Origin of the sequence: Hymenobacter jeollabukensis, from assembly GCF_005771675.1 — a bacterium.
Lineage (GTDB): Bacteria > Bacteroidota > Bacteroidia > Cytophagales > Hymenobacteraceae > Solirubrum > Solirubrum jeollabukense.
Window position 1 is genome coordinate 226,495 of the sequence record NZ_VAJM01000004.1, and the last position, 57,166, is coordinate 283,660.

46 protein-coding genes and 1 tRNA gene (2 of these 47 running past the window's edge) are annotated in these 57,166 nt (G+C 66.8%); 23 read left to right on the forward strand and 24 right to left on the reverse strand.

Features of this window, described 5'->3' with window-relative positions; all coding sequences use genetic code 11:
• From FDY95_RS11030 to FDY95_RS11050, 5 genes are all read left to right on the forward strand, one after another.
• A protein-coding gene (locus tag FDY95_RS11030) for an alpha-2-macroglobulin (RefSeq protein WP_138077733.1) crosses the window boundary here: on the forward strand, nt 1-4,697 show its 3' portion. 850 nt of this gene lie to the left of the window's left edge; the window shows 4,697 of its 5,547 coding nt (coding positions 851-5,547); its start codon lies off the left edge, out of view; its stop codon occupies nt 4,695-4,697.
• Nucleotides 4,698-5,008: 311 nt separating this feature from the next.
• Nucleotides 5,009-5,764, forward strand: coding sequence for a hypothetical protein (locus FDY95_RS11035; RefSeq protein WP_138077735.1), 756 nt, complete (start codon nt 5,009-5,011; stop codon nt 5,762-5,764).
• Nucleotides 5,765-5,857: 93 nt separating this feature from the next.
• The gene (locus FDY95_RS11040) at nt 5,858-6,847 is read left to right on the forward strand and encodes a M28 family peptidase (protein ID WP_246073996.1); all 990 of its coding nucleotides are present in this window, start codon (nt 5,858-5,860) and stop codon (nt 6,845-6,847) included.
• Nucleotides 6,848-7,002: 155 nt separating this feature from the next.
• Entirely contained in the window at nt 7,003-7,911 is a 909-nt protein-coding gene (locus FDY95_RS11045; protein WP_138077737.1) for a LysR family transcriptional regulator, read from the forward strand.
• Between the two features lie 112 nt (nt 7,912-8,023).
• A complete protein-coding gene (locus tag FDY95_RS11050) occupies nt 8,024-9,226 on the forward strand; it encodes a threonine synthase (RefSeq protein ID WP_138077739.1) in 1,203 nt (400 codons plus the stop codon).
• A 215-nt stretch (nt 9,227-9,441) separates the two neighbouring features.
• Here the strand turns inward: FDY95_RS11050 and FDY95_RS11055 are convergent, their stop codons facing one another.
• The 3 genes from FDY95_RS11055 to FDY95_RS11065 are packed head-to-tail and all read right to left on the reverse strand — an operon-like array spanning nt 9,442 to nt 13,332.
• On the reverse strand, nt 9,442-10,644 hold the full coding sequence (locus FDY95_RS11055; RefSeq protein WP_138077740.1) for a tetratricopeptide repeat protein: 1,203 nt from the start codon (nt 10,642-10,644) through the stop codon (nt 9,442-9,444).
• A 32-nt stretch (nt 10,645-10,676) separates the two neighbouring features.
• Nucleotides 10,677-11,951: a tetratricopeptide repeat protein gene (locus FDY95_RS11060; protein ID WP_138077742.1), complete on the reverse strand. Its 1,275-nt coding sequence runs from the start codon at nt 11,949-11,951 to the stop codon at nt 10,677-10,679.
• Between the two features lie 7 nt (nt 11,952-11,958).
• Nucleotides 11,959-13,332, reverse strand: a complete 1,374-nt coding sequence (locus FDY95_RS11065; protein ID WP_138077744.1) for an ATP-binding protein — start codon at nt 13,330-13,332, stop codon at nt 11,959-11,961.
• A 234-nt stretch (nt 13,333-13,566) separates the two neighbouring features.
• On the opposite strand from FDY95_RS11065, the gene FDY95_RS11070 reads away from it, so the two are divergent.
• The gene (locus FDY95_RS11070; protein ID WP_138077746.1) at nt 13,567-14,949 is read left to right on the forward strand and encodes an ammonium transporter; all 1,383 of its coding nucleotides are present in this window, start codon (nt 13,567-13,569) and stop codon (nt 14,947-14,949) included.
• A 183-nt stretch (nt 14,950-15,132) separates the two neighbouring features.
• Nucleotides 15,133-15,828 (forward strand): hypothetical protein, encoded by a 696-nt coding sequence (locus FDY95_RS11075; protein WP_138077748.1) that lies wholly within the window; start codon nt 15,133-15,135, stop codon nt 15,826-15,828.
• Here the strand turns inward: FDY95_RS11075 and FDY95_RS11080 are convergent.
• The 8 genes from FDY95_RS11080 to FDY95_RS11115 all read right to left on the reverse strand — a co-directional run bounded on the left by FDY95_RS11080 (nt 15,785) and on the right by FDY95_RS11115 (nt 26,401).
• Nucleotides 15,785-16,645, reverse strand: coding sequence for a ZIP family metal transporter (locus FDY95_RS11080; RefSeq protein WP_212744889.1), 861 nt, complete (start codon nt 16,643-16,645; stop codon nt 15,785-15,787). The two genes, FDY95_RS11075 and FDY95_RS11080, sit on opposite strands and share 44 nt — an antisense overlap.
• Nucleotides 16,646-16,727: 82 nt before the next feature.
• Nucleotides 16,728-16,997: a DUF167 domain-containing protein gene (locus FDY95_RS11085; RefSeq protein ID WP_138077750.1), complete on the reverse strand. Its 270-nt coding sequence runs from the start codon at nt 16,995-16,997 to the stop codon at nt 16,728-16,730.
• A 181-nt stretch (nt 16,998-17,178) separates the two neighbouring features.
• On the reverse strand, nt 17,179-17,379 hold the full coding sequence (locus tag FDY95_RS11090; RefSeq protein ID WP_138077752.1) for a hypothetical protein: 201 nt from the start codon (nt 17,377-17,379) through the stop codon (nt 17,179-17,181).
• 29 nt (nt 17,380-17,408) lie between these two features.
• Nucleotides 17,409-18,185: an endonuclease III domain-containing protein gene (locus FDY95_RS11095; RefSeq protein ID WP_246073998.1), complete on the reverse strand. Its 777-nt coding sequence runs from the start codon at nt 18,183-18,185 to the stop codon at nt 17,409-17,411.
• 103 nt (nt 18,186-18,288) lie between these two features.
• A complete protein-coding gene (locus tag FDY95_RS11100) occupies nt 18,289-19,158 on the reverse strand; it encodes a hypothetical protein (protein WP_138077754.1) in 870 nt (289 codons plus the stop codon).
• 188 nt (nt 19,159-19,346) lie between these two features.
• Nucleotides 19,347-24,311: a DUF2339 domain-containing protein gene (locus FDY95_RS11105; RefSeq protein WP_138077756.1), complete on the reverse strand. Its 4,965-nt coding sequence runs from the start codon at nt 24,309-24,311 to the stop codon at nt 19,347-19,349.
• 79 nt (nt 24,312-24,390) lie between these two features.
• Nucleotides 24,391-24,810, reverse strand: coding sequence for a response regulator (locus tag FDY95_RS11110; protein WP_171025641.1), 420 nt, complete (start codon nt 24,808-24,810; stop codon nt 24,391-24,393).
• A gap of 88 nt (nt 24,811-24,898) precedes the next feature.
• A complete protein-coding gene (locus FDY95_RS11115) occupies nt 24,899-26,401 on the reverse strand; it encodes a sensor histidine kinase (protein ID WP_171025642.1) in 1,503 nt (500 codons plus the stop codon).
• A 154-nt stretch (nt 26,402-26,555) separates the two neighbouring features.
• On the opposite strand from FDY95_RS11115, the gene FDY95_RS11120 reads away from it, so the two are divergent.
• The gene (locus FDY95_RS11120) at nt 26,556-27,359 is read left to right on the forward strand and encodes a TrmH family RNA methyltransferase (protein ID WP_138077760.1); all 804 of its coding nucleotides are present in this window, start codon (nt 26,556-26,558) and stop codon (nt 27,357-27,359) included.
• A 32-nt stretch (nt 27,360-27,391) separates the two neighbouring features.
• Here the strand turns inward: FDY95_RS11120 and FDY95_RS11125 are convergent, their stop codons facing one another.
• A complete protein-coding gene (locus FDY95_RS11125; protein WP_138077762.1) occupies nt 27,392-28,144 on the reverse strand; it encodes a DoxX family membrane protein in 753 nt (250 codons plus the stop codon).
• 203 nt (nt 28,145-28,347) lie between these two features.
• Nucleotides 28,348-29,484, reverse strand: coding sequence for an N-acetylglucosamine-6-phosphate deacetylase (gene nagA, locus FDY95_RS11130; RefSeq protein ID WP_138077764.1), 1,137 nt, complete (start codon nt 29,482-29,484; stop codon nt 28,348-28,350).
• Nucleotides 29,485-29,627: 143 nt separating this feature from the next.
• Between nagA and FDY95_RS11135 the strand changes: the two genes are divergently transcribed.
• Nucleotides 29,628-29,903 (forward strand): acylphosphatase, encoded by a 276-nt coding sequence (locus FDY95_RS11135; RefSeq protein WP_138077766.1) that lies wholly within the window; start codon nt 29,628-29,630, stop codon nt 29,901-29,903.
• Between the two features lie 152 nt (nt 29,904-30,055).
• On the forward strand, nt 30,056-30,859 hold the full coding sequence (locus FDY95_RS11140) for a class I SAM-dependent methyltransferase (RefSeq protein WP_171025643.1): 804 nt from the start codon (nt 30,056-30,058) through the stop codon (nt 30,857-30,859).
• A 22-nt stretch (nt 30,860-30,881) separates the two neighbouring features.
• Here FDY95_RS11140 and FDY95_RS11145 read toward each other — a convergent pair whose 3' ends face one another.
• Both FDY95_RS11145 and typA read right to left on the reverse strand, forming a co-directional pair.
• Nucleotides 30,882-31,754 (reverse strand): hypothetical protein, encoded by an 873-nt coding sequence (locus FDY95_RS11145; protein WP_171025644.1) that lies wholly within the window; start codon nt 31,752-31,754, stop codon nt 30,882-30,884.
• A 574-nt stretch (nt 31,755-32,328) separates the two neighbouring features.
• Nucleotides 32,329-34,137 (reverse strand): translational GTPase TypA, encoded by a 1,809-nt coding sequence (typA, locus tag FDY95_RS11155; RefSeq protein ID WP_138077773.1) that lies wholly within the window; start codon nt 34,135-34,137, stop codon nt 32,329-32,331.
• Nucleotides 34,138-34,320: 183 nt separating this feature from the next.
• On the opposite strand from typA, the gene msrB reads away from it, so the two are divergent.
• The 6 genes from msrB to FDY95_RS11185 all read left to right on the forward strand — a co-directional run bounded on the left by msrB (nt 34,321) and on the right by FDY95_RS11185 (nt 40,923).
• Entirely contained in the window at nt 34,321-34,893 is a 573-nt protein-coding gene (gene msrB, locus FDY95_RS11160; protein ID WP_138077775.1) for a peptide-methionine (R)-S-oxide reductase MsrB, read from the forward strand.
• A 159-nt stretch (nt 34,894-35,052) separates the two neighbouring features.
• Nucleotides 35,053-36,879: a tetratricopeptide repeat-containing sensor histidine kinase gene (locus FDY95_RS11165; RefSeq protein ID WP_138077777.1), complete on the forward strand. Its 1,827-nt coding sequence runs from the start codon at nt 35,053-35,055 to the stop codon at nt 36,877-36,879.
• Between the two features lie 138 nt (nt 36,880-37,017).
• Complete coding sequence (locus FDY95_RS11170; RefSeq protein WP_138077779.1) at nt 37,018-37,659, forward strand: response regulator transcription factor; 642 nt, start codon at nt 37,018-37,020, stop codon at nt 37,657-37,659.
• 101 nt (nt 37,660-37,760) lie between these two features.
• Complete coding sequence (locus FDY95_RS11175) at nt 37,761-39,440, forward strand: tail fiber domain-containing protein (protein WP_138077781.1); 1,680 nt, start codon at nt 37,761-37,763, stop codon at nt 39,438-39,440.
• Between the two features lie 260 nt (nt 39,441-39,700).
• Nucleotides 39,701-40,486, forward strand: coding sequence for a DUF3050 domain-containing protein (locus FDY95_RS11180; protein WP_138077782.1), 786 nt, complete (start codon nt 39,701-39,703; stop codon nt 40,484-40,486).
• Nucleotides 40,487-40,563: 77 nt separating this feature from the next.
• Nucleotides 40,564-40,923, forward strand: a complete 360-nt coding sequence (locus tag FDY95_RS11185) for a hypothetical protein (protein WP_138077784.1) — start codon at nt 40,564-40,566, stop codon at nt 40,921-40,923.
• Between the two features lie 88 nt (nt 40,924-41,011).
• Here FDY95_RS11185 and FDY95_RS26310 read toward each other — a convergent pair whose 3' ends face one another.
• The gene (locus tag FDY95_RS26310) at nt 41,012-41,773 is read right to left on the reverse strand and encodes a hypothetical protein (RefSeq protein ID WP_171025625.1); all 762 of its coding nucleotides are present in this window, start codon (nt 41,771-41,773) and stop codon (nt 41,012-41,014) included.
• 210 nt (nt 41,774-41,983) lie between these two features.
• Between FDY95_RS26310 and metG the strand changes: the two genes are divergently transcribed.
• Nucleotides 41,984-44,029 carry a methionine--tRNA ligase gene (gene metG / locus FDY95_RS11190; protein ID WP_138077786.1) on the forward strand — a complete coding sequence of 682 codons (2,046 nt, stop codon included), beginning with the start codon at nt 41,984-41,986 and terminating at the stop codon, nt 44,027-44,029.
• Nucleotides 44,030-44,281: 252 nt separating this feature from the next.
• Here the strand turns inward: metG and pth are convergent, their stop codons facing one another.
• From pth to FDY95_RS11210, 4 genes are all read right to left on the reverse strand, one after another.
• A complete protein-coding gene (gene pth, locus FDY95_RS11195; protein ID WP_138077788.1) occupies nt 44,282-44,848 on the reverse strand; it encodes an aminoacyl-tRNA hydrolase in 567 nt (188 codons plus the stop codon).
• A gap of 217 nt (nt 44,849-45,065) precedes the next feature.
• Nucleotides 45,066-45,638 carry a 50S ribosomal protein L25/general stress protein Ctc gene (locus tag FDY95_RS11200; protein ID WP_138077790.1) on the reverse strand — a complete coding sequence of 191 codons (573 nt, stop codon included), beginning with the start codon at nt 45,636-45,638 and terminating at the stop codon, nt 45,066-45,068.
• 311 nt (nt 45,639-45,949) lie between these two features.
• Nucleotides 45,950-46,879 carry a ribose-phosphate pyrophosphokinase gene (locus FDY95_RS11205; protein WP_138077792.1) on the reverse strand — a complete coding sequence of 310 codons (930 nt, stop codon included), beginning with the start codon at nt 46,877-46,879 and terminating at the stop codon, nt 45,950-45,952.
• A gap of 192 nt (nt 46,880-47,071) precedes the next feature.
• Nucleotides 47,072-47,144: transfer RNA gene (locus FDY95_RS11210), tRNA-Gln, on the reverse strand.
• A gap of 255 nt (nt 47,145-47,399) precedes the next feature.
• Here FDY95_RS11210 and atpD point away from each other — a divergent pair.
• The 5 genes from atpD (at nt 47,400) to FDY95_RS11235 (ending at nt 52,146) form a co-directional block, all read left to right on the forward strand.
• Nucleotides 47,400-48,905: a F0F1 ATP synthase subunit beta gene (gene atpD, locus FDY95_RS11215; protein WP_138077794.1), complete on the forward strand. Its 1,506-nt coding sequence runs from the start codon at nt 47,400-47,402 to the stop codon at nt 48,903-48,905.
• 118 nt (nt 48,906-49,023) lie between these two features.
• Nucleotides 49,024-49,269 (forward strand): ATP synthase F1 subunit epsilon, encoded by a 246-nt coding sequence (atpC, locus tag FDY95_RS11220; RefSeq protein ID WP_138077796.1) that lies wholly within the window; start codon nt 49,024-49,026, stop codon nt 49,267-49,269.
• Between the two features lie 122 nt (nt 49,270-49,391).
• On the forward strand, nt 49,392-50,486 hold the full coding sequence (locus tag FDY95_RS11225) for an AI-2E family transporter (RefSeq protein ID WP_246073999.1): 1,095 nt from the start codon (nt 49,392-49,394) through the stop codon (nt 50,484-50,486).
• 121 nt (nt 50,487-50,607) lie between these two features.
• Complete coding sequence (locus tag FDY95_RS11230; protein WP_138077798.1) at nt 50,608-51,735, forward strand: trans-sulfuration enzyme family protein; 1,128 nt, start codon at nt 50,608-50,610, stop codon at nt 51,733-51,735.
• Between the two features lie 36 nt (nt 51,736-51,771).
• Nucleotides 51,772-52,146, forward strand: coding sequence for an SdpI family protein (locus tag FDY95_RS11235; protein ID WP_138077800.1), 375 nt, complete (start codon nt 51,772-51,774; stop codon nt 52,144-52,146).
• 122 nt (nt 52,147-52,268) lie between these two features.
• Here the strand turns inward: FDY95_RS11235 and FDY95_RS11240 are convergent, their stop codons facing one another.
• The 3 genes from FDY95_RS11240 to FDY95_RS11250 all read right to left on the reverse strand — a co-directional run bounded on the left by FDY95_RS11240 (nt 52,269) and on the right by FDY95_RS11250 (nt 54,901).
• Nucleotides 52,269-53,408, reverse strand: coding sequence for an aminotransferase class I/II-fold pyridoxal phosphate-dependent enzyme (locus FDY95_RS11240; protein ID WP_138077802.1), 1,140 nt, complete (start codon nt 53,406-53,408; stop codon nt 52,269-52,271).
• Between the two features lie 126 nt (nt 53,409-53,534).
• Complete coding sequence (locus tag FDY95_RS11245) at nt 53,535-54,227, reverse strand: acetyltransferase (RefSeq protein ID WP_138077804.1); 693 nt, start codon at nt 54,225-54,227, stop codon at nt 53,535-53,537.
• 5 nt (nt 54,228-54,232) lie between these two features.
• Nucleotides 54,233-54,901 carry a sugar transferase gene (locus tag FDY95_RS11250; RefSeq protein ID WP_138077806.1) on the reverse strand — a complete coding sequence of 223 codons (669 nt, stop codon included), beginning with the start codon at nt 54,899-54,901 and terminating at the stop codon, nt 54,233-54,235.
• 509 nt (nt 54,902-55,410) lie between these two features.
• On the opposite strand from FDY95_RS11250, the gene ispE reads away from it, so the two are divergent.
• A complete protein-coding gene (gene ispE, locus FDY95_RS11255; protein WP_138077808.1) occupies nt 55,411-56,229 on the forward strand; it encodes a 4-(cytidine 5'-diphospho)-2-C-methyl-D-erythritol kinase in 819 nt (272 codons plus the stop codon).
• A 248-nt stretch (nt 56,230-56,477) separates the two neighbouring features.
• Here the strand turns inward: ispE and FDY95_RS11260 are convergent, their stop codons facing one another.
• Nucleotides 56,478-57,166: the 3' portion of a DMT family transporter gene (locus tag FDY95_RS11260; RefSeq protein WP_138077810.1), read on the reverse strand. 247 nt of this gene lie beyond the right edge of the window; only the last 689 of its 936 coding nucleotides appear in the window; its start codon lies beyond the right edge, outside the window; the stop codon is at nt 56,478-56,480.

A 57,166-nucleotide genomic window follows, 5' to 3' on the forward strand; every position in this document is an offset into this window, starting at 1 on the left:
AAAGCGGCTTCGTGCTGCGCGGCGGCTTCGAGGTGGGCAAAACCTACACGGTGAGCCTCAACGCGGGCGGCTACGGCAGCCTGGGCGGGCAGATTACGGAGTCGTTCAGCCAGGCCGTGTCCTTCGGCGACGAGCGACCCAGCATCAGCTTTGCCAACGGCGAAAAGGCCATGTACCTCGGCGCCCAGGGCCTGCGCAACCTCGGGCTGCGGCTCAACGAGGTCGACAAAGTCAAGGTGAGCATCTACAAGGTGTACGCCAACAACATCCGCGAAATGCTGCGCGCCGGCGAGCAGTACGGCTACGAATCCAACGACGAGGAAGGCGGGGAGGAAAGCAATTACGAAGACGGCGAGTACGTGGACCGCAGCTACCGCTACTACAACACCGAGGACTTCGGCAATCTGCTCACGGAGCGCACTTACACGACTTCGGGCCTGCCCAAGGCCGGGGCGCTCCGCCTGCTGCACCTCTCGCTGGATGAGCTGGAATTCGGCTCCCAAATGAAGGGCCTGTACGTGGTGCGGGTGCAGGATACCGAGCGCAATTGGCTGCAGGTGTCGAAAATGGTGGCCGTGTCGGACCTGGGCGTGGTGGTGAAGCGCGACCTGAACGGCGGGGCCATGGTGTTCGTGAATTCCCTGCGCACGGCCAAGCCGGTGGGCGGGGCCGCGGTGCGCTTCGTCAGCCAGAACAACCAGGTGATGTTCACCGGCAGCACCAACGCGGGCGGCGTGGCCATGCTCAGCCAAGCCGACAGCGTGGCCAGCTCCCGCTTCCGGCTGGACATGGTGATGGTGCAGAGCGGGCAGGACTTCACCTTCCTGCAGCTGGAGCGCGCCCGCGTGGAAACCTCGCGCTACGACGTGGGCGGCCTGCAAGCCAACGCCGCGCACTACCAGGCCTTTCTCTACGGCGACCGGGACCTGTACCGCCCCGGCGACACCATCCGCTCCAACACCGTGGTGCGCACAGACGACTGGCGCCTGCCCGGCCCGGTGCCGATGAAAATCCGGCTGCTGCTGCCCTCGGGCAAGGAATACGCCAGCTACCGGCGCACCCTGAGCAAGGAAGACGGCTCGTTTGAGGCCCAGTTTATCCTGCCCCCGGCGGTGATGACCGGCCTCTACACCATGGAAGTGCTGACCGGCAACGACGTGCTGCTGACCTCGCGGCAGGTGAGTGTGGAGGAATTCATGCCCGACCGCCTGAAAGTGACCGTGACGACCACGCCCAAAAACGCCCAACCCGGCCAGACGGTGCGCGCCGCCGTGCTGGCCCAGAACCTGTTCGGCCCGCCCGCTACCGATAGAAAAGTGGAAGTGGAATTTTCGCTTAAGCAGAAGCCCTTCCAGCCCAAAGACTACCCCGACTACGACTTCTCGATCCGCAGCGGCACCGAGCCGCGCCGCCGCTACTACGGCGAGGAAAGCGGCGACGACAACTCCCTGAACTCGCGCTTCGAAAAAGCCGTGCGCGAGGCCCGCACCGACGAGCGGGGCCGCGCCACGGCCGAGTACGAAGTGCCCGCCTACCAGGACCTGGGCACGCTGGAAGGCACTGCCTTTGCCACCGTGTTCGACGAAACCGGCCGCCCGGTCAACCGCCTGGCCACTTTCGAGGTGCAGACCCAGCAGGTGATGTTCGGCCTGCAGCAGCTGCCGGAGCTGGTGAGTACCCGGCAGGCGCTGCCGCTGCGCGTGGTGGCCCTCACGCCCCAGGGCAAATCGGCCCGGGATGTCCAGGGGCAGGTGCAAATCGTGCGGGTGCTGTGGGAAACGGTGCTGGAGCGCCAGGGCGGGCGCTACACCTACAACTCCCAGCGCAAGGAGCAGACGGTGCTGAACACGGGCATCGTGGCCGGGCCGATGGCGCAGCTGAGCTACACGCCGGTGTACTCGGGCGAGTACGAGGTGCGGGTGTTCCGGCCCGGCGCGGCCACCTTCGTGGCCCAGACGTTCTACGCCTACGGCTACGGCGACACTCAGAGCAACGCCTTTGAGGTCAGCAACGAGGGGCAGGTGCAGATCGAGCCCGACAAGCCCAAGTACGCGCCCGGCGACAAAGCCACCCTGCTGCTCAAGACGCCCTTCCCCGGCCGGGTGCTGGTGACGGTGGAGCGCAACCGCGTGCTGGAGCACTTCTACGTGGATACCGACGAGAAATCGGCCCGGGTGACCATTCCCATCCGCGCCGGCCACGTGCCCAACGTGTACGTGACGGCCACCGCCATCCGTCCGCTCTCGGCCGATTCCAAAATCCCGCTGACCGTGGCCCGGGGCTTCGTGCCGCTGACGGTGGAAAAGCCCGATTCGCGCCTGCCCGTGGCCATCAAGGCCGTGGCCCAAAGCCGCTCCCAGACCTGGCAGACGGTGGAAGTGCAGACCAAGCCGAACGCCGCCGTGACCCTGGCCGTGGTGGATGAGGGCATTCTGCAGCTGAAAAACTACCGCACGCCCGACCCCTTCGGCTACTTCTACCAGAAGCGCGCCCTGGAAGTCACGGCCCACGACGTGTACCCCTTCCTGCTGCCCGAGCTGGGCACCAGCAGCAGCGGCGGCGACGGGTACGGTCTGAACCGCCGCACCACGCCCGTGCCCTCACGCCGGGTGCAGCTGGTGGCCCGCTGGAGCGGCGTGAAGCGCGCCGACGGCAACGGCCGGGTATTGGTCAAAATCCGCGTGCCGCAGTTCAGCGGGGCCCTGCGCCTGATGGCCGTGGCCTACAAGGACGACGCCTTTGGCTCGGCCGAGCACACCATGCGCGTGGCCGACCTGGTGGTCATCAGCACCGCGCTGCCCCGCTTCCTCAGCCCCGGCGACACGATTGACGTGCCGGTGACGCTGACGAATACGACGGGCAAACCGATGACAATTGCTCTTACTGCCAAAACGCAGGGCGCTTTGGCCTTTGCACTGTCGCAGATTCCGCCTAATGCATATGGCCATGAAGTGTTGCAGAATATCCAAGGATATGGTCAACTAAGCCTACCAGCCAACGCCGAGAAACGTTTTGTTTTCAAATATCCAGTAGTCAGTCAAGGAATAGGCAACAGTCAAATCCAGATTTCAGCTATTACCCCTGCGTCTGAGAAATTCACCGAAACCATCGAACTACCCGTCCGCCCGGCCTCGCCCTTGCAGATGCGCACCGGCGGCGGGGCGGTAGCGGGCGGCAAGACCCAGGCGCTGGATTTGCGCACCGACTTCCTGCCGACCTCGCAGCGCAGCCAGCTGGTGCTGAGCCGCTCCCCGATGACCGAGTTCAGCAAGGATTTGCGCTACCTGTTGCAGTACCCCTACGGCTGCCTGGAGCAAACCGTGTCGGCGGCCTTCCCGCAGATTTACTACCCCGACCTGGCCGCCACGCTGGGCCAGACCAAGAAAGCCCAGCGCTACAACCCCAACTACCACGTGCAGGAGGCCATCCGCAAGATTGAGAGCATGCAGCTCTACAACGGCGCCCTCAGCTACTGGCCCGGCGGCGACTACGACAACTGGTGGGCCACCACCTACGCCGCCCACTTCCTGCTCGAAGCCAAGCGCGCCGGCTTTGCCGTCAACCAGGGCATCCTCGACAAAACCCTGCGCTACCTGCAGTACCGGGTGCGCAAGCGCGAAACCGAGCCCTACCAGTACTTCGACGCCTCCAACATTGCCCGCGAGCAGACCATTGCCAAAAAGGAAAACGCCTACTCGCTCTACGTGCTGGCCCTGGCCGGCCTGCCCGACCCGGTGGCCCTGAACTACTACCGCGCCAACCAGCGCCTGCTGGCCCAGGACTCGAAGTTCGTGCTGGCCAGCACCAGCGCCCTGTCGGGCCAGACCAAGGGTTTCCGCGAGCTGCTGCCGCGCACGTTCAATCAGCCCGCCGCCCGCCGCGCCCTCGACGGCTCGTTCTACTCCCCGGTGCGCGACCTGGGCCTGGCCCTGAACACCCTCATCGACGCCGACCCCCAGAACCCGCTGGTGGCGCAGATGGCCCGCCAACTCTCGCGGCAGGTGAAATCGGCCGGCTGGCTGAGCACCCAGGAGCGCAGCTTCGCCCTGCTGGCCCTGGGCAAAGTGGCCCGTCAGAACAAGAACGCTACCGTCACGGCCACCCTGGCCGAGGTTACCGGCGCCGTGCTCGGCCAGTACAAAGGCCCGCAGGACCTGAACGTGAACAACGTGGCGAACCGCCGCCTGAGCCTGAAAACGGCCGGCACCGGCAGCCTCTACTACTTCTGGACCTTGGAAGGCATTTCGCCCACCGGCCGCATCACCGAGGAAGACCAGTACCTGCAAGTGCGCCGGCAGTTCCTGGACCGCACCGGCGCGCCGGTCGGCCGGGCCGAGTTCCGGCAGAATGACCTCATAGTGGTCAAAATCACGCTGCAGGCGGGCACCTACGCCGGCGAAGTGCCCAACGTGGCCATTACCGACCTGCTGCCCGCCGGCCTGGAAATCGAAAACCCACGCATCGGCGCCGTGCGGGAGCTGACCTGGGCCACCGACGCCGCCACGCCCGACTACCTCGACGTGCGCGACGACCGGATCAACCTCTTCACCACGGCTACCCAGCAGCCCAAGCACTTCTACTACCTGGCCCGGGCCGTGTCGAAAGGCACCTTCAAGCTGGGTCCGGTGAGTGCCGACGCCATGTACAACGCCGAGTACCACTCCTACAACGGCGCGGGCACGGTACGGGTGCGGTAGGTGTCACGCCGCCTGCTTTCCTCTTCGAATAAAAGCAACGCAGAGGTCGTTCAACGATAGAGGTACTACGACTTTGGAATCGTAGTGCCTCTATCGTTGAACGACCTCTGCGTCCTCCGCGTGACCTTTTGCGCCCTCTGCGGGAACCTGACGCCTGCGTCGCCTGAAAACGCCCGCACGGTCCTGATTCAAAGCCAAATAATAACTTGAAACCGGCCGCGATTTAGCCTATATTTAATAAGGGCAGCCTGGCCTTAACTTCCGCCTGCCGCTGCCGTTCTTAAGCTTCGTACGCTAACGTATTCCCGCCTATGAACCGTCCGCTACGCTACTGCCTGAGCCTGGTCAGCAGCCTGCTGCCGCTGGCCGCGGCGGCCCAGCTGAAGAGCATACCGCAGGAATTTGCGGCCAGCACCGTGGTGCTGACCAATGGCGACACCATTCGCGGTTCCCTGGTGCTGCACAACGACCTGGACCTGCTGCTGGTGACCATGGCCGACGGCACCGTGCGCACCGTGCCGGCGCTGGCCGTGCGCACGTTCGCCGTATCGGGCGAAGTCATGCGCTTCGACCGGCTTCCCCCGCAGTATTACAACTACGTATCGACGCCGCCGCGCATGCGGCGGCGCTGGGCGCAGGTGCAGCGCGCCCGGCCCTTTCTGGTGTACCCCTGGGACCACGACCACGACTACGCCACCTCTACCGCGCCGGCCTTCTTCGAGCGCCTCAACGGGGGGCCGGTAATACTGCTGCGCCGGCAGCGCCTGGTGTCGCGGGCCATGCCGTGGTCCGACCCCTCGTGGGTATCGGGTTACACCACGCGACCCGTCGGGATGCCCACCTACTACACCGATGTGCGCGAGCTGCTATACCTGGGTACCCCGCAGGGCAGCATCGTGGCGCTGCGCCGCCCCAAGCGCGACGTGCTGGCGTATTTCCCGGCCGAAGCCGAGCAGCTGGAGCAGTTTGCCCGCCAGCACAACCTGGACTTCAACGAAGGCGCCCACCTCGCGCGCATCGTGGATTACGCCAACAGCCTGCGCCAGATGACGGCCTCCACACAATAGCACCCTTAGGCCGCGCGTTGATTCCAAGTGCGGCCCCGGCGGTGGTTGCCAGATAAGGTCCGCCGAATCCATTCCCGTTAGCTTATTCGCTCCGTGCCCGCATTCCACCACCTGCGCCTGCTCTTTGGCTTGCTGCTGGTGGCGGGCGGATTGTTTTTTATCGGCCGCGGCCGGCGCCCCGCCGCCGCGTCTCTTTCGCTACCCGTTTCCTCTATGCCCGCCGACCAGGCCCGCCTCTACGCCGACGTCAAGTTTCTGACCGAGCTGCACCCCGCCCGCAACTACCGCAATCTGACTTCCCTCAACCAGGCCGCCGACTACATCAAGGCGGAATTCGGCAAGCTCGGCTGCCGGGTGACGGAGCAGCCCTTCACCGTGGCCGGCCGCCGCTACCGTAACATCATCGCCTGCTTCGGGCCCACGGACGGCGAGCGGGTGGTAGTCGGCGCGCACTACGACGTGTGCGACGACACGCCCGGCGCCGACGACAACGCCTCCGCCGTGGCCGGCCTGCTCGAAACCGCCCGCCTGCTGCACGCCCGCGCCCCGCAGCTCCGGCGCCCGGTGGAGCTGGTGGCCTACCCCAACGAGGAGCCGCCCTTTTTCGCCACCGAGGACATGGGCAGCTTCGTGCACGCTCAGGCTCTGCACGAGGCCGAGGTGCCGGTGCGGGCCATGCTCTGCTACGAGATGATCGGCTACTTCAGCGACCGGCCCGGCTCCCAACGCTTCCCGAACGCAGACCTGGCCTCGCTGTTTCCGAGCGTGGGCAACTTCATCATCGTCGTCGGCCGCGACGGGGAGGAGGCGTTTGCCCGCCGCGTGCAGCAGCTCATGCAGGGCGCCGCCCGGCTCGACGTGCAGCGCATCAACCTACCCGATTCGCTGTCCCTGGCCGGCCTCTCCGACCACCGCAACTACTGGCACTTCGGCTTCCCGGCGGTGATGATCAACGACACGGCTTTCCTGCGCAACCCCCACTACCACCAGCCCAGCGACACCATCAGCACGCTCGATTTCCGGCGCATGGCCGAGGTCGTCAATGGCGCGGTGGCGGCCGTGCTGGCGCTGGCCACGGAGTAGGGCTTCTCGTTATTCGTTCTTTGTTATTCGTTTTTCGAGACCTGACGGTCAGAAACAGAAGCGGCCTGAGCAGTGCAAGGCAAGGATTGTCAGGCCCTGATCCTCATGTTGGAACGGGGGCGAACAACGAAAGACGAGTAACGAAAAACAATTACATGCTTTCCAACCAGCACGAAGTATTTCTGGAAGTAGCCCGGCGGCTGAGCTTCACCAAGGCCGGGCAAAGCCTGTTCCTGAGCCAGTCGGCGGTGAGCAAGCAGGTGAAGGCGCTGGAGGAATACTACCGGGTGGGGCTGTTTGAGCGGCTCGGCAACGCGGTGGCCCTCACGCCAGCCGGGCAGCTGCTCTACCGCAAGCTGCTGCAGGCCCAGCAGCTGCAGGCCGAGCTGCGCGAGGAAATGGCCGCCCTCAGCCCACGCTTCACGCCCGACATCCACATGGTCATCGGGGCCAGCACCACCGTGTCGCTCTACGTGCTGCCGGCCGTGCTGTCGGGCTACCTGGCCGAGCACCCGCACACCCAGCTCACGCTCAAAAACCGCAACAGCGAAAACATCCTCAAGGCTCTGCTCGACCACGAAATCGACCTGGGCGTCATCGAGGGCATTCACCGCGTGAGCAACGTGACCTACACCCCGCTGCTTACCGACGACGTGGTGGCCGTGTGCTCGGCCCGCAACCCGCTGCGCCACCAGCAGCTGGCCCTCACCGACCTCTACCGCGTGCCGCTGGCCCTGCGCGAGGCTGGCTCGGGCACCCTGGCCGTGCTGGAGCAGGCCCTGCAGGCCCAGCGCATCCGCCTGGCCGATTTGCGGGTGCAGGTGCGCCTGGGCGGCACCGAGGCGCTGAAAAACTTCGTGCGCGTGGACGACCAGGTGCTGGCTTTTCTGCCCCGGCAGGCGGTGGCCCGGGCCCTCTCGGCCGGCGAGCTGGCCGAGGTGACGGTGCGCGACCTGCTGCTCAAGCGCCACTTCGAGTTTATCCAACGCCGGGGCACCGAAAACCTGGCGCCGTTCCGCGAGTTCATGCAGTTTGCGCTGCGCTACTATTCCGAACGGGAATAGCCTATGCCGAAATACCATTTGCCAGGGGCATAACTGCAAGGCTACTTGCGGCCGTTTCAGGGGCAGATTCCGCCGCCACCGGGTTCTGCTCACCTGCTTTTCCGCCGTAGCCATGCTTTTCGCCACCGATACCGCCACCAGCTTACTTTCCCAACTGGAGTGCAGCCGCTGCCATGCTCCCTACGAGGCGGGCGTGCCGCACACCGTCTCCGCCTGCTGCGCCGCGCCGCTGCTGGCCCGCTACGCCCTCGAGGCCGCCCCGCCGCGCAGCGTGCTGCCCGGCCGCGAAGCCACCATGTGGCGCTACCGCGAGCTGCTGCCCCTGCACGACGACGCCCACCGCGTGAGCCTGGGCGAGGGCATGACGCCCATCCTGACGCTCGACAACCTGGCCGCCCGCTACGGGCTGCGTTCCTTGCGCCTCAAGGACGAAGGCCAGAACCCCACCGGTTCGTTCAAGGCCCGCGGCCTGAGCATGGCCGTGTCGATGGCCCGGGAGCTGGGCGCGGCCGGCTGTATCATCCCCACGGCCGGCAACGCGGGCGTGGCTATGGCGGCCTACTGCGCCAAGGCCGGCCTGCCCGCCACGGTGGTCATGCCGCGCCACACGCCCGTCGCCTTTCAGGAAGAATGCCGCTGGTACGGCGCCGACGTGCAGCTGGTCGACGGGCTCATCAACGACTGCGCGGCCCGGGTGCGCGAGCTGAACGCCGCCGGCCAGCTGCTCGACGTGTCGACGCTGAAGGAGCCGTACCGCATCGAAGGCAAGAAAACCATGGGCTACGAGCTGGCCGAGCAAGGGGGCTGGCACCTGCCCGACGTCATCCTGTACCCGGCCGGCGGCGGCACCGGCCTCATCGGCATCTGGAAAGCCCTGCGCGAAATGCAGGCCATCGGCTGGCTGCCGGCCGAGGCCAGGCTGCCGCGCATGGTGGCCGTGCAGGCCGAAAACTGCTGCCCGCTGGTAGCGACGCTGGCCGGCCGGCAGCCCAACTGCCAGCAGTACCAGGGCCGCCCCACCATTGCCAACGGCCTGGCCGTGCCGCGCCCCCTGGGCGAAGCGCTGATGCTGCAGGTGCTGGCCGAATCCAGCGGCACGGCCCTGGCCATCGGCGACGAGGATATGCTAACCGGGATGCGCGAGCTGGCGCGGCTGGAAGGCCTGTTCGTGGCCCCGGAAGGCGCGGCCGTGTGGATGGCCGCCCGGCAGCTGCTGGCCACCGGCTGGCTGCGCCCCGACGAAGAGCTGCTGCTGCTCAACACCGGCTCGGCCCAGAAATACCTCGACAATGTGCTGGGCCGCTACGCGCAGTAAGACAATGGGCATCCGGCTAACAGGCCGTCGTGCGGAGCGCGGTCGGAGCATCTCTGCCGAACAACGCGGTAGAGATGCTCCGACCGCGCTCCGCACGACGTTTGCTTGCTCGCTGGCCACACGGCCAAAGAAGCGCAACAAGCACTGCCACCAATAACGAAAAGGGCCGCGTTCTTCGGAACGCGGCCCTTGATTATTCAATACGGCTGATGGCTTTAGCCCCGCAGGGCGAAAAACCAGACGTAACCCAGCGTGCCGAACAAAAAGACCCCGAAGAGCGGGCCGCCGAGGGGCAGGCCCAGGCCCGTCAGCAGCGCGGCGGCCACGCCCACGACGGCCAAGGCCATGCCGGCCCACCTGGACTGCTGCCGGCGCACGGGGCGCCACTGCCGCTGCGTGCCCACCAGCGGGAAGAGCAGGCCCAGGCCAACCATGCCGAGCATGGTCAGCGCCCCGGTGTGGGTGAAGTAGCCCGCGCCGAGCACGGCCGCTGCGGCCAGCAGCAGGCCCAGGAAGTGGTTGGAGTTGCGCGTGTCCTCTTCGCTCAGGGCGTGCCGGCCGTAGCGGTTCAGGCGCAGCAAGGAGTTGAAGATGGGCTCGGCAAACCAGCTCATGTACACCAGCGCCAGGTACAGCGGCAGCAGCACCGGTACCAGGCGCGAGAGCAGAAACAACCCGATGAACAGCCCGCGCTGGGCGCCGCTGCCCAGGTTCTGCGTCCAGACCATGAAGCGGTAAAACCAGTTGTAGACCCAGAAGCGGGCCTTGAGCGCCGCCACCAGTCCTTCGCGGGCGTACTCCAGGGTGGGCTTCAGGCGCAGGGCTTCGCGGAAGTGGACGGCGGCTTCCTGGGCCCGGCCGCGCTCCAGGGCCACCCAGCCCAGGTCGGCGTAGGTGCCGGCGTCGCCGGGGCTCTGGCGCAGGGCTTCGTCGAGGTCGGCCTGGGCTTCGTCGCGGCGGCCGAGGCGGGCCAGGCAGCGGGCGCGCAGGCCCAGGCAGTCGACGTGGGTGGGGTCGGTGGCCAGGCCGGCTTCGGCGGCCCGCAGCGCGCCCTGCAACTGCCCGCGCTGAAAGCGAATCAGGCCGAGCACGTGGTGGTAATCGGCCTCCAGCGGGTCCAGGGCCAGGGCTTCTTCGACGGCCTGCTGGGCGGCCGGCAGCTCGTGCTGGCGCTGCAGGGTGGCGCTAAGCACGTAGTAGGCAAAGCTGTACTCGGGGTCGGCCGCAATGGCGCGGTGCGCGGTTTCCTGCGCCTCGGGCAGGCGGTCCTGCTCCATCAGGGCCAGGGCCAGCAGCGTCTGCACGTAAGCGTTTTCGGGGTCGTCGAGCAGCAGGCGGCGGGCTTCCTGCTCGGCGTCGGCCGGGCGTTTGTGCTGCAGCAGCAGGTGCAGGCGGGCGGTATCCTGGTAGGTAGACATAGCGGAATCAAGCGGAAGACAGCGGGGAGGAGCTAGTCGGTGCGGGCGGCCCGCCGGGCGCGGCGGATGCGCAAGAATAACAGCCCGCCGGTGAGCAGCAGGGTAAGCGGCGGGGCACCCCAGCGCCAGAGGGCTTCCCACGCCGCCGCCGTCAGGCTAGCCGCCAGCATTGCCGCCGCCATCAACAACCAGGGCAGTGGCGACTTGTCGGGCAAAGGGTCCGTCGCAGCCGCTCTAAACGCCGCCGTGACACCGGCCACGGTGGCCACCAAGCCGCCGGTCAGCCCGGGACCCAGGGCGCTTTCGGGCACCCCTAGCTGCAACAGGCTCCAAACCAATCCCGGCAGCAAGGCCAGGCCCAGCAGCAGCCACGAAACCAGCGGGCCGTAGCGGTACAGCGTCTGCCGGGCGTAGGACCCAGTGCTGTCGGGCCGCGCGCGCAGGCGCCGGATGCCCGGGTGCAGCCGCCAGTACGCCGCTTCGAAGCCCAGAAACAGCAGCAGCGGAATGCACAGCAGGCTGAGCGGGATAAGAATCAGCAGAAAGTGGCCCCAGGCCCGCAGCTGCCCGCGCTGGGTGCCCTCCGAAATGAATGTCAGGTAGCGCTGCAGGCGCCAGCTCAGGCGGCCGTGCCACGACAACAGGCGCAGGGCCTGGGCGGCACCGAGGCGCGCCGGCTCGTTGCCGGGTTCCAGGCGCAGCGCCTCCCGAAAATGGCTCTGCGCCGCCGCAAATGCTTCTTGGCGTAGCGCCTCGCGGCCCAGTAGGCGGTGCGTGATGGCGTGGTCGGAGCGTGCCCGTTGCAGCTGCTCCAGCGCTTCGGGCAGCTGCGCCCAGGCTTGCAGGCCGTGCAGCGCTTCCACCCGCTGCACCAGGCATTCGGCGTGCTGTGCGTCGAGAGCGAGGCCCCGCTCGGCTTCCTGTTGGGCTTGGGCAAACTGCCCCTGCTGATTCAGAAACCAGGCGTGCGTACCCAAGTACTTGGGGCTGAGCGGCTGCAGCCGCAAGGCGTGCCCAATGGCCCGGAGCGCGGCGGGCAAATAGCCCTGCCGCTGGCTGATCAGGCCCAGCAGGTAGTAGGCTTCGTTGGATTGCGGCTCCAGGCCCAGGGCCGTCAGCACGGCTTCGCGGGCCGCGGGCAGCCGCGCCTGGCGCAGCAGGGCCAGCCCCAGCAAGGTGTGGGCAAAGGCGTGGCGCGGCTGCGCCAGCAGGTGCCGGCGTATCACCTGCTCCGCCTCGGCGGGCCGGCGCACGGCCAGCAGGTGCTGCGCGGCCTCCTCCCAGCGGCCGTCCTCCATCTGCGGCATGGCGCGGCTACTTCTTGATGCCTAGATAAGTGAGGATGTCGTCGTAGGTACCGCCCTCGTTGGAGTACAGGGCGTAGTTTTTGGCCGTGGCAAACCACTCCTTGGTGCTCGGCCGCACCTGCTTGGCGGCGCCCAGCAGGTCGCTTTGTTGCACCGGCAGCGGCCGCCCCGCCCGCATCGACTCGCGCAGGCGGGTCTCCACGCCCTGGTCGACCACGGCTTTGAGGTCGGCGCCCGAGAAGCCGGCGGTCTGGGCGGCCACGGCTTTCAGGTTCAGCTGCTCGTCGACGGGCTTGCCGCGCAGCATCACGTCCAGGATGGCTTCGCGGGCGGGCTCGTCGGGCGGGGTTACCAGTACGATGCGGTCGAAGCGGCCGGGGCGGCGGAAGGCGGGGTCGAGGTGCCAGGGCGCGTTGGTGGCGGCTAGGATGAGCACGCCGTCGTTGGAGCGGCGGGCGCCGTCGAGCTCCTCCAGAAACTGGTTGATGAGGGTGCGGCCGGCACTCTGGCGCAGGTCGTGGCGGTTGGCGGCCAGCGCGTCCACCTCGTCGAAAAACAGCACGCAGGGCGCCTGCATCCGGGCCAGCTCGAACAGCTCGTGCAGCTTCTTCTCACTCTGACCCAGCCACATGTCCAGAATGTCGCTGATGCCCACGTGGATAAACGAGGCCTTTACCTCGCCGGCCGTGGCCCGGGCCAGGTAGGTTTTGCCGCAGCCGGGCGGGCCGTAGAGCAGCAGCCCGCCGCCCGCGGCCTTGCCGTAGGCCTTGTAGAGGTCGGCAAACTGCAGCGGGTGGATGATTTTGAGGCGGATTTCCTCTTTTACCGCTTCCATGCCGCCTACTTCCGCGAAGGTGATGGTGGGCTTTTCGAGGCCGGCAAACAGCGCCTTCTCATCCAGCCCGGCAGGCGAGATGCTGGCGGTGTACTCGGTGGAGCCGCCGCCGGTGGCCGGGCGGGCGGCGGGGCGCAGGCCCAGCTGCTCGTCCAGCTCGGCGTCGCGCAGCCCGGCGTCGAGCTGCAGGGCCTGCTGGTAGGCGTGGCGGGCTTCGTCGGGCGGGCCGCCGGCGCGGGCCAGCAGGCGGGCGTGCAGCAAGTGGGCGCGGGCGTGCTCGGGCTGCGCGTGCAGCAGCTCTTCCAGCACCACCAGGGCGGCCGAGGTCTTGCCCAGGGCGGCGTAGGTTTCGGCCAGTCCCAGCTGCAGCTCGGCGTCGTGGGGGGCTTGGCGCAGGCCGGCGCGGTAGTGCTCGTCGGCCTCGGTCAGGCGGCCGAGCTGGCGCAGCAGGGCGGCCACGTGGCGACGCAGCGGGAGGTTGTCGGGCGAAAAAGCCAGCGCGTCGAGCAGCGGCTGCAAGTCGGAAGGATTCGGTACGGCGGACATTACACGCGAAACGGGTTCGATCTGCAAGCTACGGCTTTCGCCGGCCAGCGGGGAAAACGAAAGCGGATGCTGCTAAACCGGAAAAAAATAAATTTTAGCGCCTAGTCTATTATAAAGAGGGGTGTCGGGCGTTGCAATCGTTTGCTATTCGGAGTTAATGCCTATCGATAGAAGGGGGTGTTGCGAAAAATTAGCGTGTTTTTGTAACTTGACCCCTGAAAAATTAAGGTCAATATGGTTTTTCCCGCCTCTTCTCCTTTGTCGGTTGCTCGCATTGCCCTGGGTGGGCTGCTGCTGGCCGCCCTCGTTGCCGCCGGCGTGCCCACCGAGCACCCCGCGGCGGCCCCCGGCTCGCTCAACGGCGCTGATATTGCCTGGATGCTCACCGCCACGGCCATGGTGCTCATCATGACGCCCGGCCTCTCGTTTTTCTACGGCGGCATGGTGCGCCCCAAAAACGTCATCAGCACCATGCTGCAGAGCTTCGTGGCCCTGGGCGTCATCTCGCTGGTGTTCTACTTCGTGGGCTTCTCCCTGGCCTACGGCGACTCCTGGCACGGCCTGATCGGCAACCCGCTGACCTTCGCTTTGCTAAACCACGTGGGCACGGCCCCGCACCCGCTGCTCTCGCCCACCATTCCGTTTATCCTCTACTTCGCCTTTCAGCTGAAGTTTGCCATCATCACGCCGGCCCTGATTACGGGTTCCTTCGCCGAGCGGGTGCGCTTCAAGGGCTACCTGGCGTTTATGGTGCTGTTCTGCCTGTTTATCTACTGCCCGCTGGCGCACTGGACCTGGCACCCCGAGGGCTTCCTGCGCAAGTGGGGCGTGCTCGACTTCGCCGGGGGTACGGTGGTGCACATTTCGGCCGGCATTGCGGCCCTGGCCGGGGCCATGGTGCTGGGCCCGCGCACCACGCACCAGCGCAAAACCGTGTTTTCGACGCCCAACGTGCCCTACGTGATGCTGGGCACCGGCCTGCTGTGGTTTGGCTGGTTCGGCTTTAATGCCGGCTCGGCCCTGGCCGCCAACGAGCTGGCCGCTACCGCCTTCGTGAACACCAACCTGGCTTCGGCCGCGGCCCTGTTTGCCTGGCTGCTGATGGAAGTGGCCCGCGGCGGCAAGCCCACGGCCGTGGGCGCCTGCGTGGGTGCGGTGGTGGGCCTGGTGGCCATTACGCCCGCCGCCGGCTACGTCACCTACGGGCAGAGTATCCTGTTCGGGGTGCTGGCCTCGGTGATTAGCCAGCTGGCCGTGCACTGGCAAAACTCGCGCACCGGCATCGACGACACCCTCGACGTATTCCCCTGCCACGGGCTGGGCGGTATTGTCGGGATGCTGCTCACCGGTATATTTGCCGACAAGGTGGGGCTGGTTCACGGCACGGCCACGGTGTTTGGCTACCACGTGCTGGCCCTGCTGATTGTGGTTAGTTACTCCTTCGCCGGCACCTGGCTGCTGCTCAAGCTTACCGGCCGCTTCTTCGCCCTGCGCGTGAAGCCCGCCGACGAAGAGCTGGGCCTCGACCTGAGCCAGCACGAGGAATCCACCTACCACATCGACGAAGAATTTGAGCGCACCTACCGCAAGGAGCTTCTGCCCGCGGAAGTGCACTAATGCAAGCTGATTTCGCGCCGTCAGTCGCCGTCCGGGGTTGACTGATCACCCACGGCGCGGACCAGGGGGGAGGTTCAGTGAAGTAGGGAGAAAAGCCGCCAGAGGGGAAACTGGCGGCTTTTCGTTTTTATTGCGGGCGCATTGCCCGGGTGCTGCGCGCCAACAACTCTATTTCCCTTCCTGATGATCCTGTCATCCACGTGGCTGGTGACGCTTTCCCGGCAGCTGAACGTACTCAGCATCGCCGCCGCGCTGGTGCCGGTGGCCATAGGGCTGCTGTATTGGCGACATCTGACACCCACGGGCCGCTGTCTATGGGCGTGTTCGTTACTGGCCAGTCTGCTGCTGGGGGTGATGTGCGAATACGGGCGCATCGTGTGGCACAACAACATCCTGCCGCTGCGCAGCCAGGTATGGCTGGAAACGGTGCTGCTCACGGCGGCCTACTATTACACCTTTACCAGCCCGAAACGCCGAATTATTCCGTGGCTGATAGGGGCCTTTACCCTGGGCGCCATCGGCGAAACGGTGTGGCTGATGGACTGGCGCGTGGGCAACGGGCCGTACCTGCACGTGCTGCAGGCCATGCTGCTGATCGGGGTGGTGCTGGCGTATTTCGAGCAGCTGCTCAACAACCCGTCCCCCGGGCCGCTGAAGCGGAACCCCATGTTCGTGGCCAGCGTGGGGGTCATGTTTTATTACGCCGGCACCGTGTTCGTGTACGTGCTGGAGCGCATCATGCGCCAGGACACCGACCAGATCCGGATGATGTTTAACATTGAATATGCCCTGCGCATCGTCGCGCTCAATGGGGGCATTGCCGCCGCGCTCTGGCTTATCGGGCGGCAGCGCGGGCGGCCGGCGCGTGCTTTTCGATGACCTCGGGCGCATTGGGGTCGTTCTTGTCGAGCTTACTGAGGTAAAAGGCCGCCAAAAAGCCCAGCACCGTAATCAGCCCGGTGAAATTATGGGCTACTTCGAAGGCTTCGGGAATCATCGTGTCGGCAATCATGGCCAGCACGGCGCCGGCCGCTACGGCCGTGGTGGCGGCCACCACGTTGGCCGAGAAGTGGCTGAAAATGGCAAAGCCGGCCCAGGACGCAATGCCCGAAATCAGTGCGATGCCGCCCCAGAGCAGCAGCACGTAGCGGGCCGAGCGCCCGGCTTTTTTCATGCCGGCGGCGCTGCTCAGGCCCTCGGGCAGGTTGGAGAGAAAAATGGCTACCACCGCCACGGTGCTCACCACGCCGCCGGCCAGCATGCTCAGCCCGATGACGATGCTTTCGGGAATGCCGTCGAGCAGGGCGCCCACGGCCAGGGCCATGCCGTTGTCGTCGCCGGCGTCGTTGCCCTCGGTTTCGCCTTTCTGCACCTCTTTCCGTTCGGTGGCCTGCTCGTGGCCCGAGCGTTTGCGGTGCTTGGCGCCGTAGCGGGCCAGCAGCCAGTTGGCCCCCGTGAAGGCCGCCGCGCCGCCCACGAAGCCCAGGCCGGTGGCGTTGAAGCCGCCGCGGGCGTAGGCTTCCTCCATCAATTCCAGCGAGAGGGTCGAAATCAACACGCCGCTGCCGAAGGCCATGACGGCCGCGATGAGCCGCTGCGGTACGTGCGCGAAGTAGCCAACGGCGGCGCCCAACAGCAATGCGGAGCCCGAAACCAGGCCCCAAAAACCGGCCAGCAGCCAGGTAGGAAATGTCATGTAGGTGGTGCCTGGTGCGTAATAATTGGTGCTTAGGTCGCACAAATAGTCGAGTCAGGCACCCTGCACTACGCACCCGGCACTATTTCGGATATGCCGCTAAGGCCGCGCGCAGCTCCGCGTCGGTCAGATCGGGCACGTCGACCTTCTTAAACGGGGCCGTGTGGCCGCTGACGAGCGTGAGGCGGCTGCGCGGCACGCCCAGCACCGTGGCCAGAAAACGCAACAGGCAGTCGTTGGCCTTGCCGTCCTGGGCCGGGGCGTGCAGGCGCACGGTCAGCACGCCATCGGCGGCCAGCTCCAGGGCGTTCTGCCGGGCGTTGGGCCTGGCCTTCAGGTGCAGGGTAGCCATGCGGTGAGATGGTGAAATAGTGAAATGGTGAGTTGATGTTCAGGCGGCGCCGATGACGCGCAAAGTTCCGCAAAAGCCGAAACCATCCGCGGCGTTTGACAATACCTTATTTCACCATTTCACCATTTCACCATTTCACCATTTCACCATTTCACCATTTCACCATTTCACCATTTCACCGCTACGCGGGCGAGTTGTAGGCGTCGTATATGTTCCAGAGCCACAGGGCTACCGGCACGATGATGGTCCACCACAGCAGGAAGCCCACGAGGCCGCTCATCACCCAGATGAACACGGCTTTGAGAATCTGGCCTTTGATGAGCTGGCCGAGCCCGGGAATAAAGGCCGACAGCAGGGCCGGCACGCCGTAGGTTGGTTTCATAGCGGACAAGATGGAAAAACGCCGCGGAATTACGCGGCCGGTGCCGGTGCACCAGCATTTCCACCCAGCAATTGCTGTCCGTAGGGGCACACATCGAGCATCACGCAACGGCGGCAGGCGGGACTGCGAAAAAAGCAGCACTTCTGCCCGTGAAACATCAGCGCTTCGTGGTGGTCGTACACCTGCTGGGCGTCCCAGCCTTCGGGCAGCAAGGCTTCGAGCAGGGCGTGCGAGGCCTCGGTGCCCACTTTCGGCCCGATCAAACCCAGGCGCTGGGCCACGCGTTGGTGGTGGCTGTCGACGGGCATAGCGGGGCGGCGCAGGGTGCTGAAGAGCAGGGTGGCGGCGCTGGTCTTGGGCCCCACGCCGGGCAGCGTCTCCAGCCAGGCGCGGGCTTCGGGCACGGGCAGTTCGGTTAGCTGCGCGGTGAGCTGGGGCAGGTCCAGCGTGCCGCCGAGCCGCTCAGTCAGCTCCCGCAGCACGGCCTGAATGCGCGGCGCCTTCTGCTCGGGCCAGGTGCAGGGATTGATGAGCGTCTCGACTTCGGCGGTGGGGGCGTCGCGCACTTCGGCCCAGGTGGGTAGGGCCGCCACCAGCTGCTGGTAGGCCAGGTGCGAGTCGGCGTTGCGGGTGCGGTGCGAAAGGATGGCGCTGACCAACTCGCTCAGCGGATCCTTGACGCTGAAAAACCGGAACGGGGCGCCGTAAAGGGCGCACAGCCGCTCGTGGGCCAGCAAAGCCAGCGCTTGGCGGTGGACGAAGTCGGCCGCAGTGGCCGCGGAATCGGGGAGGGGAGCAGGGGGCACAGTAGCGGCAAACGCAGCCCCGGGCCCGGCGGTTGGGAGCCGGACGCAAAAAAGCCGGACCCCGCGTGGGCTCCGGCTTTTTTGCCCCGAGGGGCGTGGGGACTTAGCGGGCGGCCGCGTCGCCGTAGTTGTAGAGCTGCACGGCCTGCTTGAGCTTGCGGGCCTGGGCACCGCTCAGGAACGTAGGCACCAGCAGCACCGGCACCGATACCAGCACCAGCGGCAGGCCGCGGCTGTTGCCGCTGAAGGTGTTCAGCATGCCGAGGGCCAGCAAGCCGCCGCCCGCCACGTAGCCGGCCGTGCTGTAGCGGCGCAGCCGGGCCACGTCGCGCAGCAGGGCCGCGCTGCCGGGGTTGTCCGACACGGCCACGCTCAGGCTGCGGAAGTTCATGTCCTGAATCGGCCCGCCGTCCTTGCTGAAATATTCCGTCTTCACGGTGCGGTAGCCGTTGCCGTAGGGGTAACCGCCGTACGGATAGCCGCCGTAGCCGTAGGGGTAGCCGAAACGGCCAAAGCCGCCGTAGCCGAACCCGCTGCCGTAGGCGCCCGGCATGTACTGCTGCGAGGTGATGGAGTAGGTGCTGATGCGGCCGGTCTTCTCGCGGCGCAGCGTGCTCACGCGGCGCGAACCGGGCAAGGTGGTGCGGATGTAGTGCCCGGTTTCGTCGTCGAAGAACTTGATCTGGTCCAGCTCGAAGCGTTGCTGCCCGTTCAGCAACAGGTAAGAGCGGCCCAGGGCCGGTTGGCGCAGCTCCACGTCATCGGCGGCGTATACCGCCCCGTTGACCAGGCCAATGCGGTAGCGCGGCTGCTGTTGCTGCGGCGGGGCGGTGGCCGGCGCCGTAGCCGTGCGCACCGTGGTATCGGGGGCCGTGGGCGGGGTGTTGAGCTGGGGAGGAGTGTCCTGCGCGGCGGCGGGGACCAGGGCGGCCCCGCCCAACACGGCGGCAAGCAACAACGGGCGGATATTCATGGTGGGGAGGAAGGCGTGAACGGACAGAAAGGTACCGGAAGAAACGCGCCGCACGGTGTCGGGAGCGTGAACGAGCCTGATCGAACGGCAAGAAAACAATCCGAGCTGAATAGTGGCCGGCGCGGGGCGACATTCCGAGCCAGAAACGACGGCGGCCCGGCAAGATGTTCCCCCGCGCGTTGGGCTTTTTACGGCGTCAGGGCCGCGTCGGGGTCATCGGGCACGAAATCTTCCGGCGTCACCTCGGCGGAATCGGCAAACCGGCCCTTGAAACGGGCGTAAAGCGCATTCATGCCCAGCAGCAGCAGGCCCATAAAGATGAAGACGACGGCCTGCGTGATGGTGCCGCGCTGGCTCAGATCGAAGAACACCAGCCGCACCATGCACACCCCAATGCCGGCCAGCGCCACGTAGCGCAGGTCGCGGCGGCGCAGCAGCAGGCTGCTCACGAACACGCCCACCACTTCCAGCATCAGCAGCACGGTGAGCACCGAGCGGTCGAAGGACTGCAGCAGCAGCAGCGTGAGCACTCCGAAGGCCGGGTAGAGCAGTAGCGGCACTAGCCAGCGGAAACGCAGGCGGCCCAGTTGGGCCAGGCCCTGGAGGCCCGGCGGCCACTGCAGGCCTTTGGTGACGGGCACGCGGCGCAGCAGCACCGCCGCCAGCGCAAAAAGCAGCGCCACTGCCCCGGTCGTGGTCAGCCAGGGCGCGGCCAGCCACGCGCCCGGGTGCAGGTAGCGCAGCGTGACGTAGGCGGCCGTAGCGGCGGCCAGCCAGTACAGCGGTAGCGCGTACAAGCCGAGGCGGCGCAGGCGCAAGGGCAGGCGCGGGGCCGCCGCAGCCAGCAGCAGGGCCAGCAGCACCTCCAGCGGAGCGTGCCAGATGACGCGCGTTTCCCAGTGCAGGGTGAAGCCGGCCAGTAGCAAGGTCAGCTCGGGCAGCCAGGGATGCAGCAGGCGCCAGCTGCGCTGGGTGGCGGCAGCCGGTGCGGGCAGCAGGGACACTGTGCCCATTAGAGCCAGTAGCGCGGCGGCCGTGAAGCGCCGGGCGGGCCAGCCCAGCAGCAGCTCGCGGCTGCCCAGCACCGGGCCCAGATGGTAGAGCAGGGCCGCCCCCAGCAGGACGTAGCCAAGATGCAGCACGTAGCGGGCGGGCTGGCCCGCGCGTTGCTGGGCCTCGGCGGCCGCACCGGTCTGCAGCCACCGGGCCGCCGCGAAAGTGGCCGCGGCCAGCAGCGTCCAGAGTAGTACGGGTGCGGCATCGGAGCGGAAATGGAACGCCAGCCAGGCCGTGGCGCCCAGGTGCAGGCCCAGCAGGTACAGCCAGGGCCAGCGCACGTGCCGCGCCCGGGCAGCCCACCACGAGGCGGCCAGCCCCGCCAGCGGCAGCAGCGCCGTGGGCAGCAGGTACAGCAGCCGCGGCCCGACTTGCAGCACCTGGTGCTCCGCCGCGTGGTGCCACTGCAGCAGCCCGAAGCCGCTGCTGCTCAGCAGCACACCCAGCCACAGCCCCGGCACGGCCACCGTGCGCCGCAGCGCAAGCATACCGGCGCCCACCAGCACCGCGGCCCACGCCGCCCAGCCCTGCTGGTACACCAGCGCGGCCGCGGCCAGCGGCAGCAGACCGGCCACCAGACCCAGCAGGCGCAGGCGGTAGGTCGGATCATAGGCCAGCGGCAAGGCGTCGTAAGCGGGCGCGTCGCGGCGGGCCAGCAGGGCCTGGGCGGCGGCGGTTGCTACGGCGGCCGTCAGCAGCAGCAGGGCGCGCAGGTTCGGGCTGATGACGAGCAGGCTATCGATGCGGCTGACTGCGGGCACCAGTCCGAGGGCCAGCAGTAGGGTGGCATAGAGCAGCACGCGGTACAAGGGCCACTCGCGGCGCAGGGCCAGCAGCAGCGTCATCAGCAGGGTTTCGAGGTAGAGCAGCAGGGCGGTGGCGGGCCAGCTCAGGCCCAGCTCGTGCAGGCCCAGCGCCGCCAGCATCAGTAAGCTCTGCCCGATGAGTACGTGCAGCTGCCGCAGCCATTCGGCGGTGCCGCGCAGCCACTGGCTCACACCGAAAGCGCAGGCAGCCGCGGCCACGGTGCCCAGCAGCAGCCCGGGAATAGAGGTCGGCGTCGGGCCGAAAAAGGATTGCGCCAGCACCAGCAGCAGGCCGGTGTAGTGCAGCCCGATCAGCACGCCCACCGAGGGACCCGCCCAGAAGGCCAGGCCACCCTCCGCTGGCGGCGGCGTTTCGGCCTGACGGGTGGCGCTGGTGAGGCGGAAGAAGGCCGCGCCCAGCACGGCGGCCAGCAGCAGGCCGGCCGCCCGGCGGTAAAGCTGCGCGGCTGCCAGGTTCGGCTGCAGCAGCTCAGATACGCCGAGTAGCAGCAGGATCAGGCCCGTTAGCTGAGCTGTTATGGCCAGCACCTGCGGCACGCGGGCCTCGGCGCGGCGCGCCAGCAGCAGGGTGGCCGCCAGGGTCTCAGCATAGAGGATCAGGAGCGTAGTTGGCCAGCTCAAGCCCAATTCGTGCAGTCCAAGTACGGCCACTGCCAATAGCGCCTGGGCCGCCAGCAGGTGCAGCTGCCGTAGCCACTCCGCCCCGCCCCGCAGCCATAAGCTCACGCCCGTCGCGCAGCCGGCGGCCGCCACGGTGGCGGCCAGCAGGGCCGGAATGGACGTCGGGGCCGGGCCGAAGAAGGCCTGGGCCAAGACCAGCAGCAGGCCGGTGTAATGCAGCCCGATCAGCGCGCCGGCCCACGTGCCCAATCCGCTGAGGGGGTCAGTGTCCGAGTCGAAGCTTGCGGAGCGGGTACGATGGCCCAGGCGGAAGAAGGCAGCGCCCAGCAGCGCCGCCAGCAGCAAGCTACCGGCCCGCCGGTAGAGCTGCGCGGCCGTCAGCACCGGCAGCGGCAGGGCGAAAAGGCTCACGAGCAGCAGCAGCAGGCCGGTCAGTAGCGCCGCGGCGGTCAGCATTTGGGGTACGCGGGCTTCGGCGCGGCGGATGAGCAGCAGCGCGGCCGCCAGGGTTTCGGCGTAGAGAATCAGTAGGGTGGCGGGCCAGCCCAGCCCTAGCTCGTGTAGGCCGAGCACGGCCACCGTCAGCAGCAGCTGGGCGGCCAGCAGGTGCAGCTGCCGGAACCACGGCGCCCCGTTGCGCAGCCACTGGCTCAGAGCCAGCACCGCGGCGGCGGCGGCCGTGCTGGCCCCAATCAGCCCGAGCACCGGCGGCTGCGCCGTGCCGAACAGAGCCCGCAGCACCAGCGCCGCCGCCCCCACGTACAGCCCGCCCACCAGTCCGCCGAAGCTGCGGTACAGCTCGCGGCGCAGCGGCGAGGCCGTGTCGGCGGTGAGCAGCGGCAGCGTGCGGGCCAGGTGGAAGTAGGCCGCGCCGGCCGCCGCGGCCAGGAAGAGCAGCAGCGCATTGCGGTGCAGGCCAGTAGCCGAGTAAGCAGGCAGTTGCAGCAGATTCACGAGCAGCAGCCCGCCGCCGGCCAGAAGGGCGCCCACCGAGGCAATCTGGAACACCAGGCTTTCCTCTTGGCGGGCCATGATGAAGGCCACCAGCAGCGTTTCGAGCAGCATGAACACCAGGATGACGCTCACGGTGGCGTGCCAGCCCTGCAGCGACAACGCCGTAGCCAGGGCCAGAATCAGCGAAATGACGGTGTCGGTCTGGAACAGCCACTGAATGCCCAGCCGCCGCGCCTGCCGCGCCACCCAAAAGGTGGTAATGGCGCCCAGGCCCAGCGGAATGGTTTTCCACACCGAGCCGGTGCTGTAGAGGTACAGGTTGATGCCCAGGCAGGTCCAATTCAACACGTGCGCGGCGAAGAGCAGCGCGTCGAACCGTCCGTTGGCGTACACCTTGCGGTATTGCACCACGGCCGCGGCCAGGCCCACCAGCAGCACCAGCGCCATGGCGCCCAGGCGCAGGCCCGCGGCCATGGGCGGGGTCAGCTGTCCGTGCCAGTACAGGTGAAACGCGAAAAAGCTGACAATGCTCAGCAGCAACTGGTGGCGCCAGCGCTGCCGGTACGTAATGGCAATGGCAAAGGCCGTAACCGCCGCCGCGGCCCCGAGCGTGAGCAGCGTGGGCGGCAGCACGGCCAGAGCCACTAGGCTCAGGATGCCGTGCAGGGATGAAACGGCTTCGCGGCTGCTGTTCCAGGCCAGCCAGAGGTTGGCGGCGGCCCCGGCAAACAGTAGCAGGTAACCCAGCGGCCCTTCCACCCAGCGCAGGCCCGGAATGCTCACGGCCCCCACGCAGGTAAAGAGGAAAATGGCCGCCGCGCTGCTTTGCAGCCACACCGCCAGCTGGGCCGCGAAGGGCTTGGTGCGCAGATAATAGTACCCGCCCAGCAGGCTGCCGGCAAACAGGTTGATGAGCAGAAACCGGTATACCGGCGCCAGCTTCAGGGCCGTGTACACGCCCAGAAAACCCACGCCCGTCACCAGCACCACCGCGCCCAGGATACCGGTCCAGTTTTCCAGCACCACGGCCGACATCCGGTCCCACCACGAAGGCTCGGCGGGCTGCGGCGCCACCGGTTTTGGGCGCAGCACTGGCTGCGGCACCGGCCGCGGCGTCGGCGGCACCGGGGCAGGCAAGGCAGGCGCGGGTTGAGGCTGCGCAGCCGGCACCGGTTCGGGCGCCGGCGTAGGCTGCGGGGCGGGCGGCGCGGCTACGGGCGGCGCCGGTACGGCGGGCGGGGGCGTCGGCGGAGTTGTCGGCGGGGCGGGGGCTGCCGGGGGCGGGGGCGCGACGGGCGGCGGGGCCGGAGCGGCCACGGGAGGTAAGGGCGCTACCGGTGCCGGCGCGGCAGGTGGAGCAACGGGGGCAGGCGGCGCAGCCGCAGAAGCCGGAGTAGTTACCGAAACGGGTGGGGGAGAGGCCACTGGCGCTGGCGCTGGCGCGGGGCGCGGCACCGGCGCCGGTGCAGGCGGGGCCACGACGGGCGCGGCTGCTACGGGCGTAGTCGGCGGGGCGGCGGGGCGCTGCCGTAGCTGGTGCACTTCGCGCGTCAGCAGTTCCAGCTGCTGGTGCAGGCGCTGCTGGTCGGCGCGCTGGCTGGCCAGGTCGGCTTCGGTGTCCTGGATGCGCTGTTGCAGGCGCAGCAGCACCACTACCAGGGCCACGCTCAGCAGAATCAGTAAAAATGCTCCCATACCTCAACGTGCAAAAAAAAACCCGGCGGCGCGGGCAGAGCCGGGCCGTCGGGGCTTCATAACGTGGAGGTAACGCGCTTTAGTCTTCGGACTTGAGCAGCACTTCCAATAAATTCATGCTGTCGACCATGTCGCGGGTATTTTCGAAGTCGATGGGCTTCACGATGTAGCCCTGCACGTCGAGGTTTTCGGCCTGCAGCCGGTCGATGTCCATTTCCGAGGTGGTGGTGATGAACACCGGTACCTGGCGCAGCTCGGGCTGGGCCCGCAGCTCGCCCAAAAACTCGAAGCCGTTCATCTTGGGCATGTTCAGGTCGAGCAGAATCACCTCCGGCAGCGGGCGGATGGCCTCCGCCCCGTTGCGGCCCAGCAGCAGATCCAGCGCCTCAATGCCGTTGAAGGCCGTGTAGAGCTTGTGCGGAACGTTGAATTTTTCAAACGACTTCTGCACGGTCATCGTGTCAAAAAAATCGTCTTCAACCAGGAGAACTGAACGCATAGGAAAGGGGGCAAAGCGGGGCCCAAAGGTACGTAGAAAAGCGCCGGTCGGGATGTGGCCCGCCCGCCGCGCCGGGCGGATGGCGCGGTTACGCCGCCGCGCTCTTCGGCCAGGTAAACACAAACGCGGCGCCCTGCCCGGCGGCCGACTCCACCCAAATGCGGCCGCGCTGCTCGTCGATGATTTTCTTCACGATGCTGAGCCCGATGCCGGTGCTTTCGGCCGTGTGCCGGTCGCGCAGGGTCTGAAACATCAGGAAGATCTTCTCGTGGTATTCCGGCGCGATGCCCGGCCCGTCGTCCTGCACCCGGAACTCGTACGCGTGCTCCAGCTCGCGGCAGCCCACCGTGATGATGCCCAGGCCGGTGTGGTGATACTTCACCGCGTTCGAGAGCAGGTTGGTAAACACCTGCTGCAGGCTCAGGCGGTCGGTAACCAGCGTGGGCAGCCGGTCGGGCAGGCGCAGCTCGAAGGTGGGCGGCACCACCAGGTCGGCCACGTCGTGCACTAGGCGCTCCACGTTCACGTCCTCCAGCTTCTGCTGGGTGCGGCCCACGCGGGCGTAGGCCAGCAGGCCGTTGATGAGGTCTTCGAGGCGGGCCAGGCGGCCCTTCATCATGCCGAAGTACTCCTGCATTTTGGGCGAGAGTTCGTGGCCCTGCTCGTCCTCGATCCACTTTACCACGGTGCTCACGCCGCGCAGCGGGGCCTTCAGGTCGTGCGAGGCCACGTAGGCAAACTGGTCCAGCTCGCGGTTGCGCTTTTCCAGCGCGCCGAAGGTGTCGTCCAGGGTCTGGGTCATGCGGTTCAGCGAGGCCGCCAGGTTGCCGAGGCTGTCCTGCTCCCGGTCGCTGATTTTTACCTTGTAGTCGCCCTGCACCACTTGCTCGGCCAGGTGCTCGATGATGCCGATGCGGCGGGCCACGCTCGCGTTGGTGGCCGCCAGCTCGGTGCGCAGCTGCTCGTTGGCGCTGATTTCGATGCCCACGCGCCAAAACAGCCACAGCGTGACGACAATGGCCACCGCCGCCGAAAGCAGAATCACGGCCGGCGTGAGCGACTCGTACATTTCCTGGTCGGCGCTGCGCTCGGCCAGCAGCCCGAACTCGGAAGCCCGGGCCCGCGCCAGCAGCCGCTCGATGGCCCGCATCGACTGCCGGTCGGTGTCGAGGCCCGTCTGAATGGCGGCGTTGGTGCTGCCCGCGGTGGTTTTGGTCAGCTCGCCGAACAGGCGCATTTCGGCGTTGAGCATGGTTTCGAGCGTGTCGAGGCGCCGGGCCTGCGCGGGGTTGTCGAGCACCAGCTGCTGGGCTTGCGCAAAATCGCGGTCCTCGCCGGCGCGGGCTTCCTCGTAGCTGCGCAGGTAGCTGGAGTCGCGGGTGAGCAGGAAGCCGCGCACGCCCGAGCGGGCGTCTTTCAGGCGCAGCTCCACGTCCTTGAGCTGCTGCATCACGCGGTAGCTGTGCTCCACGCGGCCGGTGCGCCGGCTCAGCTGCTGAATGCTGATAAAGGCTGCCACGGCCGTGAGCAGCAGCACGCTGGCGGCAATGGCAAAGCCGATGTAAAGCTTGGTTTTGGTTTGCAGGGCCATCGAAGGGAAGGCAAGACGGCCCGCCCGGTGCCGGCCGTGCGCAAGATACGCAGGCGCCGCGCCCGCGTTGGGCCGGCGCGGCGCCCGGCGCGGCGGCGTATCTTTGCGGCCGCTGCGGGGCCGGGTGGCCCCGCCGGCGCCGCCTCTCCCCGCCATGCCCGACCCGATCAGCAGCCCCCAGAATCCGCGCATCAAGGCCCTGGTGCGCCTGCAGCAAAAGTCCGCTGAGCGCCGCCAGCAGGGCCTGACCATCGTCGAAGGCCTGCGCGAGCTGACCATTGCCCGCGCCGCCGGCATAGTGGTGCCCGCCGTGTATGTGTGCCCCGAGCTGCTGCCCGCCGCCGGCCAGCAGGAGCTGCGCCAGGTCCTGGCCGCCGATACCGAGTGGTTTGAGGTGTCGCGGGCGGTGTTCGAGAAAGTGGCGTATCGCGAAGGTTCCGACGGCGTGCTGGCCCTGGTGCGCGCCCCGCAGCGCCGCCTGCAGGACCTGACGCTGCCCCCGAACCCCCTGCTGCTGGTGCTGGAGGCCGTGGAGAAGCCCGGCAACCTCGGCGCCGTGCTCCGCACCGCCGACGCGGCCCAGGCCGACGCCGTCATCGTGTGCGACCCGCGCACCGACCTCTACAACCCCAACGCCATCCGCTCAAGCATTGGCTGCGTGTTTACGGTGCCGGTGGTGGCTACCACCCGCGAGGAGCTGCTGGGCTGGTGCCGCCAGCACGGCATCCGCACCTACGCCGCCGCTCTCACGCCCCAGGCCCGCCCCTACACCGACTACGACTTCCGCGGCCCCACCGCCCTGGTGATGGGCACCGAAGCCGACGGCCTCACGCCAGAGCTCATGCAGGCCTGCGACGAAACCATCATCATCCCCATGCGCGGCTACATCGACTCGCTGAACGTGAGCACGGCCACGGCGGTACTGGCCTTCGAGGCCGTGCGCCAGCGGCAGGGCTAGCGGAGAGCAGGCAGAGCGGCTTGGGGCGACGGTTAGCGGCTGGCTTCTGGCTGGCGGCCCACCGGTTCAGGTTGTGGTTCCGGCAATGACCCGCTGGCTGTCGGGGTGCCGGCGGGCAGCTGCGGCCGGGCCGTGCGCCACACATGCCAGCCGGCCGCCAGCAGCACCAGCAGGCCCGCCGCCATGGTGCCCAGCATCAGCCCGAAGGAAAGGGGGTAGAGCAGGCTGCCGCCCACCACCACGCCCACGCCCAGCCACCAGATGATTTCGGTACCCACGGAGCTGGTGCGCAGCGGCACCTGCCGCAGGGCGGCCGGGTCGGCGGGCGGGTATAGCAGCCACTTCAGGCGGGCGTAATCGTGCAGCAGCAGACCCAGGGTGAGCACCAGGAAGCCCGTGACGAGGTAGGGCGTACCCACCCAGTGCTGCGACCAGGTGAGAAAGATGATGTTCAGCCACATGGGCACCAGCAGCACCGCCCCAAGCAGGGCAAAACGCCCCGTCAGCAGCAGCAGGCCGATGACGAGCTGGGCCACGCCGATGAACTGCCCAAAGATGACCAGCCCGTACTTGGCCAGAAATGCGTGGTTTACGGGCGGCCCCATTAGGCCCGGAATGTGGTTGTCGGACAGCTTATACAAGCCGCCGCCCAGCATTAGCGCGCCCAGCAGCAGCCGCGCCCCGATGACGTAGAGTCGGCGCAGCCAGCCCCCGGCCGGCAGGGCCACGGCCGTAGCCACGATGGGCAGCAGAATCACGAGGGCGTAGAAGGCGGTGGTAGGCATGGCAGAGGACGCGGGTTGGGGCAAAGGAACGCAACGGCAGGCCGCCGTTCAACCGCATGTGCATGTGGTGGAAGCCGCGCACGGAGGGGTGGCCGGAGCGCCGCCAAATGCTACAGCTTCGGGCGCGTCTGGCCGCCGCCAGGGGCGAGGCAGGCCAATGCCTCGTCGCGCGCCGGCTCCGGGTACGGGGTTGGCTCCGGCGGCTATGACCCGGTCGGCGCCCGCAGCAACTCCCCGTTCAGCACCACGCCGTGGGCCCGGAAGTCGGCGTCGAACAAAGTCAGGCTGGCCTGGTAGCCCGGCGCGATGCGGCCCAGCTCGTGGTCGAGGCCCAGCACGCGGGCAGGGTAGAGGGTGGCCATGCGCAGCGCCTCCGGTAGCTCGATATCCGCGTGCAGCACGCAGTTCTGCACGGCCTGCAGCATGGTCAGGGCCGAGCCGGCCAGGGTGCCCTGCTCGTCCACGAACCGGCCTGCGGCGCGGCGGAAGCGGTAGGCGCCCTCGGGGCTTTCCTCCACCGCGTCGGTGATGAGAAACAGCCGCTCCCGCAGCACTTTGTGGCTGATGCGCAGGGCCGCGAAGTCGCAGTGCAGGCCGTCGGCAATGATGCTGGCCACGGCGGCCGCGTCGTCGTACACGGCCCCCACCAGGCCCGGCTCCCGGCTGGTCAGCGCCGACATGGCGTTGAACAGGTGCGTAGCCGCCGCGAAGCCCTGCCGGAAGCCCCGCCGCGCCTCGCTGAACGTGGCCGCCGAGTGCCCCGCCGACAGCACCACGCCCGCCGCGCGCAGCCGCGCCACGGCCGCCGTGGTAGCCACCTCGGGCGCCATCGTCACCAGCCGCAGCAGCCCCGGCCCCACGGCCAGCCACCGCTCGATTTCGGCCAGGTCGGGCTTGCGAATGAACTCCGCCTGGTGCGCCCCCTTCTTGGCTACGTTGATATAGGGCCCTTCCAGGTGCACGCCCAGCAGGCCGGTGTCGGGCGTGGCCGCGCGGTGGGCGTAGGCCGCGTGTAGGGCCTCCAGCATCATGTCGGGGGCATTGGTGGGCATGGTGGCCACGAAGTGCGTGGTGCCCTGCTCCCGAAACACTTCCTCCAGGCGGGCCAGCGTGGCCGGGGTCGGGTGGGTGGAGAAAAGCACGCCGCCGCCGCCGTACACCTGCAGATCCATCAGCCCCGGCGCCACCCGCAGGCCGCGGGCATCCTGGCGGGGCACCCCGGCGGGTAGCTCGGCGGCGGGCAATACTGCCTCGATGCGGCCCTGGCTGATGAGCACGGCGTGGTCGGTGAGCGTGGCAGCGCCGGTGTAGAACGTGGCGTTGGTGAGGGCGTAGCGCATGGGCGAAAAGGGAAAATCGGCTGCCGCCACCTACGAAAACGGCCGGCGACTCGTACACGGCCCCGCGGGCGGCAGCGGAAATTGCGCCTAAAATTGAACAGATTCGGCCGCTTGTCGTGCCACCCCGGTCGACCCACCTCGCTATGCCCCTCGAACACCGCACATTTCGCATCCACGGCCGCGTGCAGGGCGTGTTTTTCCGCCAGTCCGCCAAGGAGCAGGCCGACCGCCTGGGCCTGCACGGCTACGCCCGCAACAACCCCGACGACACCGTCAGCATCGAAGCCGAAGGCCCGACCGAGGCGCTGGCGGCCCTGGAAGCCTGGTGCCGGCAGGGGCCGCCCCGGGCGCGGGTCGAGCGGGTAGAGGCCGCGGACGGCCCGGTGCGGGGCTACGCCGGTTTCGAGGTGCGCCGCTAAGGCTGCCGCGCCAGCAGGGGTATGCCTGGAGCAATTACGCGCAGGCTAACTGGCGGCAAATAAAGCGGAGCATGGCGGGTAAAGCCGAGCCGACGAGCCGCAAAAACGGCTGGCTGTTTCGCCTGGCGGGCGTAAGGTGGGATATTGCGCCGATGAACAAAGGATTCCTGACCAATCTGCTCCGCCAGGCGGGCCTCATGCACGCCGCCGACCGCCTGCGTTACGGGCTGATGCGTTACCGCAACCGCGCCGCCAACCAGGCCTGGCGCGCCGCGCACCCCGGCGTGGCCCTGCCGCCGGATTACCTGATGTACGAATCCTTCCAGCTGAATTACCGCAAGTACTACGAGGGCGGCCGCGACACCGCCGCCTGGGTGCGCGACCATCTGGGCCGCCACCTGATGCTGCAGAATCAGCACATCCTCGACTGGGGCTGCGGCCCCGGCCGCGTCATCCGCCACCTGCCCGAGGTGGTGGGCCAGGGCTGCCGCTACACCGGCACTGATTACAACCCGCAGTCCATCAAGTGGTGCCGCGAAAACCTGCCCGGTATCGATTTTCTGCTCAACGAGCTGGACCCGCCCCTGCAAGCCGCCCCGAACACCTTCGACGCGGTCTACGGCATTTCCATTTTCACCCACCTCTCCGCCGCCGCCCACCAGCGCTGGTACGACGAGCTGCTGCGCGTCACGCGCCCCGGCGGCGTGCTGCTGCTGACCACCCACGGCGCCGCCTTCCGCGACATCATGACCGACCCGGAGCGCGCCACCTTCGACGCCGACCAGCTCGTCATCCGCAGCAACGTCGACGAAGGCCACCGCGTCTTCGCCGCGTTTCAGCCGCCGGCGTTTCTGCACGCGCTATTCGGGCAGCAGGCCGCCGTGCTGGAGCATATTCCCGGCCAGCGGCAGGGCGCCGCCGCCAGCCAGGACGTGTGGCTGCTGCGCAAGCTGTAGGCGGGGCCTCGCGTTAGAGCCACTAGCGGATCAGGTATTCCGGATTGGGCACCACGGTTTGCACCACGTGGCCCGCCGAGCCGGGCTGCGCGGCCGTAAAGGGGCCGCCAAACACCAGGTTGCCGCCGCCGTCGCCGCCGTCGCCCCCGCAGGCGCCGCCGCCCGAGCCGGCCGAGTGCATGGTCTGCTGCACATCGGTGCCCGCGGCGCCGCCGTTGGCCTGCACGGTGCCGGTCACGCTGATGGCGTTGGCCGACAGCAGGTGAATGATGCCCCCCCCGCCGCCCCCGCCCCCGCCCACGCCGTTACTACCGGTGGTGGTGCCGTTGAAGCCATTGCCCCCGCTGCCGCCGTTGGCCCGAATACTCCCGCCCACGGTCAGCGTGCCCTTGGCCGCCAGCACCACAATGCCGCCGGCGCCGCCGCCCGGTCCGCCCACGTCCCCCGTGGTAGCGGTATTGACGCCGTTGCTACCGTTGGCATTGATGCTTGCGCCAGCCGAAACGGTCAGGTTGCCCGTGGCAACAATGGCCAGCGAGCCGCCGCCTTCCCCACCCGTGGCGTTGATGGTCCGGTCGCCGGAGCCGCCCGCGGCCGGGGGCGCGTAGGTAATGCCCGCCGCGGCCAGTAGCCCGACGCCGGTGCCGCCGTGAATCAGCCCCGGAGCGGAGCGCGAGATGCCCGGCGTGGCCGGCCCGTTGCCGTTGTCTTCGGCGCCGGTGAGTACGGTAATGCTGCCCGTAATCAGCACGTTGCCCGTCGCGCGGATAACCGTGCCGCTGGGCACAATCATGGTGCCGCTAATGGTGAGGTTGGTGAACTGCAGATTGGCCCGGCCGGGCAGCGAGTTTACCCCGGCCGTCGTGCTCAGGTCTACCGTCTGTCCGCTCGCCACCGACAAGGCCCCGGCCGACCCGTCGCCGTACTGGGCCTGCGCACCCGACGGCCCAGTACGGCCCCGCAGGACCCGAAGGCCCGGTTGCGCCCTGCGGGCTGGTGGCGCCCACCGGGCCCTGAGGGCCTTGGGCGCCGAGGGGCAGCCAACCGGCGCCAGTGTAATAGTAGTAGCCAGCGGTGCCGTCGGTCTGGTACACCAGCAGGCCTGCACTCTGGCTGGTCACGGGTATCAGGCCGCGCTGCGCCTGCGTCATGCGCGCGGGCAGAAACCCGCGGTTCGTGGAATTTACGTCGAGTACCGCCGCCCCATCGGGGCTGGTGGTGCCGATGCCCACGCCCTGGGACTGGGCCTGGTAACCGGCGCCGATGAGCAAGGCCAACGGAAGAAGTAAGCGTAAGTGTTGTTTCATGCAAAAGGTGGTGAGAGAGAAGCGGCGTACAATATTAATACCTGACAATACTCCCGGGAACCATGCGGCGGAGAAAACAACGACGGAGGGCCATAAAGCAAAAAGGCGCGACCGAAGCCGCGCCTTTTTGCAATCTGACAACTCGGAACTGTCGACCCCGAATTAGTCGGCTTTCTTGGCCGAGCGCAGACGCTCGTTTTCGTCGAGCAGAATCTTGCGCATCCGCACCGATTTCGGCGTTACCTCCAGGTACTCATCCTTCTGGATGTATTCCATGGCGTCTTCCAGCGAGAACTGGCGCTTGGGCTGAATCTTCACGTTTTCATCCGAGCCCGAGGCGCGCATGTTCGTCAGCTTCTTGCCCTTCTGAATGTTGATGGTCAAATCGTTCGGGCGGGTATGCTCGCCGATAACCTGGCCGCCGTACACTTCCTCGCCCGGGTCCACGAAGAACTCGCCGCGGTCCTGCATCTTGTCGATGGTGTAGGCCGTGCCGGCACCACTTTCCATCGAGATGAGCGAGCCGCTGATGCGGCCAGGGATGACGCCTTTGTAGGGCTCGTAGCTCTGGAAGCGGTGGTTCATGATGGCCTCACCGGCGGTGGCGGTCAGCACGTTGTTACGCAGCCCAATCAGGCCGCGCGAGGGAATGTTGAACTCCAGGTGCTGCAGGTCGCCCTTCGGCTCCATGATGGTCAGCTCGCCCTTGCGCATGGTCACCAGCTCGATAACCTTACCGGCGGTTTCCTCCGGCACGTCTACCACGAGGTGCTCGATGGGCTCCAGACGGTCGCCGTTGTCGTCCTCCTTGTAGAGCACCTGCGGCTGGCCTACCTGCAGCTCGTAGCCTTCGCGGCGCATCGTTTCGATGAGTACCGACAAGTGAAGGATACCCCGGCCGTACACCAGGAAGGTGTCTTCGCGGTCGGTTTCCTGCACGCGCAGGGCCAGGTTTTTCTCGGTTTCCTTGTACAGACGGTCGCGCAGGTGACGCGAGGTCACAAACTTGCCTTCCTTACCGAAGAAGGGCGAGTTGTTGATGGTGAACAGCATGTTCATCGTCGGCTCGTCGATGCTGATGCGGGCCAGCGCCTCCGGGTTGTCGGCGTCGGCGATGGTGTCGCCGATGTCGAAGCCCTCGATGCCCGTCACGGCGCAGATTTCGCCGGCCGAAACCTCGGATACTTTGCTGCGGCCCAGGCCTTCAAACACCTGCAGCTCCTTGATCTTCACTTTCTTGATGCTGCCGTCGGCTTTCATCAGGCTCATGTTCGAGCCTTCTTTCAGCGTGCCGCGCTGTACGCGCCCGATGGCAATGCGGCCCACAAAAGCCGAGTAGTCCAGCGAGGTTACCTGCATCTGCGGGGTACCCTCGTAGAACGGCGCCGGCGGGATGGAGGCAATAACGGCGTCGAGCAGCGGGGTGATGTCGTCGGTTTTGACTTTCCAGTCGGTGCTCATCCAGCCCTGCTTCGAGGAGCCGTACAGCGTCACGAAGTCCAGCTGGTCTTCGGTGGCGCCGAGGTTGAACATCAGGTCGAACACCTGCTCGTGCACCTCGTCGGGGCGGCAGTTTTCCTTGTCGACTTTGTTGACCACCACGATGGGCTTCAGGCCCAGGTCGATGGCTTTGCCGAGCACGAAACGCGTCTGGGGCATGGCGCCTTCGAAGGCGTCGACGAGCAGCAGCACGCCGTCGGCCATCTTCAGTACGCGCTCCACTTCACCGCCGAAGTCGGCGTGACCCGGGGTGTCGATGATGTTGATTTTAACGTCTTTGTAGCGAACCGATACGTTCTTCGAGACGATGGTAATGCCACGTTCCCGCTCCAGGTCGTTGTTGTCCAGGATCAGGTCGTCGAAGTGCTGGTGCTCCGAGAAGAGCTTCGAGGCGTGGATGATCTTGTCCACGAGCGTAGTCTTGCCGTGGTCAACGTGAGCGATAATGGCGATGTTGCGGATGTTCTGCATGAGAGCGGTTTTGCGGGTGCAAAGGTACGGAAAGTTTTGCGCAAATGCTTGTTACCCTTAATGTTTCAGGGCAAACCGTACTGGTGCTTAGCCTCGTAGGTAAGCCGAACAAATCGAAATGGCCTTGCGTTCTGCAAGAGTCCCGCTGTTTTTCTGGCCCCCACTTCCGCCGAAACCTCTCCCATGAAACTTCCCTCGCTGCTGCTTAGCCTGCTGGCTCTGACCACCTTGCCCGCCTGCTCGCAGAACCCGAAAACCGCCGAGCCCACCGGCCCCAACCCGCCCAACGCCAAAGTCACCGGCCAGACGGCCGCCACCAAGGATTATCCCAAAGCCCAGCCCGTGACGGGCAAGCCCGACGAGTTTCCCGTCCGCAAGACCGACGCGCAGTGGAAAGCCCAGCTCACGCCCGATCAGTACTACATCCTGCGCCAGCAGGGCACCGAGCGGCCCTTCACCGGCAAATGGCACGACAACCACGAGAAGGGCAGCTACTACTGCGCCGCCGACCACAACCTGCTGTTCTACAGTACCGAGAAGTTTGAGTCGGGCACCGGCTGGCCGAGCTTCTGGGCCCCGGCGACCAACCAGAGCGTGAAAGTGACCGGCGACAACTCCCTGGGCATGAGCCGCGACGAAATCCTGTGCGCCAAGTGCGGCGGCCACCTCGGCCACGTGTTCAACGACGGACCCAAGCCCACCGGCTTGCGCTACTGCATGGACGGCAACGCCATGACGTTCGAGAAAACCAAGTAAGCCGCCCCGGCGCTTTGCCGCAAGCTTCGCCCGGAAACCCCGCGTTTCCGGGCGTTTTGTTGTCGGCTCACCGGGGGGGCGCCCACGCCCGGCGGTTTTCCGGTCCGGGAGCCGCAGATTTGTTTCGACCTTGTCGGTCTGTATTTCGTTCAGTTGCCGATGCGCTACCTGCTGTTTATGGGGTTTGGGCTGTTGCCGGCAACTTTGCTGGCCCAGTCCGACGACGCCGGCCGGATGCCGGCCATTCCGTTGCGCCCGGACTCGCAGCAGGCCTGGCTGCGCCGTCCGGCCCTGCCCGATACCACGCAGGTCAAGCTGCTGTTTAGCATCAGCAAGGCGTATCTGCAGACCGACCTGGACAGTGCCCGCACCTACGCCGCCCGGGCGGCGGCCCTGGCCCGGCGCACGGGCTTTCGGTGGGGCCTGGTACGTGCCCTGAACAACCTGGGCGCGGCGTACTACTACCAGTCGGATTTGCCGGGGGCGCAGCGCACTTTCGAAGCGGAGCTGCGGGCGGCGCGGCGGCCCGGCGACCAGCTGTACGTGGGGCATGCCTACCTGGGGCTGGGCAACGTCGCGTCGGATTTGGAGGATATTGCGCAGTCGCGGCGCTACTACGAGCAGGCCCGGGAAGCCTACGCGGCCTGCCGGCCCCGCAACGTGCGCGGCGAGCTGCTGGTGCTGCATAACCTGGCCAACTCCTACCTGCCCGGCAGCGAAGCGTCCGGCCCGCCCCACCGCGAAGACCTGCTGCGGGCCCGGCGGCTGGCCGTGCAGGGGCTGCGCCTGCTGAACCAGCCCGATTCGCCGCTGGGCACGCACCTGCGGCTGGTGCTCGGCACCGCGCAGCAACTGTTGGGACACCCCGATTCGGCCGCGGCCAACTGGCAGCACGTGCTGCGCGTGAGCCGCACCCACCCCGACTTGCAGGCCCAGAGCGAGGCCTGGCTGCACCTGGCCGAGCTGGTCCGGGCGCAGGGCCGCCTGCCGCTGGCCCTGGCCCGCACCGAGCAGGCCACCGACCTGATGCGCCGGGTAGGAGAGCTGGACGTGCTGAGCAAGGCCCTGAACCTCAAGGCCCAGCTGATGGCCGCGCTGCACCTGCCCGGCGCCTACGACACCCTGCGGAGCTACACGGTGTTGCGCGATACGCTGCTGCGGCAGGCCAGCATAGCGGCCGTGGCCACGGCCCAGGCCCGCTTTGCCGTGGCCGAGCAGCGCACCCGCATCCGGCAGCTGGAGCAGCAGCGCCGCATCACCGAGCTAGAGGCGCAGCACCGCACCATCCGCACCCGCCTGGGACTGGGCGCGCTGGGAGCTGGCGTGCTGCTGCTGGCTGGCGGGAGCTTGGGGGTCTACCGCCGCCGCCAGCAGCGCCGCGAGGCCGCCCTGCGCCGCCAGCTGGCCGCCGACCTGCACGACGACGTGGGCGGGCTGCTCTCGCGCATCGCCCTGCAAACCGACTTGCTCCAGGAAGGCCTGGGCGCCCCCGAGCAGCAGCAAACCCAGCTGGCCGAAGTGGCCGGCAACAGCCGCCTGGCCGTGCGCCAGCTCAACGACGTGGTCTGGAGCCTCGACGCCAGCAACGACTCGGTGCCCAACCTGCTCGACCGCCTGCGTGACTACGCCCACGAGGTGCTGGTGCCCACCGGCCGCGACGTGCGCTTCGTGGCCGATGAGGCCGTCGGCAGCAGCCCCGTCCTCGCGCCGCCCGTGCGCCGTGGCCTGTACCTGATCTACAAGGAAGCCCTGCACAACATCCTCAAGCACGCCCCCCACGACGCCACCGTGACCGTGACCCTGCACCGCGACGCCACGGGGCTGCACCTGGCCGTAGTCAACGACGGCCCGCCCGCCGTGGTAGCGCGCGACTCCGGCCACGGCCTGCGCAACATGCGCGAGCGGGCCGCCGTGCTGGGCGGCACCACCGAGGCCGGCCCCGAAGCCGGCGGCGGCTTTGCCGTGCGGGTGCGGGTGCCGGGGTAGTTAGTTGTCAGTTGGGAGTTGTCAGTTGCGAGTTCGTGTGGGCATCTGCCCTGACAACTCCCAACTGGCAACTCCCAACTCACTTTGTCGCATCATCATGCGCTATGGGGGGGCGCGGCGGTCCGGTACCTTCGTGCCATGCCCAGCACTACTGCCCTTGCCATCATTGAGGACGATGCGTCGATTCGCCAGTCCTACGTCACCTACCTGTGCGCGCAGCCCGAATTCGACTGCGTGCTGGTGGCCGGCTCGGTGGAGGAGTTTCTGGACCGGCTGCCCACGGCCACCCGGCCGCCCCGGCTGGTGCTGTCCGATATCGGGCTGCCGGGCATGACGGGCATTGAGGGAGTGACGCGCATCCGGCGGGTGCTGCCCAAGGCGGAGGTAGTGCTCATCACCGTGTTTGCCGAGCCGGAGCGGCTGTTTCAGGCCCTGTGCGCCGGGGCGGTGGGCTACCTGCTCAAGAGCACCATGCTGCGCGACGTGAAAGCGGGCCTGCTCGAGGTGCTTGATGGTGGCTCGCCTATGTCGCCGGCTATTGCGCGGCACATCGTGCGCCACTTCCGGCCCCTGCCCGCCCCCGCCGAGGTGCTCACGGCCCGCGAGCTGCAGCTGGTGCAGGCCATCGAGGAGGGCCTGAGCTACCGGCTGGTGGCCGAGCGCCTGGGCATCAGCATCAACACGGTGCGCACCTTTATCCGCCGCATCTACGACAAGCTGCAGGTCAACTCCAAAGCCGAGCTGCTGGCCCGGCACCGGGGCCCGGCGGGCGGGCAGTAGCGGCCCCGTGTCGCATCAACATGCGACAAGACGGGCAGCCCAATGGGGGTACCTTTACGCGGTCCGGTTGCCGGGCATCCCGCTTGCTTACTCCTGTTTTCATGCGCCATAAATACTTTTTAGCGGCGCTGATGCTGCTGGCCGCCGCGCCCGCCGCCCTGGCCCAGACTGCCGGCTCAGTGGGCATCGGCACCACCAGCCCCGACCTCTCGGCGGCCCTGGAAGTGCGCAGCACCACGCAGGGCCTGCTGCTGCCCCGCCTCACGCTGGCCCAGCGCGACGCCCTCACGGCCAGCGCCACCGCCCCGCCCGTGCCCGGCCTGGTCATCTATCAGACCGACAACACCCCCGGCCTCTACGCCTTCGACGGCTCCGCCTGGGTGCGCCTCGGCGCCGACAACCTGGGCAACCACACCGCCACCCAGCCGCTGAACCTGAACGGCCAGAAGCTGGTGGACGGCACCACCGCCCGCGCCATCCGCAGCGGCCTCGACCTCAGCCCCGCCGGCCTGCTCACCCTGGGCGCGGCCCGCGTCAGTGCCGACTCCACCACCGGCCAGGGCCTGCGCCTGCCCGACCTCGACCAGGATTTCATCCTGACCTCCCGCCGGTTCCGGGGGCAGGCCAACCCGCTGAACGTGTCCGGGGCCGGCGACCGGCTGACCTGGCTCTCGTACTACAGCGCCTTCCGGGCCGGTGGCGTGTCGGGCAACCGCTGGGACTACCCGAACGTGGGGGCCTATTCCGTCGCCTTCGGCCTCGACAACCAGGCCGGCAGCGACTACACTGTCGCCTTCGGCAGAGAAAACCGGCTGCGGGCCAGCGACTACACGCTGGCGACCGGCTACCAAAACGAGTCCGTGCTGGGCTACTACGGGCTCATGATGGGCTACCAGAACGCCTACCGGGGCTACCACGGGTTTGTGGGCGGCTACCAGAGCAAGACCCAAACCAACAACACCACCAGCTTCGTGCCGTCGCTGGCCTTCGGCTACAGCGCCCAGGCCCGTAGCAGCCAGGGCAACTGCTACGCCCTGGGCTACTACGCCCGTACCGGCGGCTACTACGGCAGCTTCGTGCTGGCCGACTACTCTCCGGCCCAAAACAGCGACCAGGCCCGGCAGCAGGACTCCCTGGTCAGTACCAACTTCAACCAGTTCTCGGCCCGCTTCGCCGGGGGCTACCGCCTGTTCACCACCGCCGCCACCACCACCAGCCAGGGCACGGCCGTTGGGGTGCGGCTCGACGCGGGCAGCAATGCTTGGTCTATCATTTCCGACTCCACCAAAAAGGAGCGCGTGGTGCTGGCCGACGGCAACCTGTTCCTCGACCGCATCAACGGCCTGCGCCTGGGCTCCTGGAACTACCGGGGCCAGAGCCCGGACACCATGCGCCACTATGGCCCCATGGCCCAGGACTTCTTCGCCGCCTTCGGCCACGACGCGGTGGGGCGCAGCGGCAACCCGACCAGCATCAACCAGGCCGACTTCGACGGGGTGAACCTGATTGCCATCCAGGCCCTGTACCGCCGCGTGCTGCTGCTCGAAGCCGACCACGCCCGCCAGCGGCAGCAGCTACAGCAGCTCCGGGCGGCTGGCCCCGCCGCATCGGCCACAGCGCCCCGCGCCACCGACGCGGCTGCCGAACTGGCCGAGCTGCGCCGCCAAAACGCTGCCCTGCGGGCCCACGCCGCTCAAGCCGACGCCGACCATGCCGCCCTGCTCACCCTGCAGGCCCAGGTGGCCCGCCTGTTGGGCGAGGGTGCCCAGGCCCGGAAATAGCAGCCCCACCTGCCTGGGTACTTCCTAAAAGCGTCAGCCGAGTTCGGCTGGTGCTTTGTGTTAGTTGGTGTTGAGACGCCGCCGGGCGCCTTGATCATCCTTAAATCCACTCGGGTACCGACGCTGCGCGGGGTAAAATCCGGACGTCAGCGCTGGTGCGCGGCCAATCCGCTGACCGGCCCGATGCCGTTTATGCGGCCCGGCCAAACCAACTTTGTGGTTTCGGCTGTTACCCCAGCATCACCCGCCGCATTTTTCGCATGCCCCAAGACCTCATTACCGCCTTGCAGGCCCGCCTGGCCCCGGCCCGCCAGCAGCTCGTCGACCACTCGGTGTACCAGTCCCTGCACACGCTCGACGATTTGCGCGTGTTCATGCAGCACCACGTCTTTGCCGTGTGGGATTTTATGTCGCTGCTCAAAGCCCTGCAGCGCGACCTGACCTGCGTGACGCTGCCCTGGGTGCCCAAAGGCTCGCCCAGCACCCGCCGCCTCATCAACGAAATCGTACTGGAAGAGGAAACCGACGTCGACCCCGAAGGCCGCCCCACCAGCCACTTCGAGCTGTACCTGCGCGCTATGCGGGAGTGCGGCGCCGACACCCAGCCCATGCAGCGCCTGCTCGACGCGCTGGCCCAGGACCAGGACCTCGAAGCCGCCCTGGAAGCCGCCGACGCCCCGGCCACCGTGCGCACCTTCGTGCGCCAGACTTTCGACGTGGTGGGCGCCGGCCAGCCCCACGCCGTGGCCGCCGCCTTCACCTTTGGCCGCGAAGACGTGATTCCCGACATGTTCCGCCACCTCGTCGGCGACCTGCGCCAGCGCTTCCCCGGCCAGCTCGACACCTTCACCTACTACCTCGACCGCCACATCGAGCTGGACGAGGAGGCCCACGCCCCGCTGGCCCAGCAGATGGTGCGCGAGCTGTGCCAGGACGATGAGCAGAAGTGGCAGCAGGCCGCTGACGTGGCCGCCCGCTGCATGCAGGCCCGCGTGGCGCTGTGGGACGGCATCCGCGCGGCCCTGCCCGTGCCGGCCGGGGCGTAGCGGCCCCGAACTTCGGCGCCGCGCTTGCGTTGAGCAGAAGAGCCGCCGGGCACCAAGGCCCGGCGGCTCTTCTGCTTATGACTACCCTTCGATACTTGCCCTTGGCCGCGGCCGGCCTGCTGGCCCTGGCCCTCGGCGCCTGCACCGCCTCCGATAGCGCCGTCGAAACCGACCGGGCGCCCACTGAAATTCGCACCGACGCCGACCGGCAGGCTGCCTACAACCGCGGCATCGGAGCCGGCGGGGCCGCGCCCGATGCCACGCCCGGCCGCGTGCCGCAGGTGCGCGAGCAGGCCGCCGCCTCGGGCGGGCGGCAGCGCATCGAAACCATCAACACCAACGACCCCAACAACACCAGCCAGGAAACGCGCATGCGCCGCATTCAGGGCAACCCCAACATCACCACCACCGACACCCTGCTGAACCGCCGGCCCTAGCCCGCGCTGCCCACACATGCCGAAGCCGCCCCGACCAGTCCCGCGATAGGGACGGCCGGGGCGGCTTCAGGGTGCTAAGCGGTAAGGCTTAGATGTCGTTGACGGCCGGGGCGGTGTCGCTGGGCGCAGCGTTGTTGTCGGCGGCGGGGCGCTTGGCGGCCGGGCGGGCGGCGGTGGCGCGGGAGCGGTTGGTGCGGGCCGGGGCGGCGGGCGCAGCCGCTACCGATTTGGCGGCGGCCGGTTTGGCCGCTGGTTTAGTCGTGGCCGGCTTGGCGGCTACGGGCTTGGCCACCACCGGCGCGGCGGCGGCCGGCGTGCGGCGCGGGGCGGGGCGGCGCACCGGCCGGGGCGCCGGGGCCGGCATGGCGGGCACCGAATAGGTCGACGGATCGGCCTGAATGCTCTGCGAAGCGGGCGCCGCGCCGTTCAGCACTTCCTCAAACAGCTGCTGGGTTTCCTGCTCCAGCCGCAGCGAAGCAGCCGCCACCACTTCCTGAATCTGGGCTTTGGTTTCCTGGCGGATGCGCTTGCTGAGCTCCTTCACGCGCCGGTTCAGCTCTTTCTGGGCCTGCCTGGCGGCGGCTTTGGCCAGCTTTTTCTGTTCCTTCTTCGAGGGCTCGGGGGCCGCCAGGGCCGGCAGGTCGATGCTGGTGTGGGCGGCCAGGGAGGCGGCTTTTTCCTGGGCTTTGGCGGCTTTGCGCTCGGCTTTGGCGGCTTTTTCCAGGGCTTTTTCCTCGGCCTTGGTGGCTTTGCGCTCCTCCTTGCGGAGGGCTTTCTTGCCCTTTTTCAGGGGCGCAGTGTCCGCCACCAGCTGAGGAACGGAGGTATTGGGTAGGGTAGGGAGGGCCATGGGACGAAGAGTTTAGCTCGGTGTGGTATTGGACGCGTAAATCAAGGTAATTGTTATCAATCCGTTATGTTAAGTTTTTTGCACTCCCGCCGCGGCACGTAACGTGCTGAACGCCGCAACTGTAGCCCAATCGTCGTTTCTTTGCGCTTTCAAATTTGAATTTGTCCGGCCGAGCTAACCCGAAGCCGGCTCGCGTTGTTCTCTCTCCCGATGCAAACCACTCCCCAACGCTATACCGTCACGGCGGCGCTGCCCTACGCCAACGGCCCGGTGCACATCGGCCACCTGGCCGGCGTGTACCTGCCCGCCGATATCTACGTGCGCTACCAGCGCGCCCAGGGCCGCGACGTGAAGTTTATCTGCGGCTCCGACGAGCACGGCGTGCCCATCACCATCCGCGCCCAGAAGGAGGGCGTGACCCCGCAGCAGGTGGTCGATAAGTACCACGCCATCATCCGCGACTCGTTCAAGGACTTCGGCGTATCGTTCGATATCTACTCGCGCACCTCCAGCGAAACTCACCGCCAGACGGCCTCCGACTTCTTCCGCAAGCTGTACGAGGCCGGGCAGTTCACCGAACAGGTGTCGCAGCAGTACTACGACGAGGAAGCCCAGCAATTCCTGGCCGACCGCTACATCGTGGGCACCTGCCCCACCTGCGGCAACGAAAACGCCTACGGCGACCAGTGCGAGCGGTGCGGCACCTCCCTCAGCCCCACCGACCTCATCAGCCCGCGCTCCATGCTCTCGGGCAACCAGCCCGTGCTGCGCGAAACCAAGCACTGGTACCTCCCGCTGGATCAGTACGAGCCCTGGCTGCGCGAGTGGATTGTGGAAGGCCACAAAGCCGACTGGAAAACCAACGTGTACGGGCAGTGCAAGTCGTGGATCGACCAGGGCCTGCACCCCCGCGCCGTGACCCGCGACCTGGACTGGGGCGTGCCCGTGCCGGTGGAAGGCGCCGAGGGCAAGGTGCTCTACGTGTGGTTCGACGCGCCCATCGGCTACATCTCGGCCACCAAGGACCTGCTGCCCGACGGCGAGTGGCAGAAGTACTGGCAGGACCCGGGCACCAAGCTGCTGCACTTCATCGGCAAGGACAACATCGTGTTCCACTGCATCATCTTCCCGGCGATGCTCAAGGCCCACGGCGACTTTATCCTGCCCGACAACGTGCCCGCCAATGAGTTCCTGAACCTGGAAGGCGACAAAATCAGCACCTCCCGCAACTGGGCCGTGTGGCTGCACGAGTACCTGCAGGATTTCCCCGGCAAGGCCGACGTGCTGCGCTACGTGCTCTGCGCCAACGCCCCCGAAACCAAGGACAACGACTTCACCTGGAAGGACTTCCAGGCCCGCAACAACAACGAGCTGGTCGCCAACCTCGGCAACTTCGTCAACCGCGCTGTGGTGCTGACCCACAAGTTCTTCGCCGGCCAGGTGCCCGCCGCCGGCGAGCTGACCGCCGCCGACCAGGAAGTCCTCGCCCAGCTGGCCGAATTCCCCCAGCGCGTCGGGGACCTGATTGAAAACTACCGCTTCCGCGACGCGCTCAACGAGCTGATGAACCTCACGCGTCTGGGCAATAAGTATCTGGCCGACACCGAGCCCTGGAAGCTCATCAAAACCGACGAAGCCCGCACCGGCACCGTGCTGCACGTGGCATTGCAGCTGGCCGCCGCCCTCGTCACGCTGATGGAGCCCTTCCTGCCCGCCGCCTCGGCCAACCTGGGCCGGATGCTGAACCGGACCAACGGCAAGTGGGACGAAGCCGGCCGCCCCGATGCGCTGCCCGCCGGGCACCCGATCAACGAAGCCGCGCTGCTATTCGACAAAATCGAGGACCAGACGGTGGAAGCCCAGGTGCAGAAGCTGCTCGACACCAAGCTGGCCAACCAGCTGGCCAACGCCCCGGTAATGCCGGCCAAGGAAGACGTGTCGTTCGAGGACTTCGGCCGCATGGACCTGCGCATCGGCACCATCCTCGCGGCCGAGAAAGTAGCCAAGACCAAGAAGCTGCTGAAGCTCACCGTCGACACCGGCCTGGACAAGCGTACCATCGTGTCGGGCATTGCCGAGCACTTCGCGCCCGAGCAACTGATAGGCCAGCAGGCCCTGGTGCTGCTCAACCTCGCCCCGCGCGAAATCAAGGGCATCGAAAGCCAGGGCATGCTGCTGCTGGCCGAAAACGCCGACGGCAAGCTCAGCCTGATGCAGCCCGGCCAGCCCGTGCGCCCCGGCTCCTTCGTGGCGTAAGTAGCGGCGGTTCGGGTAGCTGTCATTGCGAGGCGAAGCCGAAGCAATCTTTCCTCCAGTAGCACCGCCGCTACCACTGGCAGAAACCGAAACGCATCAGACCGAAAACGACACCGCCCGAAACCTCAGACGCAAGGTTTCGGGCGGTGTCGTTTTTAGTTGGTGCCAGTTGGGCCGTCGTGCCGCGAGAGGAAGGATTGACGCCGCTTGATGCGCGGAATACGTTGCTCGCAATGACTGCCAACCGAACCGCTACTTCACGTTCACCACGTTCATGGCCCGCTCGATGCCCAGCGTGCCGAAGGCCAGCACGGCGTCGGCGGCCTTTTCCAGGCGCAGGGGCAGGTCGATCAGCTCGTCGGCCGAGAAGGGGCTGAGCACGTAATCCACCTGCCGGCCCTTCGAGAAGCTGGAGTCGATGCCGAAGCGTAGGCGGGCGTACTCGTCGGAGCCCAGCGTTTCCTGGATGTGCTTCAGGCCGTTCTGCCCGCCGGCCGAGCCTTTGCCTTTCAGCCGCAGCTTGCCGAAGGGCAGGGCCAGATCATCGGTAACCACCAGCATCTGCTCCTTTTCCAGCTTCAGGGTGCTCAGCCAGTGCGCCGCCGCTTTGCCGCTCAGGTTCATGTAGGTGGTGGGCTTCACCAGCACAAAGGTTTTGCCCTTGTGCTTGATTTCGGTGGTGAAGGCGTGGCGGCCCAGCGCCCAGGGCGCCGCCTCAAACTTGCGGGCCAGGTAGTCACCCACCATAAAGCCCACGTTGTGCCGCGTATCAGCGTACTCCGGCCCGATGTTGCCCAGGCAGAGAATCAGGAATTTCATAGACCACGGATTCGACGGATTTCTCGGATGCCACGGATTTCGTGGACGATTAGTGGGGCAGCGCTGCCCGACCGTCTGGGTTAAGAGACAAAATTATCTAAACGGGTACAAAAAAAAGCCGCCCTGCGAACAGAGCGGCTTTTTTTCAGGATTCAACCTCCTCCCGAACCGACCACGAAATCCGTGGCATCCGAAAAATCCGTCGAATCCGTGGTCCTTATTTCTCGGCTTGCATCTGGCCTTTGAGGGCACGCGGGATGGCCACCGTGGCAATCGGAGCCAGCTGGTTGGTCAGGATCTTGTAATCGGCGGTTTCCACCTTGCTTACTTTGATCGACTTGCCCAGGCCCAGGTCCGAGATGTCCACCTTCACGTAGTCGGGCAGGTTCTCGGGCAGCGCCTGCACTTTCAGCTTGCGCAGCTTCGACACCAGTTTGCCACCGGCCAGTACGCCCGGCGAAACGCCCACGAACTGAATCGGAATGTCCATTTTCACCTCTTTGCCCTCCTGCAGCTGCAGGAAGTCGACGTGCAGCAGCATCTCGTTCACGGGGTGGAACTGAGCATCTTGCACGATGGCGCGGTAGGTGTCACCCTCCACGTTCAGGTCCACGATGTGCACCTCGGGGGTGTACAGCAGCTCGCGGAACAGGATGGCGGGCACGTAGAAGTGAATTTGCTCGCTGCCACCGTACATCACGCACGGTACATACGACTCCAGGCGCAGGCGCTTGGCTTCCTTCTTGCCGAGATTCGCTCTTTTAAACCCTACAATCTCCAGGCTTTTCATAAACTGGTGTTTGAAAAAGTGTGGCCTCTGTTAAAGACCTTGAAATGAAACGGTTCCACCCGGCTGGTAAGGCCGAAGGGGCCGCAAAGGTACGCGGAGAAGTTGGGATTGAAAAGCGGGCCGGGACTATATGTGCTGAACCGGGAAGATAACCGTAAAGAAAGAACGTCATTCCGAGCGGAGTCGAGGAATCTCGCGTGCTGACTTCCGCAAGTAATTTCTCCGTTCAACGAGGAAGTTACCATCGAACATCAGCACGCGAGATTCCTCGACTCCGCTCGGAATGACGTTCAATTAATCCGGACTATACTCTATATAAACAGCGAGCTGATCGACTCGTGCGACACCACGTTGTGGATGGCGCGGGCGAAGAGGTCGGCCACGGAAATCACCTTGATTTTCTCGTTTTCCTCGCGCAGCGGAATGGTGTCGGTCGTAATCAGCTCCACCAGCGCCGAGTTGCGAATCCGCTCGTGGGCCGGGCCGCTGAGCACCGGGTGGGTGATGACGGCCCGCACCGAAGCCGCGCCGCGCTCCAGCAGCAGGTCGGCGGCCTTGCACACGGTGCCGGCCGTATCCACGATATCGTCGACGAGCACCACGTTCATGCCCGTCACGTCGCCGATGACCTGCATGGAGGCAATTTCGTTGGCGCGCAGGCGCATCTTGTCGCAGACCACGATTTCGGCCCCGAACTTCTTGGCAAAGGCCCGGGTGCGCACCACGCCGCCCACGTCGGGCGAGGCGAAGATGAGGTTGTCGAGGTTGAGCGAGCGGATGTAGGGCGCCGTGATGGTCGAGCCGTCGAGGTGGTCGACCGGGATGTCGAAAAAGCCCTGAATCTGGCCGGCGTGCAGGTCGCAGGTCATCAGGCGGTCGGTGCCCACGCTCTGGATGAACTCGGCCACCACCTTGGCCCCGATGCTCACGCGGGGCTTGTCCTTGCGGTCCTGCCGGGCGTAGCCGAAGTAGGGCATCACCACCGTCACGTGCTTGGCCGAGGCGCGCTTGGCCGCGTCCACCATCAGCATCAGCTCCATCAGGTTGTCGGCGGGCGGGAAGGTGCTCTGGATCAGAAACACCTCGCAGCCGCGCACGCTCTCGTTGAAGCTCGGGCCGATTTCGGAGTCGGCGAAGCGCTGAATGGTAAGGTCGCCGAGGGGCTGGCGGTAGGCGGCGGCGATTTTTTCGGCTACGTCGCGCGACGTGGTGCCGGAGAAGATTTTGACCTGCGAGGACATGGTAGGAAAAGGGGGACTGAGTGAGCGAAGCAAGAAGCCGGCAGCCGCAAGGTAGGGGATGCACGCGCTAGAGGCTTGGTTCGCAGGCCACTCGGGCCCCGGACCACCGCTAGCGTGTGGGCCGACCCGTCGAAACCGGAAAAAGCAAAAGGCGCCGACTCCGCTCCGAAGAGGGGGCCAGCGCCTTTCTAGTTGTCCGACCAGGGCTCGAACCTGGACTTTCTTGAATCAAAATCAAGCGTGTTGCCAGTTACACCATCGGACAATTTCCCATCCGGTAACCAGGGGTTGTGCCGTTTGGGTTTGCAAATGTAGGTAGGTTTTTGCTGCCTCCAAATTTCCGTCGAAAAAAAATTTCCACGAAACCCCCTCAGAACGCTCCAAACGGGCCTTTTTCCGGTGAGTGTCAGCGAGAAAAGTTTCTGCACTTTTTCGCCCCGGTCGGGGTTTGCCCGTGCGGCGAATGGTCCGTACTTTTGCGGCCTGAAACTGCTCTCATTCTCCCATATAAAGAACTGCAATGGCGAATACCGGCAAAATCACCCAGGTTATCGGCCCCGTCGTGGACGTGAGCTTCGCGGGTGAAGGCACCAAGCTTCCCAACATTCTCGACGCCCTCGAAGTCATCAAGGACAACGGCACGCGCGTAGTCCTCGAATGCCAGCAACACCTGGGCGAAGACCGCGTCCGCACCATTGCCATGGACTCGACCGACGGCCTGACCCGCGGCGCCGTGGTTACGGACCTGGGCACCCCGATCCAGATGCCGACCGGCGACGCCGTGCTCGGTCGTCTGTTCAACGTGGTCGGCCAGGCCATCGACGGCCTGCCCCAGCCCTCGGGCGTTGGCTCACTGCCGATTCACCGCGCCGCCCCGCGCTTCGAGGACCTCTCCACCAGCACCGAGGTACTGTTCACCGGTATCAAGGTTATCGACCTGATCGAGCCCTACGCGAAGGGCGGTAAGATCGGTCTGTTCGGTGGTGCCGGCGTAGGCAAAACCGTACTGATTCAGGAGCTGATCAACAACATCGCCAAGGCCTACTCGGGTCTGTCGGTGTTTGCCGGCGTGGGTGAGCGTACCCGCGAAGGCAATGACCTGCTGCGTGAAATGATCGAAGCCGGCATCGTACAGTACGGCGAGGAGTTCATGCACGGCATGGAAAAAGGCGAGTGGAACCTCGACGCGGTGAACCTGGAAGGCATGAAGGACTCGAAAGCCACCTTCGTGTTCGGCCAGATGAACGAGCCTCCCGGAGCCCGCGCCCGCGTGGCCCTGTCGGGTCTGACGGTGGCCGAGAACTTCCGCGACGGCGACGGCACCGGTGCCGGCCGCGACATTCTGTTCTTCGTCGACAACATTTTCCGCTTCACCCAGGCCGGTTCGGAAGTATCGGCTCTGCTGGGCCGTATGCCGTCGGCCGTAGGTTACCAGCCCACGCTGGCCACCGAAATGGGCGCCATGCAGGAGCGTATCACCTCCACCAAGCGCGGCTCCATCACCTCGGTACAGGCCGTTTACGTGCCGGCCGATGACTTGACTGACCCGGCCCCGGCGACGACCTTCGCTCACTTGGACGCCACCACGGTACTGTCGCGTAAAATCTCCGAACTGGGCATCTACCCGGCCGTGGACCCGCTCGACTCGACCTCGCGTATCCTCGACGCCAACATCATCGGCGAGGAGCACTACAACACGGCCCAGCGCGTGAAGGAGATTCTGCAGCGCTACAAAGAACTGCAGGACATCATTGCCATCCTGGGGATGGACGAGCTGTCGGAAGAAGACAAGCTGGTGGTGGGCCGCGCCCGCCGCGTGCAGCGCTTCCTGTCGCAGCCCTTCCACGTGGCCGAGCAGTTCACCGGCCTGAAAGGCGTACTGGTGGACATCAAGGACACCATCAAAGGCTTCAACGGCATCATCGACGGTCTGTACGACCACCTGCCGGAAGCCGCGTTCAACCTGGTGGGCACCATCGAGGATGCCGTAGCCAAGGGTGAGCGTCTGATGGCCGAGGCCCGCTAATTCATTCTAATGTGCGAATGTGATTGAATGTGCTGATGTGCTAATGCGGGGAAACCTGCTGGCACGTCAGCACATTCATTAGCACACCAGCACATTTCCACATTAGCACATTGACAACATGCGTTTAGAAATCATCACGCCGGACCGGAAGGTGTTCGAGGGGGAAGTTTCCTCGGCCGTGTTTCCGGGCGTTGCCGGCCAGTTTGAAGTGCTCAACAACCACGCGCCGATGATTGCCGCCCTGCAGGCCGGCGAGCTGCGCGTGACCAGCGCCACCGGCCGCGAGTCGTTCCAGGTGAGCGGCGGCGTGGTGGAAGTGCTGCGCAACAACGTGACGGTACTGGCCGAATCGGTGCTGGCTTAGGTCAACGCATCGTCGCCAATAGCTGAAGAAGCCGCTCCTGCCCCGCAGGAGCGGCTTTTTTTGCGTTGAAGCGGGCCAAGCAGCGGCGTTGTCGTATTGTTGCGGGCAGTAACCGCCCCGTCATGCCGCCCATCGACCCGCTCAACGCCATCGAAAACATCTACACGCCCCGGCAGCGGCACGTGCTGCTGATTGCGTCTATCCTCGGGCTGGCCGGGCTGATGGTATTCGGGCTGGCGCAGTACCTGACGGCGTTTCTGGCGGCGGGCATCCTGTTCGTGGTGTTCCGGCCGATCTGGGTGGCCCTGGTGCACAAGCGGCGCTGGAACCGCCGGCTGGTGACCATCGGCATTCTGGTGCTGACGGTGGTGGTGCTGGTCATTCCGTTTTACGCGCTCAGCTCCCTGCTCGTCAACCGGCTGGTGGCCTTCGTGCGCAACCCTGACCAGATTCTGCAGGTGCTCCACAAGCTGGAAGAGGCCACCGGCATCAAGATAACCGAGCAGCAGAACGTGCGGCAGCTGCTGCAGCAGGGCACCAGCGTGGTGAGCCGCTGGCTGACCACGCTGGCCAGCAGCGCCCTGAACGTGCTGGTGGTAGTGGGCCTGATGCTCTTCACGATGTACTACCTGTTTATGCAGGAAACGTACTTCCTGATCGGGCTGCGGCGCTACCTGCCGTTTCGCAGCGAAACCATGCACGAGCTGGGCGACTCGCTCAAGAACAACGTCAACGCCAACGTGCTGGGGCAGGCGCTGGTGGCCTTGGTGCAGGGCATCCTGACGGGGCTCACGCTGTGGGTGTTCAAGGTACCCGACCCTCTGTTTTGGGGCGTAGTGGCGTTTTTCATGGCCTTTCTGCCGGTGCTGGGCACCCCGCTGGTGTGGGGGCCGGCGGCGCTGTACCAGTTTTCGCAGGGGCACAAGGGCGCGGCCATCGGCATTCTGCTGGTGGGCTTCATCGTCATCATCAACGTCGATAACCTGCTGCGCATCCTGCTGGCCAAGCGCATGGGCAACATTCACCCGCTGGTGACGCTGGTGGGGCTGGTGCTGGGCGTGGAAATCTTCGGCATCATCGGGCTGGTGGTGGGGCCGCTGCTGGTGTCGTACTTCCTAGTGCTGATGGAGGTGTTTCGGCGCGAAAACCGGGCGGCCCAGAAAAAGAAGCACCAGACGCCGCCTTCGGAGGGTGGCGCGCCGGCCAGCATCGTGTAGGCTGGGGCGTAACCCCTCAGTCGGGAAAAGCGCGGCGCGGGCCGTAGCTTGCGGCGCAGCTGGGGCCGATGCAACGCGCCGCGCCGGCCCGGTGCCTTTGCCCGTCAACTTCTCCGCCCCGATGACCTTTATCAATCCCAAAGTCACGCCTATCTACCAAAGCTCGGTCTTCAAGTTTCAGGACCTGGACGAGCTGGACGAGTACTTCGCCGACACCAGCAGCCGCTACCTCTACTCGCGCAACGGCAACCCCAACTCCGACGAGCTGGCCGACGCGGTGAATGCGCTGGAAGGCGGCGCGGGCGCCGTGGCCACGTCCTCGGGCATGGCCACTATTTTCGCCGCCATTCTGGCCTATTGCCAGGCCGGCGACCATGTGCTGTGCGCGGTCGACATCTACGGCGGCTCGGCGGCTCTGCTCAACACCGAGCTGAGCCGCATGGGCATCACGGTGACCTACGTGCCCTTCGAGCAGCTCTACGACCTGGGGCCGTTGTGCCAGCCCAGCACCCGCCTGCTGCTGGCCGAAACCATGAGCAACCCGCTGCTGCGCGTGGCCGACCTCGGCCGCCTCGCCGCGCACTGCCACGCGCTGGGCCTGAAGCTGGTGGTCGACAACACCTTCGCCTCGCCGGTGCTGACTCGGCCCCTGCAGCTGGGCGCCGACATCAGCCTGCACAGCGTGACCAAGTACATTGCCGGCCACAGCGACGTGACGGCCGGCGTGACCGTGGCCGCCGACCCCGAAGTAGCCGCCCGGCTCAAGCAAATCGGGGTGCTCTACGGCCTTACGCTGAGCCCGATGGAGAGCTGGCTGGCCGTGCGCGGGCTAAAAACCCTGCACCTGCGGATGCGGGAGCACAGCCACAATGCCCTGGCCGTGGCCACCATGCTGGCCGCCCACCCCGCCGTGCGGGCCGTGTACTACCCCGGCCTGCCCACCCACGCCCAGCACGCGCTGGCAGCCGAGCAGGGCGGCGGGTTGTTTGGCGGCATGCTCTCCTTCAAGCTGGCCGACGACCGGGAGGTGGTCAGCAACTTCATGCGCCGCACCGAGCGGTTCCCCTTCGCCCCGTCCCTGGCCGGCGTCGATTCGTCGCTGTCGTATCCGCTGGGTACCTCGCACCGCGCCCTGACGGCCGAGCAGCAGCAGGAGTTGGGCATTACCACCGGGCTGGTGCGGCTGTCGGTGGGCATCGAGCCGGTGGAGGAGCTGCTGGCGGATCTGCGACAGGCGCTGAACGCCTAACTTCCGGCGCTTACTTGCCACGTCAACTTCCCGCCGATGGATAAGGAAAACGTAGCCACCGTTATTGCCCTGGTAGTGGTGTGCGGCCTCGCGCTGCTGATGGGCTGGGTGACCAAATACCGCCCGCCCAAGCAGATCAACTGGCTGTACGGCTACCGCACGGCGCGCTCCATGCGCACGCCCGCGGCCTGGCACGAGGCCAACACCTACTTTGCCCGCTACTTCTGGCGGTTGAGCCTGGGGCTGCCGGTGCTGGCCGTTGCGGTCTACCTGCTCGCTGGTGGAGTGCGGGCCCTGCAGGTGGTGCTAGCCTGCTGGGTGCTGGGCATGGTGCTGGGAGCCGTGCGCACGGAGTGCCGCCTGAAGCGCCTGTTTGACGACGCAAATCAGCTGCGTGGCTCCGAGAGCTGACGCCCGACCGTAAGCAGCGGTATGAGAGTTTGTACTACTGGTGTGGTGTTTTGTACCCTCTGCCAGATTTTTATACTACCGGTTGAACTTTATAAGCTGATTGGGCCAGCTTTTAGGCCAGGTTACAGCATTTCCCGCAGGGCCGCTACCACCCGGCGCACGTCGGTATCGGTCATGGCGGAGCCGGAGGGCAGGCAGAGGCCGCGGGCGAAAAGGTCGGTGCTGACGGGGCCGCCGTACATGGGCGCGGCGGCGAAGAGCGGCTGCAGGTGCAGGGGCTTCCAGAGCGGGCGCGACTCGATGTTACGCGTTTCCAGGTGCAGGCGCAAGGCTTCGGGCGTATGCCCGGTGTACTCGGGGCGGAGCAGCAGGGTGGTGAGCCAGCGGTTGGCGCGGGTGTCCGTGGGCTCGGCGGGGCCGACCTGCACGGCTTCCAGCGGCTTGAGCAGCTCGCAGTACTGCGCGTAAATCTCGCGGCGGCGCTTCACGCGGTCCTCGATCAGCTCCATCTGCCCGCGGCCGATGCCAGCCAGCAGGTTGCTCAGGCGGTAGTTGTAGCCCTGCACCGAATGCTGGTAGTACGGGGCTGCGTCGCGGGCCTGGGTGGCCAGGAAGCGGGCCTGCCGGGCCCAGTCGGCGTTGTCGGTGAGCAGGGCGCCGCCGCCGCTGGTGGTGATGATTTTGTTGCCGTTGAACGACAGCACGCTCAGCGCCCCGAACGCGCCCAGCGGCCGGCCGTGGGAGCGCGCCCCGAGGGCTTCGGCCGCGTCTTCGAGCACCGGCACGCCGTATTCGGCGGCCAGGGCCAGGATTTCCGTCAGGCGGGCGGGCATGCCGTAGAGGTGCACCACGATGATGGCCTTCACCGAGCGGCCCAGGCGGCGCCGGTCCTCCAGGGCTTCGCGCAGGCGCTCGGGGCAGAGGTTCCAGGTGCTGGCTTCGGAGTCGACGAACACCGGCTCGGCGCCCACGTAGCGCACCGGGTTGGCGGTGGCCACGAAGGTGAAAGAAGGCACGATGACCTCGTCGCCGGGGCCGACGCCGAGCAACAGCAGGCCTAGGTGAATGGCGGCCGTGCCCGAGGAGAGGGCCACCGCGTGCTTGGCGCCGGTGTACTGGCACAGGTCGCGCTCGAAGCCGTCGAGGTTGGGGCCCACCGGCGCCACCCAGTTGTCTTCGATGGCCTTGTGCAGGTAATTTAGCTCGTGGCGGCCGAGGTGGGGCGGGGAAAGGTAGAGCCGGTCGTGGTCGTCGCTGTGCATTATGGGTGCTTGAGGCGTAGTGCCTAGTTGTTAGTGCCTAGTTGTTAGTGCCTGGTGCTTAGCGCGCGTGAGCGTCAGAACGACCCAAGCACCAAGCACTAACAACCAAGCACTAACAACTAAACACTAATGATATTTGATAACCTGGGCGGGTACGCCCACGGCGGTGCAGTCGGCGGGCAGGTCGCGCACGGCCACGGCGCCGGCGCCCACGATGCAGCGGGCGCCCACGCGCACTTGGTTGATGACGGTGGCGTTGGTGCCCAGGTAGGCTTCGGTTTCCAGGTAGGCCTCGCCGCCGACGTTGGCGTGGGGCATCAGGGAGCAGAAATCCTCCAGCACCGCGTCGTGGCCGATGGTGCAGCCCAGGTTCAGCAGCACGTGGCGGCCCAGGCGGATGTCGCAGGTGAAAATGCAGCCCTGCGTGACGATGCAGCCCGCGCCGAGCTGCACGAACTGGTAGGGCCGCAGCAGCACCGAGGGGTGGACCAACGTGGCAAAGTGCAGCTGCGGGCCGCTGAGGCGGGCCACCACGGCGGCGCGCTGCCGGCTGTTGCCGATGGCCACGGCCACGAACACCGGCTCGGGGTGGGCGTTCAGCTCCTCAATAGTGCCCAGCCAGGGCAGCTCGTGCACCCGGTCGTGGGGCGGGCGTTGGTCGTCGTAGAAGCCTAGCACGTTCCAGCGCAGCTCCACTTCGTTGAGCTGGCGCACCAGCATCAGCACCTCGCGGCCCAGTCCGCCGGCCCCCACGATGACCAGGGGGCGCACGCCGGCAAACTCCGCGTCGTCGTATTCAGAGAAGAAAAGTTGGGTCATGTGTGCTATTCGAGGGAAGAAGACGGCGGCGGGCTGCCCCGGAAGGCCTCGGTGGTGGCCTGGCCGGGGGCGCTGATGCCGCGGGCGCCGAGCACGCGGGCGGCCGTCAGGGCGAGAATACGTAAATCCAGCGCAAACGACGCGTGCGCCACGTACCACAGGTCGTAGTCGAACTTCTGCTCCCAGCTGATGGCGTTGCGCCCGTTTACCTGCGCCCAGCCCGTAATGCCGGGCCGCACCGCGTGGCGCCGGGCCTGGGCGGGCGAGTACAAGGGCAGGTACTCGACCAGCAAGGGGCGCGGGCCGACCAGGCTCAGGTCGCCGCGCAGCACGTTCCAGAGCTGGGGCAGCTCGTCGACGGAAGTGGCGCGCAGCCAGCGGCCGAGGCGGGTGAGGCGCTGGGCATCGGGCAGCAGCTGGCCGGCGGCGTCGCGGGCCTCGGTCATGGTCTGCAGCTTGTAGAGCGTGAAGATGCGGCCGTGCAGGCCCGGCCGCGGCTGCCGGAACAGCACCCCGCGCTGCCCCGGCTGCAGCCCTAGCAGCAGCGCCGCCCCGGCCAGCACGGGCAGCGAGAGCAGCAGCAGCGGCAGCGCCAGCAGCACGTCGAAGGCACGCTTGCCCCGGCGCAGGTACCAGGTGCGGGGCGGGGCAGACGGGGCAGGGGAGAGGGGCATGGCAGGCCGACACAGGGCGCCGCAAGTTAGGCCGCGCGGTCCACAGCCGCGAGCTTGCGGCGCCGGACCGCGAAGTCGCGGTACCGGGAAGTCGCGGTTTAGAAGCGCGCGGCTGCGGTTACAAGGCGCGAAGTCGTGGTTTAGAAGCGCGAGGTTGCGGTTGGAAAGCGCAAACCTGCGGCTCGGGGGCGGAAAGTTGCGGCTTAAGACCGCGAGGCTGCGGCTGTTGGCCGCGAAGTTGCGGTTTCAGGGCGCAAGGCTGCGGTTAAAAGCCGTAACCTCGCATTGGCAGACTGCAGGGTTGCGGCTCGAAGCTGCGAGGCTGCGGTCAAGTAGCCCGAATCCGGCTGGTTGTCGGGTACCTAGTGGTCCAGCACCGGCCCGACGACGACCGGGCAGCCGGCCCCAAGCCGGCCGCCCGGTGCGGAACCTGGCGGCGTACCGCGAGCGGGTGGCCCGCCGCCGCTGCGGACTGGCGCGGTGGCCGCGCAGTGCCGTTCTTTGCGCCCATGCTCGTCTTCCCCAACGCCAAGCTTAACCTCGGACTGCACATCACGGAGCGCCGCCCCAACGGCTTCCACACCCTCGAAACCGTGATGCTGCCGCTGCCCTGGTGCGACGCGCTGGAAGTGCTGCCGGCCGCCGAAACCACGCTCACGCTCACCGGCCGCCCCATCCCCGGCGACCCGGCCACCAACCTCTGCCGCCGGGCCTACGAGCTGCTGCAAGCCGATTTTCCCGCGGTGCCGCCCGTGCACCTGCACCTGCACAAGGTGGTACCCATCGGCGCGGGCCTGGGCGGGGGCTCGGCCGATGCCGCCTTCGCCCTGCGCGCCCTCAATACCGTGCTACAGCTGCAGCTGACCGACGAGCAGCTGGAAGCCTACGCCCGCCGCCTGGGCTCCGACTGCGCCTTTTTCATCCGCAACGAGCCCGCCCTGGCCCTGGGCCGCGGCGACGAACTGCAGCCGCTGCCCCTGCCGCAGCTGCGCGGGGCCGCCTGCAAGGTCATCTACCCCAACCTGCACATCAGCACTGCCGAGGCCTATGCCGGTGTGACGCCCAAAGCCCCCGCGCACGAGCTGCGCGCGGCCCTGGCCGGCCCGGTGGAAAGCTGGCGCGAGACGGTGGTCAACGACTTTGAAGGCTCCCTGGCGCCGAAGTACCCGCTGCTGGGCGAGCTGAAGGCGCAGCTGTACGCGGCCGGGGCGGCCTACGCCAGCCTCTCGGGCTCGGGCTCGGCCGTGTTCGGGCTGTGGCCGGAACTGACGCAGCCGCCGACTATGGCGCTGCCGGCGGAGTATTTGGTGTGGGACGGGCAGCTGTAGGGGCCTCACCCCCCGGCTCCCTCTCCTAGGGGAGAGGGGGAGCCTGACGTCAGCAACGATTGCGGGAGCAAGAAGCATAGGCTCTTTGCTCCCGCTCGTGTTTTCGCTTAGCTCTGCCCGACTAATGAAACCAGGGAGGTCGTTTACGGCGGGGCTGCGCAGCGCGAGTGGAGCAGCCCCGCGTCGCCAGCTGATGTTACTGACGGTTGGCTTCCCCGAAGAAATGCTTGATGCGCATTGGGTGGCCCTTACCGTTCCACCAACGACACCGCCTCATCCTCCGTGGGCCGGCGGCGGCGCAGCTGCCACTGGTTCAGCAGCGGGTGAATGAGCACGCTGAGCAGGATGATGCAGGTGCCCGCGTAAAAGCCCAACGACAGCCGCTCCTGCCCGAAGCCCGGCACCGCCAGCCAGTACATCAGCACGGCCAGCACGATGCCGTAGACGGGCTCCAGGTTGATGGTCAGGTTCACGGCGAAGGCGGAGAGGCGCTTCATCAGCTCCACCGAGGCGGAGAAGGCGTACACCGTGCACACGCCGGCCAGCAGCAGCAGCCACAGCCAGTCGGCAGGGGTGGGGTCGAGGCTGGGTAGAGGGCCGCCGAAGGCCGGGCGGGCAATCAGAAACACCATGATGCTGAGGCAGGCGCCGGCCATTTCGTAGAGCGTGAGGCGCAGCGGCGGGTGGTCCTTGATCAGCCGGGCATTGAGCACGCTGAACAGGGCGCTTAGTCCCGCCGACAGAATGGCCACGCCCAGGCCTAGCAGCTGGTCGAACTCGGCCTGCGACACCAGGTACAAGCCCACCATGGCCAGCAGCCCGAGCAGGATTTCGTAGGGCTGAAACCGCTTGCGCAGCAGTACGGGCTCCAGCAGCGAGGTCCACAGGGCCAGCGTGGCCATGCCCGCCAAACACACGCTCACCGACGAGAGCCGCG

What these genes read in the sequence shown, in the direction of transcription:
- FDY95_RS11045 (WP_138077737.1), top strand. Translation starts at nt 7,003, where the DNA reads ATGCTTTCCAACCAGCACGAAGTATTTCTGGAAGTAGCCCGGCGGCTG.
- FDY95_RS11125 (WP_138077762.1), bottom strand. Translation starts at nt 28,144, where the DNA reads ATGCCTACCACCGCCTTCTACGCCCTCGTGATTCTGCTGCCCATCGTG.
- FDY95_RS11075 (WP_138077748.1), top strand. Translation starts at nt 15,133, where the DNA reads ATGATCCTGTCATCCACGTGGCTGGTGACGCTTTCCCGGCAGCTGAAC.
- FDY95_RS11230 (WP_138077798.1), top strand. Translation starts at nt 50,608, where the DNA reads ATGACCTTTATCAATCCCAAAGTCACGCCTATCTACCAAAGCTCGGTC.
- FDY95_RS11110 (WP_171025641.1), bottom strand. Translation starts at nt 24,810, where the DNA reads ATGCGTTCAGTTCTCCTGGTTGAAGACGATTTTTTTGACACGATGACC.
- FDY95_RS11225 (WP_246073999.1), top strand. Translation starts at nt 49,392, where the DNA reads ATGCCGCCCATCGACCCGCTCAACGCCATCGAAAACATCTACACGCCC.
- ispE (WP_138077808.1), top strand. Translation starts at nt 55,411, where the DNA reads ATGCTCGTCTTCCCCAACGCCAAGCTTAACCTCGGACTGCACATCACG.
- atpC (WP_138077796.1), top strand. Translation starts at nt 49,024, where the DNA reads ATGCGTTTAGAAATCATCACGCCGGACCGGAAGGTGTTCGAGGGGGAA.
- FDY95_RS11085 (WP_138077750.1), bottom strand. Translation starts at nt 16,997, where the DNA reads ATGGCTACCCTGCACCTGAAGGCCAGGCCCAACGCCCGGCAGAACGCC.
- FDY95_RS11060 (WP_138077742.1), bottom strand. Translation starts at nt 11,951, where the DNA reads ATGCCGCAGATGGAGGACGGCCGCTGGGAGGAGGCCGCGCAGCACCTG.
- FDY95_RS11240 (WP_138077802.1), bottom strand. Translation starts at nt 53,408, where the DNA reads ATGCACAGCGACGACCACGACCGGCTCTACCTTTCCCCGCCCCACCTC.
- FDY95_RS11185 (WP_138077784.1), top strand. Translation starts at nt 40,564, where the DNA reads ATGACTACCCTTCGATACTTGCCCTTGGCCGCGGCCGGCCTGCTGGCC.
- FDY95_RS11235 (WP_138077800.1), top strand. Translation starts at nt 51,772, where the DNA reads ATGGATAAGGAAAACGTAGCCACCGTTATTGCCCTGGTAGTGGTGTGC.
- FDY95_RS11055 (WP_138077740.1), bottom strand. Translation starts at nt 10,644, where the DNA reads ATGTCTACCTACCAGGATACCGCCCGCCTGCACCTGCTGCTGCAGCAC.
- msrB (WP_138077775.1), top strand. Translation starts at nt 34,321, where the DNA reads ATGAAACTTCCCTCGCTGCTGCTTAGCCTGCTGGCTCTGACCACCTTG.
- FDY95_RS11205 (WP_138077792.1), bottom strand. Translation starts at nt 46,879, where the DNA reads ATGTCCTCGCAGGTCAAAATCTTCTCCGGCACCACGTCGCGCGACGTA.
- FDY95_RS11170 (WP_138077779.1), top strand. Translation starts at nt 37,018, where the DNA reads ATGCCCAGCACTACTGCCCTTGCCATCATTGAGGACGATGCGTCGATT.
- FDY95_RS11180 (WP_138077782.1), top strand. Translation starts at nt 39,701, where the DNA reads ATGCCCCAAGACCTCATTACCGCCTTGCAGGCCCGCCTGGCCCCGGCC.
- FDY95_RS26310 (WP_171025625.1), bottom strand. Translation starts at nt 41,773, where the DNA reads ATGGCCCTCCCTACCCTACCCAATACCTCCGTTCCTCAGCTGGTGGCG.
- FDY95_RS11245 (WP_138077804.1), bottom strand. Translation starts at nt 54,227, where the DNA reads ATGACCCAACTTTTCTTCTCTGAATACGACGACGCGGAGTTTGCCGGC.
- FDY95_RS11100 (WP_138077754.1), bottom strand. Translation starts at nt 19,158, where the DNA reads ATGAATATCCGCCCGTTGTTGCTTGCCGCCGTGTTGGGCGGGGCCGCC.
- typA (WP_138077773.1), bottom strand. Translation starts at nt 34,137, where the DNA reads ATGCAGAACATCCGCAACATCGCCATTATCGCTCACGTTGACCACGGC.
- FDY95_RS11035 (WP_138077735.1), top strand. Translation starts at nt 5,009, where the DNA reads ATGAACCGTCCGCTACGCTACTGCCTGAGCCTGGTCAGCAGCCTGCTG.
- metG (WP_138077786.1), top strand. Translation starts at nt 41,984, where the DNA reads ATGCAAACCACTCCCCAACGCTATACCGTCACGGCGGCGCTGCCCTAC.
- atpD (WP_138077794.1), top strand. Translation starts at nt 47,400, where the DNA reads ATGGCGAATACCGGCAAAATCACCCAGGTTATCGGCCCCGTCGTGGAC.
- pth (WP_138077788.1), bottom strand. Translation starts at nt 44,848, where the DNA reads ATGAAATTCCTGATTCTCTGCCTGGGCAACATCGGGCCGGAGTACGCT.
- FDY95_RS11165 (WP_138077777.1), top strand. Translation starts at nt 35,053, where the DNA reads ATGCGCTACCTGCTGTTTATGGGGTTTGGGCTGTTGCCGGCAACTTTG.
- FDY95_RS11135 (WP_138077766.1), top strand. Translation starts at nt 29,628, where the DNA reads ATGCCCCTCGAACACCGCACATTTCGCATCCACGGCCGCGTGCAGGGC.
- FDY95_RS11115 (WP_171025642.1), bottom strand. Translation starts at nt 26,401, where the DNA reads ATGGCCCTGCAAACCAAAACCAAGCTTTACATCGGCTTTGCCATTGCC.
- FDY95_RS11065 (WP_138077744.1), bottom strand. Translation starts at nt 13,332, where the DNA reads ATGTCCGCCGTACCGAATCCTTCCGACTTGCAGCCGCTGCTCGACGCG.
- FDY95_RS11090 (WP_138077752.1), bottom strand. Translation starts at nt 17,379, where the DNA reads ATGAAACCAACCTACGGCGTGCCGGCCCTGCTGTCGGCCTTTATTCCC.
- FDY95_RS11105 (WP_138077756.1), bottom strand. Translation starts at nt 24,311, where the DNA reads ATGGGAGCATTTTTACTGATTCTGCTGAGCGTGGCCCTGGTAGTGGTG.
- FDY95_RS11200 (WP_138077790.1), bottom strand. Translation starts at nt 45,638, where the DNA reads ATGAAAAGCCTGGAGATTGTAGGGTTTAAAAGAGCGAATCTCGGCAAG.
- FDY95_RS11050 (WP_138077739.1), top strand. Translation starts at nt 8,024, where the DNA reads ATGCTTTTCGCCACCGATACCGCCACCAGCTTACTTTCCCAACTGGAG.
- FDY95_RS11120 (WP_138077760.1), top strand. Translation starts at nt 26,556, where the DNA reads ATGCCCGACCCGATCAGCAGCCCCCAGAATCCGCGCATCAAGGCCCTG.
- FDY95_RS11080 (WP_212744889.1), bottom strand. Translation starts at nt 16,645, where the DNA reads ATGACATTTCCTACCTGGCTGCTGGCCGGTTTTTGGGGCCTGGTTTCG.
- FDY95_RS11070 (WP_138077746.1), top strand. Translation starts at nt 13,567, where the DNA reads ATGGTTTTTCCCGCCTCTTCTCCTTTGTCGGTTGCTCGCATTGCCCTG.
- nagA (WP_138077764.1), bottom strand. Translation starts at nt 29,484, where the DNA reads ATGCGCTACGCCCTCACCAACGCCACGTTCTACACCGGCGCTGCCACG.
- FDY95_RS11250 (WP_138077806.1), bottom strand. Translation starts at nt 54,901, where the DNA reads ATGCCCCTCTCCCCTGCCCCGTCTGCCCCGCCCCGCACCTGGTACCTG.
- FDY95_RS11140 (WP_171025643.1), top strand. Translation starts at nt 30,056, where the DNA reads ATGAACAAAGGATTCCTGACCAATCTGCTCCGCCAGGCGGGCCTCATG.
- FDY95_RS11175 (WP_138077781.1), top strand. Translation starts at nt 37,761, where the DNA reads ATGCGCCATAAATACTTTTTAGCGGCGCTGATGCTGCTGGCCGCCGCG.